This is a genomic window from Sphingomonas sp. PP-CE-1G-424 (assembly GCF_004341085.1).
Classification (GTDB): domain Bacteria; phylum Pseudomonadota; class Alphaproteobacteria; order Sphingomonadales; family Sphingomonadaceae; genus Sphingomonas.
The window spans coordinates 860806-914052 of the sequence record NZ_SLXW01000001.1 but is presented as its reverse complement, the minus strand read 5'-3'; the positions used below and the strand labels follow the sequence as shown (position 1 = coordinate 914052).

The window sequence follows — 53247 nt, the reverse complement described above, 5'->3', positions numbered from 1 at the left end:
CTGGAGCGACGCCGCGCGCGACATGGCCGCGCAGGCCGAGGGGATCGACACCGACATCGCTGCGCTCGCGTTCAAGGACGGTGCGGTCGACATGATCGACGCGTGGTTCGCACATATCGACGGCGTGATGCTCGCCGCGGTGCCGCCGGAACGCCTTGCGATGATGAAGATCCGCGACAAGATTACCGCGCTGGTCGAGGCGCGGTTGGACGCGACGTCGATCGACCGCGAATCGTTGCGGCGTGCGCTGGCGATCCTCGCGCTCCCGCAGAACCTGGCGAAGGCGACGCGGCTCGGCTGGCGGACGGTCGACACGATCTGGCGTGCCGCTGGCGACATCGCGACCGACTATAATTACTACACCAAGCGCACGATCCTGCTCGGCGTGTATGCGTCGACGATCACGGTGTTTCTCGACGACGAGAGCGAGGGCCTTGCGGAGACCCGTGCCTTCCTCGGCCGTCGCATCAACGGGATCATGCAGTTCGAAAAGGCCAAGGCCGGGTTCCTCAAGCGCACCGAACACGGCTTCAGCCTGTCGCGATTCGTCGGCCGGTTGCGCTATCCGACGACTTGAGGCGGGTCGTTAATCCCGTCATCCTGGGCTCGACCCAGGATCCAGAGCCAGAAACGACGCGCTATGTGACTCTGGATCCTGACTTTCGTCAGGATGACGGGGCGTCGAGACGGTCGTCACCCGCGGCGGTTAGGGCTTCCCTTCCCCGGACGTTACTGATAATCAGTCGCATCATGGACACTCGCCCCGATCGTTCCGTCAGCCTCGAAACCCTGCCGCGCAAGCAGCACGCGATTGTCGCCGCGATCGAATGGGCGCGGCTCGCTGGTCCCGAGGCGCGTCGCCTCCGCGAACTGGGCTTCGACGAAGGCGTCGACGTCGAGGTCCTGCACCGCGCGACGTTGGGCCAGGGCCCGATCGCCTGCCGGATCGGCCGCATGACCGTCGCGCTCCGCCGCGCGGTCGCGGGCGCGATCCACGTCTCGCCAATGCCTGCCGCGGCAGAATAATCCCATAAAATGAACGCAGCACCGCTGGTTGCGCTGGTCGGCAATCCCAATGCCGGCAAGAGCGCGCTGTTCAACGCGCTCACGGGTGCGCGCCAGAAGGTCGGCAATTATCCCGGCGTCACGGTCGAGCGGAAGGTCGGGCGGCTGATGCTCGACGACGGACGGCCCGTAGAGCTGGTCGACCTGCCCGGCGCGTATAGCCTCGAACCCTCCTCCCCCGACGAGCGCGTGACGCGCGACGTCGTCACCGGCACGCAGGACGGCGAGCGCCTTCCCGACGCGCTGGTGGTGGTCGTCGATGCCGCAAACCTCGACAACCACCTCCGCTTCACGCTCCAACTGATCGCACTCGGCCTGCCGGTCGTGGTCGCGCTCAACATGGTCGATCTCGCCGAGCGCGACGGCCTGAAGCTCGATCCCAAGGTGCTCGAACGCGAACTCGGCGTGCCGGTGATCCCGACCGTCGCGGTGCGCAAGCGCGGCCTCGACGAGTTGAAGGCCGCGCTCTCCGGCATCGTCGTCAACGGCCCGATGCGCCTGCGTAAATCTGACGGAAGCGTACAGGACGACATCGTCACGCTCCAGCGCCGCGCCCGCCAGATCGCAACGTCCGCGACCGTCTCCGAGACGCAGGTCCGCCGCTGGACGCACATGCTCGACGCGGTCGCGCTGCACCCCGTCGCCGGGCCGATCCTGCTGCTGGCGATCATGTTCCTGATGTTCCAGGCGGTGTTCAGCTGGGCACAGCCGTTCATGGACGCGATCGATGCGGGCTTCACCGCGTTGCAGGGGTTCCTGACCGCCGAACTGCCCGATTCGCTGCTCCGCTCGCTGCTGGTCGACGGCGTGATCGCGGGCGTCGGTGCGGTGATCGTGTTCCTGCCGCAGATCCTGATCCTGTTCCTCTTCATCCTCGTCCTCGAGGCGAGCGGCTACATGGTCCGCGCGGCGTTCCTGATGGACCGGGTGATGGCGAGCGTCGGGCTGTCGGGTCGCGCATTCATCCCGCTGCTGTCGAGCTTCGCCTGCGCGATTCCGGGCATCATGGCGACGCGGACGATCGACGACGAGAAGGACCGCCTGACCACGATCCTGATCGCGCCGCTGATGACGTGTTCCGCGCGCCTGCCGGTCTACACGCTGATCATCGGCGCGTTCATCCCGAACACGCAGGTGCTGCCGTTCGTCGGGTTGCAGGGGCTGGTGATGCTCGGGCTGTACGTGATGGGCATTGTCGGTGCCTTCGTCGCCGCGCTGGTGCTGCGCCGGACAGTGACCAAGGGCGTGTCGTCGGGCTTCATGATGGAGATGCCCAAATACCAGTGGCCGCAGTGGCGCGACGTCGGCATCGGGCTTTGGAGCCGCGCGCAGATCTTCCTGAAGCGCGCCGGCGGGATCATCCTGACCTCGACGATCATCCTGTGGGTGCTGCTGAGCTTCCCCAAGCCGCCCGAGCAGCCCGCCGGCGCGCCGAAGATCTCTGCGGTCGATTACTCGGTCGCCGGCCGCATCGCCAACGGCATCGCGCCCATCTTCGCGCCGATCGGCTTCAACCGCGACATCGTCCTCGCGCTGATCCCGGCGATGGCCGCACGCGAAGTCGCGGTCGCGGCGATCGGCACGGTCTATGCGATCGACGATCCGGACAGCAACCAGGGCGGCAAGGCGATGGTCGAGAACCTGCGCGGCCGCTGGAGCCTGCCGACCGCGCTCGCCTTCCTGATGTGGTTCGTGTTCGCGCCGCAGTGCATTTCGACGATCGCCGTCACCCGTCGCGAGACCAATGGGTGGAAATGGCCCGCCTTCATGGTTGGCTATTTGTTCGCCGCCGCGTACATCATGGCGGGTATCACATACTGGCTGGCGGTAGCCGCGGGTTTGTAGGTGATGCACTGAGCGGACTCCAAATCCGTTCAAGGCGTAGGTCCTGGTCCTTCTCCCCAGAAGCGATCATCCCTTCCACCGGGTAATCTGCACCCAGGTCCTACGCCGTTACCGTATATTCGTTCATGCTCGTCTGAGCAATCAAACCTTACTAGTGGAGTCCTGGGTTCGTGGCAGGCAGCGTCAACAAGGTCATCATCGTCGGCAATCTGGGTCGCGACCCGGAGAGCAAGGCGTTCCAGAACGGCGGCAAGGTCGTCAATCTGCGCATCGCGACATCCGAGTCCTGGAAGGACAAGATGTCGGGCGAGCGCAAGGAAAAGACCGAATGGCATTCGGTCGCGATCTTCAACGAAGGTCTCGCGAACGTCGCCGAAAAGTATCTCCGCAAGGGCTCGAAGGTCTATATCGAGGGCGCGCTCCAGACCCGGAAGTGGCAGGACGCGCAGGGCCAGGACAAATATTCGACCGAGATCGTGCTGCAGGGCTTCAACAGCGTGCTGACGATGCTGGACGGTCCGAACGGCGGCGCAGGCGGTGGTGCAGGCGGCGGCGGCGGTAGCCGCGGCGGTGGCGACGACTGGGCCGGCGGCGGTGGCGGCAACGACTTCGGCGGTGGTTCGTCGGGCGGCGGCGGTTACGGCGGCGGTGGTGGTCGCGGCGGCAGCGCACCCTCGGGTGGCGGTAGCGGTGGCGGCGCGCGCGGCGGCAGCTTCGGCCAGACCGGCGGCTTCTCGGACGATCTCGACGACGACGTGCCGTTCTGACCTCCGTGACGACGCTGGATTCCGTCCCCGCGACCGCCGTGTTCGACGAGGCTGAGCGCTCGCGCGTCATCGCGGCGTACGACGTCGCGGGCGCGCGTGCGAAGGGCCAGCTCGACGACATCGTGGCGTTCGCGGCCGAGCTGTGCGCCGCGCCGGTCGCGTTGCTGAGCCTGGTCGAGGACGAGTATCAGCGCTTCCTGTCGCGCACCGGCACCGACCTCGAGCAGACGCCGCGCAGCATGTCGTTCTGCGCGCACGCGATGCATCATCACGAGGTGATGGAGGTCGCGGATACGCTGGAGGATCCGCGCTTCGTCGACAACGCGCTGGTGACCGGGCCGCCCTATGTGCGGTTCTACGCGGGTGCGCCGCTGGTCTCCAGCGAAGGCGTGCCGCTGGGCGCGCTCTGCGTGCTAGCCCCCCGTCCGCGCGAGGGGCTCACCCGGTTCCAGCGCGACGGCATGACGCTGTTGGCGAAGGCGGCGATGGGCCGGCTCGACGATCGCCGTTCGGCGCGCGAGCAGGCGATGGCCGACGCCGAGGCGCGGCGTACGTTGGAGGCGAGCGACCTGAAGTTCCGCACGCTCGCGGACACGATGCCGCAGATGGTGTGGTCCACGCTGCCCGACGGCTTCCACGACTATTTCAACGCGCGCTGGTACGAGTTCACCGGCACGCCCGTGGGGACGACCGACGGTGAGGGCTGGAACGACATGTTCCACCCCGAGGACCAGGATCGCGCCTGGGCGGTCTGGCGCCAGTCGCTCGACTCGGGCGAGCCGTACAATATCGAATACCGGCTGCGACATTTCGACGGCACGTATCGCTGGGTACTCGGCCGCGCGCTGCCGGTGCGCGACGAAAACGGCACGATTACGCGCTGGTTCGGGACGTGCACCGACATCCACGAGCAGAAGCTCGCCTATGAAGAGCGCGAGGTCATCAGCCAGGAGCTAAGCCATCGCATCAAGAACATCTTCGCGGTGATCGCCGGGCTGATCGCGTTTTCCGCGCGGGGGAAGCCCGAGTTCATGGGCATCGCGACCGACCTGCGTCACCGCATCAACGCGCTCGGCCGCGCGCATGATTTCGTCCGCCCGCATAGCGCCAACTCGCGTCCGGCCGCCGCGCAGAACAGCCTGCACGGCCTATTGCAGGAATTGTTCGAGCCGTATCAGCGGATCGATGGCGCACGCCTCCATGTCACCGGTGACGACGTGACGATCGACGATCGCTCCGCCACGCCGCTCGCCCTGCTGTTCCACGAGCTCGCCACCAACGCGACCAAGTACGGTGCGCTCGCGACCGAGCTGGGCACGGTCCGGATTACGATCGCGGCGAACGATGAGTCGGTGACGCTGCATTGGCGGGAAGTGGGCGGCCCGGCGGTCACCAAGCCGACCATGGCCGCCGGCTTCGGCACGCAGCTAATCGAAATGAGCGCCGTGCGTCAGTTGGGCGGCACGGTGAACCGGATTTGGAACGATGACGGCCTGATCGTCGAGATGACTATTCCTAAGCCAGCGTTCAGCCGCTGACGACCCTGATCACGTCGTCGTTAGCGATCGCCTCTTCCTCGCACGCTAACGCCGCTGCAGCTAGGATCGCGGCGTCGCTGAACGGCTTGCGGATATAGCCGAGGCATTCCGCATCGCCGATCTGCGACGGGTTGGCGGTTACGAACACGACCTTGACGCCGTACTCCCGCGCCATCCGCCTGGCGATCTCCGGCCCAGTCGGTCCGTCGCGCAGATTGATGTCGACGAACGCGAAGCTGCATCCCGGTGCAGCCGCGATCGCGCTGTCGCGATCCGCCGCGATTCCCGCCACATCGTATCCGGCATCGACGAGGATTCTCTCGAGGTCGAGCGCGACGAATATCTCGTCTTCGACAATGAGGGCGGTCTTGGTCATCGGCGGAGTAACCAGCCGCCCGACGATCGGTTCCGTTGCGATACTGATCTGAATCAGCATCCAGACATAAATTGTATATTTTTCTTACTATCTTCCGCGTCGCAGCATGAAGACGGCGTGTTCCGCGAACAGGTTGGCCGCCGCCGCGCCGGTGCGCTTGTCGCCCGACAGGAACCACGCATCCTCGACAACGATCCCGCGCGCTTTCACGAAGGCGCGGAAATCGTCGATCGTGACGTGGTGGATGTTCGGCGTGTCGTACCAGCGTTCGGGTAATTGCCGCGTGACCGGCATACGGCCGCCCCACAGAAGCGACCCCCTCACCCGCCAGTGCGCGAAATTGGGGAAGCTGACGAACGCCTGACGACCGATCCGCAGCAGATGATCCAGCACCAGATCAGGCGCACGCGCGGTCTGCAACGTCTGGCTGAGGATTGCGTAATCGAAGCTCGCGTCGGGATAGCCGGCGAGGTCGACATCCGCATCGCCCTGGATCACCGACAGACCGCGCGCGACCGCGGAGGCGACGTTGCGCGCGTCGATTTCGAGGCCACGCACATCGACGTCGCGGGTGTCGCGCAAGGCCGCCATCAACGCGCCGTCGCCGCAGCCGATATCGAGCACGCGGCTGCCTTGCGCGACGTTTTCGGCGATGACCGCGAGGTCGGTACGTAAGGTCATGCCGCGGTCCGTAATTGCTCGGCGAGGCCTGGCGCGAGGCGTTCCATGTAGCGATCCGCGCGGACCAGTGGGTGGAAGCCGAGCCCCGCATAGACGCCGTGTGCGTCGGCGGTAACGAGGCCGATCCGCCGCAGCCCGGCGAACGAGGGGTGATCGAGGAACCAACTCACCATCCGACGCCCGAGCCCCTGCCCTCGCACGGCCTCGTCGACCCAGACGTCCGCCAGCCATGCGAACGTCGCGTGATCCGTAATCATTCGCGCAAAACCGACCTGCTGCTCATTCTCGTACGCGCCGAGACAATGCGACCCGGCGATCGCACGCTCGACCAGACCGCGCTCGATCCCCGGCGACCAATAGCTGCTCGCGAGCCAGCCGTGGATGCGGTCGACCTGCAACTTGGCCACGTCGTCGGACAGGATGATCGTCATCGGCCGGCCCTCAGGAAGCCGTCGACCACCCGGTTCAGGTCCGGCGCCTCCAGCAGGAACGCGTCATGGCCATACGGGCTCGACAGCTCGACGAAGCTGACCGGTGCGCCGGCTGCGTTGAGTGCCTGGACGATCGCACGTGATTCGGCAGTCGGGTAGAGCCAGTCGGTGTCGAAGCTGACGAGGCAGAACCGCGATCTGGTCGCGCGGAAGGCGTTGGCGAGCAGCCCGCCATGCTCCTCGGCGAGGTCGAAATAATCCATCGCGCGCGTGATGTAGAGGTACGAGTTCGCATCGAACCGGTCGGTAAACGCGAGCCCCTGGTGGCGCAGATAGCTTTCGACCTGGAAATCGGCGTCGAACCCGAACGATTTCGCGTCGCGCGCCTGGAGGCGGCGGCCGAATTTTTCGGTCAGCCCCGCCTCGGACAAGTACGTGATGTGCGCCGCCATCCGCGCGACCGCGAGCCCGGCGGTCGGCGCCGCGTCGTCGTGATACTCGCCGCCACGCCAGTTCGGATCGGCCATCACCGCCTGCCGCCCGACCTCGTGGAACGCGATGTTCTGTGCGGTATGCCGCGCGGTCGAGGCGATCACCACGCAGGCCTTCACGCGGTCGGGAAAGGTCGCGGGCCAGCTCAGCGCCTGCATCCCGCCCATCGATCCGCCGACCACCGCGTGGAGCACGCCGACGCCGAGATGATCGAGCAGCATCGCCTGCGCGCGCACCATGTCGCGGATCGTGATGACCGGGAAGCTCATCGCCCAGGGGCGGCCGGTCGCCGGGTTGATCGTCGCGGGGCCGGAGGTGCCCATGCAACTGCCTAGTACGTTGGCGCAGACGACGAAGTGACGCGCGGGGTCGATCGGCTTGCCCTCGCCGACCATCCGCGTCCACCAACCGGGCTTACCGGTGCGGGGGTGATGCGAGGCGACGTGCTGGTCGCCGGTCAGCGCGTGGCAGATCAGGATGGCGTTCGACGCGTCCGCGTTGAGCGTGCCGTAGGTCTCGTACGCGATGTCCACGGGCGATAACAGCACGCCGCCATCGAGCCTGAGCGGCCCCGGCAACGTTACGCGCCGCGCGAGGCCGAAGCGTTCGTCGGTGTCGTGGCCGGTCCCGGGGTCGATGGCAGGCGTGTCGAGCATGCCGCGCGCTACCATAGGGGGACGCCGTCATGCCAGCACGGTAGTGGTCCGGACTTGGGTACCATCCTACTCCTACCTACCCCTGTCGGGCGCTGACCGTCCGAACCACGCCGTCATCCTGACGAAAGTCAGGACCCAGGGTAACGAGCGGTGACATCCGTGGCTCTGGATCCTGACTTTCGTCAGGTTGACGCTGGACGGGCGGGGTACCGATCCTTGCAAGCGGCCCCCCACCCCCACGCACAAAGATTGCCACCGCGCCACCGCGCCCGCTATGCCCCGCGCCATGACAAACATCATGCCCGCACCCGCGCCGAAGCCCTGGATCCTGGGGATCGCGCCGTACACGCCCGGCCGCTCGACGACCGACGATGGCCGCACGGTGATCAAGCTGTCGTCGAACGAAAATCCGCTCGGCACCAGCCCCGCCGCGAAGGCCGCATTCGACGCCGCCGACCGCACGCTGGAGCGCTATCCGGATGCGGGCGCGGTCGAACTGCGCGAGGCGCTGGCGGCGCATTACGACCTCGACCCGGCGCGCGTGATCTACGGCACCGGCTCCGACGAGATCCTGCATCTGGTCGCGGGCGCCTATGCGGGTCCCGGCGACGAGATCATCCACGTCCGCTACGGCTTCGCCGTCTACGAGATCGCCACGCGCCGCGTCGGTGCTGAGCCCGTCATCGTCGACGACCGCGACTATGCGACCGACGTCGATGCGATCCTCGCTGCGGTGACAGAGCGCACCCGCGTCGTGTTCGTCGCCAACCCGAACAACCCGACCGGCACGTTCACGCCGCGCGCGGAAATCGCGCGGCTGCATGCGGGACTGCCAAAGTCGGTGCTGCTCGTGCTCGACCAGGCCTATGCCGAATATCTGTCGCCCGAAGAGGACGATGCCGGCCTCGCACTGGCGATGACCGAGGCGAACGTGCTCGTCACGCGGACCTTCTCGAAGATCCACGGGCTGGCCGCCGAGCGGATCGGCTGGGGCTATGCCTGCGCGCCGATCATCGACGCGATGCACCGCATCCGCGCACCGTTTAACGTGACGACGGCAGGCCAGGCCGCCGCTGTCGCCGCGATCGGCGACACCGCTTTCGTCGACGCGACGCGCGCGCATAACGACACGTGGCGCGGCTGGTTCGTCGAGCAGATCGGGCAGATGGGCAACGCCGGGCTTCGTGCGGTGCCGTCGAAGGCGAACTTCGTGCTCGTATTGTTCGAGGGCAAGCTGACCGCCGACGCCGCGTATCATGGGCTGATGGACGCGGGCTACATCGTCCGCTGGCTGCCGGGCCAGGGCCTGCCCAACGCACTGCGCATCACGATCGGCACCGAGGAGGAAACGCGCGGCGTCACCGCGGCGCTGCGCAACCTGGTCGAAGCCGCCTGATGCTCCCGTTCGCGCGCGTCACGATCATCGGGCTGGGACTGATCGGCTCGTCGGTGGCGCGCGCGGTGCAGGCGACGATGCCGACGGTCCGCGTTACCGGCTACGACGCCGATGCGACCGTGCGCGAAGCGGCGGACCGGCTGCAATTCTGCGACGACGTCGCGGACTCGGCGGGGGCAGCGGTGATCGACGCCGACCTGGTGATCCTGTGCGTGCCCGTCGGCATCATGGGCGAGGTCGCCGCCGAGTTCGCGGCCGAACTGCCGGCGGATGCGATCGTCAGCGACGTCGGCAGCTGCAAGGCCGAGATCGTCCGCGCGCTGACTGAAGCGCTACCGAACGCAACCGTGATCCCCGCGCACCCGGTCGCAGGCACCGAGCGGAGCGGGCCGGAGGCTGGCTTCGCGACGTTGTTCCGGCACCGCTGGTGCATCGTCACGCCCCCCGAGGGCGCCGACCCGGTCGCAGTCGAGCGCGTGTCCGAATTCTGGCGCAGGCTTGGCGCGCAGGTCGAGACGATGGCGCCCGAGCATCACGACCGCGTCCTCGCCGTCACCAGCCATCTGCCGCATCTGATCGCCTACACGATCGTCGGCACCGCGGGCGACCTGGAGGAAGTGACGCAGTCGGAGGTCATCAAATACTCGGCCGGTGGTTTTCGCGATTTCACGCGGATCGCGGCGTCGGACCCGACGATGTGGCGCGACATCTTCCTCAACAACCGCGAGGCGGTGCTGGAGATGTTGCAGCGATTCTCAGAAGATCTGAGTCATCTCCAGCGCGCGATCCGCTGGGGTGATGGCGATGCGCTGTTCGACCTGTTCACGCGGACTCGCGCGATCCGCCGGAGCATCGTCGAGCAGGGGCAGGACGATGATGTGCAGGATTTCGGGCGTACGCACGGGTAAGGAAGTGCGCCGCGCCGTACCCAAAAACCTCCACCCCGGCGAAGGCCGGGGTCCAATTGGGTAGGCTCGAGTAACCACGAGCAACGCACACCAGCGAAGTCCCCCCAATTGGGCCCCGGCCTTCGCCGGGGTGGTGGATTGGTTGGGGTATCCTTCCGATCCTAGTCCAGCGCGTTCATCGCCGCATGGACTCGCTGCTCCGCCTCTTCGCGCGGCAGGCCCGGCGGCACCACCTCGCCGAACCGGAAAGTGATCACTCCCGGCAGCTTCGGCCCCTTTTTCGGCCACACCAGCCCGCTGTCGCACGCGATCGGCACCGTCGGCATCTTCAGCGCACGATACAGGCCCGCAAACCCCGGCTTGAGCGGCGGATGCTCGCCCGGCGACACTCGCGTCCCTTCCGGAAAGATCAGGATCGATCGCCCCGTCGCCTTCGCCGCGGTCGCCTCGCGCATCATGCTGCGCATCGCCGTCGCCGATGCCTCGCGATCGACGACGATCGCGCCATAGCGCCGCGCTGCCCAGCCCCAGGCCGGGATATCCGCCAGTTCGCGCTTCAGCACGATCGCCGGGCCGTCGAGCAACGCCTGCAACTCCAGCGTCTCGAACATCGCCTGGTGCTTGCACGCGTAGAACGCCGGCTCGGTCGGTCGCGTCCCCTCCACGCGGATATGCACGCCGAGGATCGCGCGCGCGCACCAGCGGTGAAAGCGCGTCCAGATCGTCGAATGCACGATCACCGCGCGCGAGCCGAACAGCGCCGAGATCGGCACGGTCACCACGATCGGCACCGAGATCGTGTAGAAAACGAGCATGAACGCCCAGTTACGCAGCCAGATCATCCGCCATATCCAATCCACAATGCGATCCGGCGAAGGATCAACTTGTTATATTCGTTGACCAAGGTCCCGAGCCGCGGCGTCCCCGGCACGCCGTCGCCAAGGATCACGACATTCTTGTCGAGCGCCGCCGCCAGTTCCATCCGCGCGCGCGCGACATGCCAGTCCGACGTCACCAGCCGCACCGACCGGTATTTGTGCACGCGCACCCATTGCGCCGTTTCCTCGGCATTCGACCGCGTATCGACAGCGTCCGCACCCAGATCGATGCAGCACGCGAACAACGCGGGCGACGTCCGATATTCCAGCGCGAGATCGATCGGCCGCACCCCCGGGGCAACGCCCGTCACGAGCATCCGCTTCGCCTGATGATCGCGGAGTAGCGCGATGCCGCGGTCGATTCGCCCTGCCCCACCGGTCGGCACGACGATCGCGTCCGAGGTGAAGCCGTCGAGCGGCTTGGGCAGCAGCAGCATGAACACCGCGAACCCGAACGCCCAGGCGAGGCCCAGGATGCCGAGGAACCGCACGATCACAGGATATGCCTCAGCGCGCGGACGATCGTCACGCGCGCGGCGAGCGTGGCAAGGACGACGAACGCGACCGGGAGCAGCGCAAGCACCACCCAGTCGACTCCGCCAAGCGTCACCCCGCCGAGCAGTTCGGAGCCCAATCCGTGCAACCGGATGCCGATGAACGCGATCACCAGCAACGCCGTGACGCCGCCGCCGACACCACCGATCGTCGCATCGAGCGCGATCCGTCGCTGGAACAACCGCGCGATCTGGAGATCGGTCGAGCCGAGCATGTGCATCACCGCGATCGTCGCGTGATGCGTCTGGAGCCCCGCGCGCGCGGCAAGCACGACGACCGCGGCGGTCGCACTCGCCATCAGCAGGACCAGCGCCAGCGCGAGGAACGTCAGCGAGCGCATCACGTCGTTGACCGGCGACATCCAGCTTTCGTGGCGGTCGACGCGGACGATCGGGCTCAGGCGCCGCACTGTGGCCGCGACGCGCGCGGCCGCCGCCCCGTCATGATCGGCGAGGTCGACGTCGATCATCGCCGGCACGGGCAATTGCGGATCGGCCCCGTCGGACCCGAGCCAGGGTTGCAGCAGTCGCGTGAGTTCGGCGCGGTCGACCGGCGTCGCCGTCGCCACCGCCGGCATCGTCCGCAGCGCCGCCAGCACGCGCGCGGCAACCGCATCACGCCGCACCGGATCACCATCGACGACCTGCACCGTCAACCGCCCCGCCAGTTGTCGATCGAGCAACCGCGCCGCACCCGCCGTCGCCAGTCCCAGGGCGGCGGCGAGCATCGTCAGGAACAGCATGATCGCCATCACCCACGTCATCGCGCGCAGGCCACCGGCTTCGTCGAGCACGCGGCGTTCGGCCGATGATCGCGCTTTCGACACCCTCATCATTCGGGCCGCGTCGGTGGATAGCGGAGCGAACCGGTCGGATCGAGCAGCCGCCCGCGATCGAGCCGCATCATCTGCGCGCCGGGTATCCGCCCGAGCAGGTGGAAGTCGTGTGTCGCGACCACGACGGTCGTGCCCAATTTGTTAAGCGATTCGAACAGGTGGAGCAGGCGTTCGGCCATGTCGGGATCGACGTTGCCGGTCGGCTCGTCCGCGACCAGGATCTCGGGGCGTGCGATGACCGCGCGGGCGATCGCCACGCGCTGTTGCTCGCCGCCCGACAATGTCGCCGGGCGCGCATCGGCGCGGTCGCCGAGCCCGACCCAGGCGAGCATCTCGCGCACCGGTTGCTCGATATCCACCTCGGGCATCCCCGCCACGCGCAACGGCAGCGCGATATTGTCCCAGGTCGACAGATGCGGGACGAGCCGGAAATCCTGGAACACCACGCCGATCCGCCGCCGGAACCCGGGCAGCCGGTCGCGCGACAGCACCACCGCGTCCTCGCCGAACAGCCGGATCACGCCGCGCGTCGGCCGCTGTGCGAGATACAGGAGCTTCAGCAACGACGTCTTCCCCGCACCGCTCGCGCCGGTCAGGAAATAGAACGCACCGCTGCGCAGCGTGAAGCTGAGGTCCGACAGCGTCTCCGGCCCGGCGTCCGGTCCCGAATCTGACTCCGTGCCGTAACGAAGCCCGACATTCTCGAATTGGACGATATTCGCCATGACGTGGTTGCGCCCGCTTTCGCCCGCTTGATGCCCGTATCGGCGCTTTCGCATGAAAGCGCGCGCCGCTTCAAGCTTGCCACCTATGCGGGCCGCGTGCTTATTCGGCACAAGACCGGTCGCGCTCCAGCGGCCGCTGGTGAAGCGCATCCATGATCCTCCAATGTCCCGAGTGCAGCACGCGCTATCTGGTTCCCGACAGCGCGATCGGGACCGAGGGGCGCACCGTGCGCTGCGCCAATTGCAAGCACAGCTGGTTCCAGGGACCCGCCGCGGCCCCCGACACCGTCGTCGACATGCCGGAATCGACCCCGCTCCCACCGGCGCCCGCCCCGCTTGCCCCGCTGCCCCGCGCGCCGATCGGCGACGTATCCGAGCGGTTCGCGGCGGTCGCTCCAGCGCCGACGCCGACCCCGCCGCCGGCGCAGGCCGAGCCCGAACCCGCGTTCGTCGCGCCGACCTACCAAGCCATCGCCGAGCCGCCGCCGTTCCGTCCGCGCCGCAACACGACGCGGCGCTGGACGATCGTCGCGGTCATCGCCGGGCTGCTGATGCTGCTTGCGGCAGGCGCGATCGTCTATCTCGGCGCGCCGGGTGTCGCCGCCAAGCTCGGCATCGGCGTCGCGACCGACGACAGCCCGCTACGGCTGCGCGACAATCCGATCGAGCGGCGCGAACTCGACAACGGCTCCGAGCTGTTCGCGGTCAGTGGCCAGGTGAGCAACCCGTCGGACCAGCGCCAACGCGTGCCCGACATCCGCGCCGAACTCCGCGATGCGCAGGGGCGGCTGGTGTACAGTTGGACGATCACCCCGCAGCAGCGCACGCTCGCACCCGGCGGGACGATCGATTTCAATTCGGCGACGCTCAACGTGCCGGCGAACTCCAAGCGGCTCGAGTTGAGCTTCGCAGGGGAGTCGACCCGCTAGCGGCGACACGCGACGATCCGGCAGCGGCCGTAGCAAAATCGGCGTTTGCGGTCTTCGCCTACGACTTTCTCGCAAAGGCCGTTGCGTCGCGTTCAAACCCTTGCTAGTGGCGCTCGCCTACCAGATGCCGGGTCCGCCCGGTGATGTTTCATGGGCGGCCATGGCGGAACTGGTAGACGCGCAACGTTGAGGTCGTTGTGGGCGAAAGCCCGTGGAAGTTCGAGTCTTCTTGGCCGCACCATTTTTCCCGATGAAATGAACATCCCCTTCGAGGGCCACCCCTTCGATTGCCACTCCCGCCGCGTTCATGCGTTGGGCCGCGTGGAGGAATTTGCATGAGTTCGATCGACGACACGATCATCGACACGCCCGAGGGGCCGATGACGTTTGCGCAGTGGAAGAAGAAGAACCCCGTCCAGCTGCCCTCGCGGCGGACCAAGGGGAAGAAGCTGCCCAACAAGGTGAAGCTGACCACCGACGAGAAATAGCGGTGGCTAAATCTCGAACGCGGCGCCGATAGGCAGATACGCTCCCCTCCCTGGAAGGGAGGGGTTGGGGGTGGGTTGGCCTGCTCGTGGCACCCCACTCCGGATTACTGGGAGCCGACCCACCCCTGCCCCCCCTTGCAGGGAGGGGAAAGCAGCGGGCACCACATCGGTTGCCGCTCAGTGTCTCCCCGCCCCCTGCCTCGCCCGGATCATCCGCGCCTGGAACTTCACCCGCTGCCAGAAGGTCGCGTCGTCGAGCCGCCATTGCCGGATCGCCTGCGTCGCCAGCGTCTCGATCAGCGCCTCGCTGGTCGCCGCGTCCTGCTTTGCGAACTCGCGCGCCAGCTCTTCCACGCAGGGACCGTGATCGGTGAAGTCCCGCGGCGGCATTATCGTCGGACTCGGCATCGGCATCGGCATCGACATCGGCATAGATTTCTCTCCCTGTGATTATCGGCGACCACCGAACAGCGCGCGCGTCGCGCCGCCGATCGTCGCCTGGTCGAACTTCAGCCGCATCGTCACGTACGGCCCCTGCCGCGTGTAGCGGTCGTCCTCGAAATCGCGGTCGCGGTAGCCCGACACGTTGTAACCGGCGCTGATCCACGTGTTGCGTGCGGGCGATACGCCGACCGATGGCCCGCCGCTCCACGACCAGGCGCCGCGCGACCACGCGTGCTGCACCGATCCGCTGACGCCGATATCGAACCGGGTGCCGATATCCTGGCGCAACTCGAACCCGGTGACGTCGATATACCCGTCATAGGTATCGTCGGCGAAGCGCCCGGCGACGTATTTCGCGCCGTAATAGACCGTCGCCTCGGTGCCGTGGCCGAGCCCTTCCGGACCGGTCCGATAGTTGACCGCGAGGTTGTTGATGATCCGCGAGGTGACCTGATCGCCTGCGCCATAGGCGGGGACGCCGAGCGCATTCGAGTCGCTGAACCCCGCATCCGCGCTCTCGTGCCGCAGTTCGAGCCGTTCGAGCACCGACCAGCGGCTGTCGAGCGGCCGCAGCGCGAGCGCCAGATCGGCGGTGGCATAGGTCGCGGCCGCGCCGGTCCGGTCCTTGATCGTGTAGGCCTTGATGCTCGACGCGAGCGTCTTGCCCTGCCCCAGCGTGCGGAGGAAGTTGGTGGTGATGCCCCAGCGATCGCCGCTGTCGGCGTTGCGATATTCGAGCCGTCCGTTCACCGACCAGCGGGCCTGACGGTAGGTCGCCCCGAACGTTGCCGCCGCGTAATCGCCGTTGGTCTGGTCCTGGCCGACATAGCCGCCCGAGGTGACCGGCTGGAACGCGTTGACGACTGCGCCTTCGGGGATCTTGCCCTTGAGCGTGTTGCTGGCGTCGAGCGTCCCGTCGATGGTCCAGTGCTTGCCGAGCGGCACCGACTGGCTGAGGCCGTATTGCGCATAGGTCCGCGCGCCGTTCTCACCGATCGCCTGCTGGTTGAGCGTGCTCATCAGCTTGGCGCCGGTCCAGGGCGCGACGTCGACGCCGAACTGCTTGGTGTGCGCGACATAGCCGTCGCCGTTGGCGATCTCGTAGCCACCGATCAGACGGATGCCGGGCTTGATCCGGTAGGCCAGCTGGATCTGGTGGCGGACCGGGAAGTCGACGCTGTCGCTGTCGCCGCCAGGCGCGAACTGCGTCTGGCCGGTGACCGTGAGCTTGTCGCCGAACAGCGCCTGCGTGCCGCCGACCGTCAGCAGACGGCTGTCGCGGTCCTTGCCGTCCCTGCCGCGGTCCGACGCGAACTGGCCGCCGACGAAGATCGTGCCGGTGTCGCGGCGATATTCGATACGGGCCTCGCCGGCGGCACGCGTGCCGGGGGTGCTCAGCTGCTGCTGATACCAGGCGACCCCGGTCACGCTCAGTCGATCGGTCAGCCGCAGCCGGCCGTCGAGCCCGAACTTGCGCGTACCCGCCTCGACGAGGTTCTGCTGGCCGACGCCGAACGCGGTATCCTGCTGACGGGCATAGGCGAGCAGATCAAGCTTGGTGCCGTGGTGATCGACCTCGGCCAGATAGGCGAGGCCCTGGCCCAGCCCGCCGCGACCGCCCTTGGCGATCTCGCCGCGCAGTTCGGTATTGGCGGTGACGTGTGCCTTGATATCGGCGCCGAGCACGGTGGCCTTGCCGACGGTCTCGTCGCGGATGACCGCGGCACCGATCTCGACCCGGCCGTTCGCCAGCTTGGTCGCGACGCGCGCGGCGGCGGCGAGCTTCGACGATTTGCCGCCCTCGACCTCGTAATCCGCGACGATGAAGACCGGGTTGAGGTTGCTGTCACGGCTGAGGATCGGCTGGCGGAAGCGCACCGTGCCCATCGATGTGTCGATGTCGTAATCGATGTGCCGCGTCAGCTGGGTGGTCGCGATGATCAGCTCGGAGCGGAACCGGTCGCGGGTCTCGATCCGCAGCTTGTCGCTGTTCGGCACGATATCGCGCCCCGAGAGCCGATATGGACCACTCAGGCCGTTGCCCTGGATCTCGTCGCGGGAATACAGCGTGTCGGTGTTGGCGGCGAACCCGGTCGCGCGGATCCGCTTGCCCTCATAGGCGGCCTTCACGCCGTTGAGCGTGCGGTTGTAGCGGGTCAGCTGCGTGTCGGTGAAGCCGGTTTCGAAATCGCCGAACAGCGCGTAGAATTCGCGACGCTCGAGCCGCAGGTACAGCTTGCGCTTGGTGGCCGCGTCATAGCCCTGGCGCGAGCCGTCGCCATAGACAGTGTAATAGCGATCGGGATCGATCGTGCCGAGCAGGCCGCGATCGGGATCGTATTTGCGGTCGCTGTCATAGGCGATCGTCGCCAGCCACGAGCCCTTGACGCGACCCTTGGCGTAGAACGCGAGCTGGCCGTCGGTGACCACGCTGCCGCGCTGCGACCGCGGGAGGCCGGACTGGCGCTTGCTGAGCATGTCGTAGCCGAGCGAGCCCGCGCCGAAACCGACCACGACCCATTGCTTGGCGGAGGCGGCGAGCCAGGCGCGAACCTCATTGGCATGGACGACCTTGTCCTGGGTCAGCGAGACGACGACGTGGACGGCACCCGCCTGCGTGGTTGGCTGGAGCGTGATGAAGGCGAGCCCGTCGTCGCCGACCACCAGCGCGGTGGTGGCGGACCGCTCGCGGCCAGCAAGCTGACGACCCTGTTCGAGTTCGGCCTCGACTGCGGCGGTGTAGGGCTGGTCGACGGTGAACGGCACCAGCGTTCCGGCGCGAACCGGACGGCCGGTCTTGTCGGTGACGCGGACCGCGATCAGCGGACGGGTCAGGCCATCGGCGACGAGACGGCTGCTGGCGGCGTCGAACACCGCGCGCACGCCTGCGCCGGAATAGTGCACCAGGCGGTCGAGCGTCTTCACGACGCTGCCGTCGGCGGCCAGCACGCGTGCCTGAAGACGATTGTCGCCGTCGATCAACGGGATACCCGTCCAGCGCGAGACCGCGATGTCGGTGCCGTCACGCTGATCGGTGCCGTCGAACGCGAGCGCTTCGACCTGCTTGCCGTTGATCGTCAGCGCCACCCGCTGACCGGGCATGTGCTTGACGACCGCACGGACGATCGGCGCGCGCGGATTGTGGTCGGCGAGCGGGAACAGCCAGTCGATGCCCGCCGTCTGTCCACCGGCCAGCCAGTCGCGGCTGCCGGCGGCGGTGGCGTCGTCGAGGATGGTTACGGGAAGCGCGGCGTCGACAGCGGCGGCCTTGCCGGTCGGCTTCAGCTGGAAATCGACGCGCTTGAGCAGACCGCCGTCGCCCTCGACGAAGCGCGAGATCGGGCTGTTCGCCTGGCGCGTGTCGATGTCGCAGGCGACCGGCGCATGCGTGACGGGGATGCTCGACGTATCGATCTGGACGACGTGACGACCGGCGCGGACGCCCTCGAAATGGTAGAGCCCGTCGCGATCGGTGGAGACGAACGTGCCGTCCTCCATCAGCAGGCGGATTCCGGGCACGCCCTTGCGCTTGTCGACCGGATCGCCGCAATTCCCCTCGGTCACGCGGCCGATGATCGTCATCGCGTCGGTGAACAGCAGCGGACGCAGCCGCACCGATGCGGCAGCCTCGTTGCTGGAGACGTCGCCCTGCCCGGCGACACGCGCGCGGTTGAGCGCCTCGCCGGCGGGTGCGCCAGGCGCGATGCTGACGACGTATTTCAGTTCGGTCGAGGCGCCGGCAGCCAGCAGCGGGATCGCGAAATCGAGGTTGCGGCCATCGCTCGACACGGTCGGCTCGTCACCGCCGCGCGCGGAATTGCGCTCGTAGCGCAGCCCCCTCGGCAACGTATCGGCGACGTGGAGTCCGCGCGCAGGGACCGAATCGCGATTGGTGATGCGCAGCAGATACTGGACGAAATCGCCCGGCGACGCCTCGCGCACCGACGCGATCTTGGTCAGCAGCAGCTTGCCGGGGCCGGGGCCATCGAGCGGAATATCCGCCGAAAAGGGCTCAGGCCTGGCCAGCGTGAACACGCCCCCGAAGCTTGCATCCTTGAGGATGAACGGTGCGCCGTCCGGATCCTTGAGCGCGGCCAGCGCAGCACGGTCGGCGGTCGACGGGGCGACATAATCACCCGGCGGGACCACCTTCAAAGCATAGCGGCCCGGCGTCGTCAGGGGGAACCGATAGCGGCCGGTTTCGCCGGGATAGACGCGCCCGCTGGCGTCGGTGACGGTCGCACCAGTCATCATCGTCGAAGGGTAGCGGCTGACACCGTCGTCGCCGAAGACGGTGGCTGGCTGGCCGGCCTCGTCGACCAGCGACACGGTGGTGCCGTCGACCAATGCGCCGGTGCGCGAATCGAAGGTGTAGCCCGCCGGATCGATCAGGATCGACGCGGTCGAGGCGTAGCTGAACTCGTCTTCGGCGAAGCTGAGCGTGATCGGTGTGCCGCGCGTACGCACTTCGCACGGTTCGAGATTGGGATATCGGCCCGTCTCGGTCGAGGGAACGCCGCCGGCGAAGATGCCGCTGTTGGCGGCGGTTTCGACCAGCGTCAGCGGAACGTTGGTTTCGCCAATATTTGCGGTGATCACCGCCGTCTCACGGACCGCCGGATCGTGATTGCCCGCCTGGTTGTCGAGCACCAGGATCATGTCTTCCTTGACGTCGAGCGCCGCGACGTTGGGCGCCGCCGCAAAGGTCGGCGCATCGATCGGTGCAGGCGTAAACAGATAGGTCGGGACGGTCTGACACGTCGCGCCGGTGAAGGCGTAATTGATCGGAGCCAGACGGAATGAGAGCGTCGTCGGACGCTTGGCACGGTTCACGTCGAGCGCGACCGTGTTGGACGGAACGGCCCGTGTGCCGGAGTCGCTACCCGCGTCGTCGAACGACAGCGTTGCGGTATTCTGGACACGAATCGTCTGCGCCATCGCCGGTGCCGCGCCGATGGCGGGCCCGAGCAACAGCATCGGAATGAGGGCGCCAAGGCGCGAGAGGCGACGGGAGCTGGACATAAGGGATCCTTTCCCGGCACGCGTCGCCACGCGCCGGGATCGGTCGGTCCTTTCGGATGCGAGGTGGGTTTAGTTGATCGTCACGCGGAAGGTCGCCGCGACCGAGGTCCCGCCCAGCAAGACCGGGATTCGCGCGTTCACCGTCTTCGTGGTCGCGTTGAACGAGCCGGTGTAGTTGACCAGCGGCACGGTCACCGTTCCGTCGTCGGCCAGCGAAACACCGTCGAGGATACCCGTCAGCAGGCACGTGCCGCCGAGCGCGATCGCGCCGATCGACATCGAGTTGGCGACATAGGTGGTGTTGGGCGGGATGACGTCGGTCAGCGTGACGTTCGACGCCGGCGTCCCCACCGTGCTGTTGTTGACGACCAGGCAATATTGCACGACCGCGCCCGGGATCGCCTTTGGTGCGATGGCGAGGTTGACTGGATCGGTCAGCACCAGCTGCGACTTGGCGACGCTCAAGGCGACGTTGCGCGTGGTGATCTCGTAGCCGAGCGCCGCACGGCCCTGTCCGTTATAGATGATATCGGGACCGAGGCCGTCCGAGTCGTTGTCGGCGAAGACCACGTCGACGACGTTATCGTCGTTCGGGGCGACGCTCGGCGCCAGCGGCAAGCCTTGCGCAGCCGTATCACCACCAGCCGCGACCTGGGCGATCAGCGTGATGCCGGCGAGGACGTTGGCCTGGTTGTTGGGGATGTCGGCGACGATGAAGACGACCGCCGACTGATCGGCGCCGAGTTCGTTGATGTAGGTCGCGGTATCGGTCCCGGCGTCATAGGTGCCGTTGCCGTTCGAATCGACGTAGATGTGGATGTTGGTCACGTCGAAATTGTCGCCGTTGAATAGCCCCTGGATCGGCGTCTGGCTCGACGACAGCAGGAAGTCCTGCGTGCCGTTGGTGTTGTTGGTGACCTTGAACGTCGTCACCGCAGCGGTCTGGCCGATTGCGACCTGCGTGTTGTTCGGCTGGTTGGCGATCACGGTCAGGTTGACCTTGCGATCGACCACGAAGCTTACCGCGTTCGACGTCGCGTTCTGCTGGACGCCGTTGACGGTGTAGCTCGCCTGCGCGGTGTTGGTGACGGTCGTACCGGCGGCGGTGCCGGCGGGCCCCGGTGCCTGTGCGTTGGCGGTGCCGGCCATCGTGCCGGCGGACACGATGGCGGCCGTACCGGCCAACAGCGTGCGTAGTACCCCTTTTGCGAACATGTCTTGATTTTCCTTATGTGTGTTTAGTCAGGCTTGGTGGTGGGGGGAGATCATTTGAGGACGGCCTGGAACGCGAATTGGCCTTGCGAACCGGCCGGTATCGGGTTCGCAATGCGCCACCGGACGCTGGTGACATCGTTGGGGCTCGCCGCGCGCGTGCTGCCGTCGAGGCTGCGGACGCGGAGCGCGTCGAGCGCGCCGTACGTCGTGCCGTCGACCGACACGTCGGGTGCAGGCGAACCGGGATTTGCGGATCGATAGGAGATCGCCGCCGGCAACGGGTTGGCCAGCACGACGTTGGCCAGCGGCTGTTTGCCGGTGTTGCGATAGGCGAGGACGAAGATGACCTTGTCGCCCGGCGTCACCTTGCCCGGCTTGACCAAGGTGATCCGCGTGGTGCCATCGGCGGCCGCGCTGCGGCTCTCGACGAGGATGCTGCTCGTCACCTGCAGCGGGCCCGCAGCAGCGGAAACGGAAGCGGTGGTCGCCATCAGGACGGCGGCAATCATGGGACGCGTGATCATGCTTGGACTCCTCATTGGATCTTGGTTTTGAATTGAACGGTGTGGACGGCGGCGGCGGCGACTTGACCGAGTGCGACGGCGATGCCGCCGCCAGCCGCGCCGGGAGCCGATGCGTTGCGATCGAAGGCACCCGCATCGCCGTCGCCGGCATCGGTCAGCGGCGTGCCGTCGAGCGTGAGGCTGCCGGGAACGAACACGGTGCCCTGGGGGATCGGATCGACGATCCGCGCGCCGGTGACCGCATCGGTGAACCGCGCCTCGAGCGTGTAGGTGATGACCGCATCGCGCACCGCGTTCTGCGATCCGTCGGCGGCGAGCACCGACTGGCTCTTGAACAACGACGGGCCGGCGATGCCGGTCGTGATCGGCACGACGACGCTGGCGATCGCTCCGGTCGGGCCGACGACCGCATCGCCGCCACCGTCGCCCAGCCCGGCATAGGTGCTGCCCGGCTGGCCCGATCCGGTGGTCGATTGCGCGGTGACGGTCAGCGTCGCGGTCGCGGCGCCACCCGAAGAATCGGTCCGAACCAGGATCGCCAGCAATTGGATCGACTGGCCGGGCGACAGGACCGGAGTCCTGCCATCGGCGGGCGGCAGATCCTTGGCCGGATCGTAGAGCCCGTCGCCATTCGCATCGATCACCAGCGCCTGGACGCCGAAGACGCCGGCCGACACGGTGGCGGCGATCGCGAAGGATTCATTGCCATTGTCGCGATTGGTCAGCGTGAACGGCACCGCCTTGGGCTGCGGCGTGACGACGACGGCACCCTGCCCGGTGCGGACCAGGCTCACGTCGAGCCGTTCGGCGACGATGATCGTCACGGTGTTGGAGACGGTCGACTGGGTCGCGCCGTTCAGGTCGAACCCCAGCGCCGCGGTGTTGACGATCGGCGTACCGGCAGGCGTCGGAGCAGTGGCCTGGCTCCAGGCGGGCGCTGGCGCGAGCAGGCCCGCTGCTCCGGCGATCAACGCACGCAACGCAGTGACGGAGACCGATCGGTACCCTGCCCTCATTGCAAATGCTTGATTTTGCCGAACCAATTTGTCCCCCTGACCTTTGTTAGGGAACAAAATTGCGTCGTATCGCTTAACTAAAACCTACTAAATCAAAACGACAAACAGCGGCGATATTTTTCGTGTGTTTCCAACGAAAATGGTGACTTGTTCGTCGCAAATTTACACTAAAATGGACCGTTAACTGTCTTCTGGTTGTATCGTTGCTCAGCGATAGCGATCGTAGCAAGTATACGATCATGATTCGGGCGTCAGACGCAGCTTTAGATCGCGCCTGACGGGCGTGCCTGCTCTGGTCATCGATACACGTGCGCGCGAAAGTCCGGTGCCTTCACGAAGCTCGGCTAATGGCGGTTCACTGGTGCTTGAGCGCGCGCAGATAGGCTTTCATCGCTTGGTCGCCGGTATGGCTGAGCGAAATCTCGACGCGTCGGCGATCGGTCGGATCGATGACGCGATCGATCAGCTTGAGCTTGTGGAGATGTTCGATCCAGCGCTGCGACGTCGTCACCGGCGCGTCCGACATGCTGACCAGCGCCTTGATGTTCATCGGCAGGCGGGCGTCGCGCGAGACGAACAGCGCGAGCAGCATATCCCAGGCCGGTTCGTGAAACAGTTCGCCCGGGAGGAACTGACGCCGCATGCGCCGTTGCTCGAGCACCGTCTCGGCATAATCGACCAGCGCGGCTTCGTCGTTTTCCTCGCCAACGGGCGCCTCTTCGGCGGCATGCGCGACGCGCCCGTTGAATTCCTCCGCCACGGCGGACAGCTTGGCCGTGAGATCCTTGATTAGCTCGACCACCGACTCGTTCTTCACTCAAAGACTCCCGTCGTTCACCAAGGATGAGACATCATCGGCCGATCCGCCCTGTTCGCAATGCGGAACCACCGCGGCATGACAGATCGAACTGACGACATTGTCTCCTTCCCTCGCGGTTTTTCAACCTAATCCTTTGAAAATAGGTAACCATGTGAGAAATACGTACAAAAATAGCTCTGTTTCTACTTCATTTCGGATCAATCTGTAGTTCCAAGACACTATAACCATATTGGTTTTGTTTTGGTTTTAATCGTACCATTTCGAAACTACGCTGCGAATCGCGTATATTATACGGTTCTGGCAGACTTGCCGGTTTTCGGCTATCGGGGCGTGCCTTGGCGTTCGTCATGGCATGGCGCCTGATAGTGGAAGTTCGATCATGAACGCGTTCAGAGTATATGCGCAGTTACAGGATGCCTGCCGGGCGCTCGACGCCGCGGAGGATCATGCGATCGCCGCCTATGTCGAATGGGCGATGACGCTGATGGCCGAGAAATATGGCCTGACGCCCGACGCGATCGATGCCCCCGCCGAGACCGATCGCCCGCGCTGAGGCGCAACACCGCCGGCTCGTGCGACGTCGAAGGACGCGGTTGGCGATATCATTTCATGATATCATTCAGCGATATCCGTGTGGGACCATGCGGATTATCCGCGACGGCGACGTCTATAATCGCTCGCTGTGCGTATAGTGATCGAATCGCGTGCCATCCCGCACGGACCAAAGGACGTCGTGCCCGCTGACATGCCTGCTTCTTCCCCCGCCTGCACCGCTGCCTTCCTGAACGCCGTCGGCACCGCGGTGCCCGATCACGATATCCATGACGCCTTCATCGCCTGGGCGCGTGCGCGGACCGAGGCGCGCGCGACGCGGGTGTTCGATCGGATGGCGTCGCGGTCGGGGATCGCGCATCGCTGGTCGGTGTTGCCACCGACCGCCGACGGCGGATCGCCGGTCGATGCTGCGGGCTTCTATGCGACCGAACCGCATCCCGGGACTGCGGCGCGGATGACGCTGTACGCCAAACATGCGCCTGATCTGGCGATCCGCGCGATCGACGCGTTGCGCGCCAAAATCGCGGTCGAGGGAATCACGCATCTGGTGGTGGCGAGCTGCACCGGCTTCGTCGCGCCCGGGATCGACCAGATCATCGCGCGCCGACTGGGGCTATCGCCGAGCGTCGAGCGACTGCTGATCGGTTTCATGGGCTGCTACGCGGCGGTCGTCGCATTGCGCAACGCGCGCCACATCGTCCGCTCCGAACGTCACGCACGCGTGCTGGTCGTGACGGTCGAGCTCTCGACGCTGCATCTCCAGCCCGCCACCGATATCGAACCGTTGCTGGCGATGCTGCAGTTCGGCGACGGCGCTGCGGCTGCGCTGGTGACCGCGGACGCGACCGGGATCGAGCTCGGCACGCCGTTCGCCGCCGCGCTGCCCGATACCGAGACGCTGATCCGCTGGGACGTCACTGACGCAGGATTCGCGATGCATTTGTCGGGCGAGGTGCCCGCGCGAATCGCCACGGCGCTGGCGGATACCGCGTTCCGGACGATCGTCAGCGACGGCCACCCGCCCGAGTCGATCGACGGCTGGGCGGTACACGCCGGCGGACGCTCGATCCTCGACGCGGTCGAGCATGCGATGCAGCTCAAGCCCGACGCGCTCGACGCATCGCGCCAGGTGCTGGCGCAGAATGGCAACATGTCATCGGCGACGTTGATGTTCGTGTTCGAGCGCCTGCTGGCCGGGCCGCCGATCAGGCACGGCGTCGCGCTGGCGTTCGGTCCGGGCCTTGCTGCGGAGGGCTTCGGATTCCGGAGCGCGGCATGAGCCTCGCCACGCGCAGCCAGGCCGAGGAGCTGATGGACGCGGACGATCTCGACGCGGCAACCTATGCGGACGTGGTCGGCGATCTCGCCACCGTGAACAGCGTGACGATGGCGCGGCGACCGACGCTCGATTTCCTCGACCGCGCGACCAGGGGGCGCAAGCGCGTCCGCGTGCTCGATGTTGGGTTTGGCGATGGCGACATGCTGCGGCGGATCGCGCGCTGGGCCAAGGCGAAAGGGATCGAGGCGGACCTTGTCGGCGTCGATCTCAACCCGCGCAGCGAACAGGCGGCGCGCGCGCATGCCACCGCTATCGGCGGCGATATCCGCTATGTCACGGGCGACTATGCGGATCTCGCCGACGAACCCTGGGACGTGATCGTCAGCAGCCTCGTCGCGCATCACATGACGCACGACCAGCTGGTCGCGTTCCTGCGCTTCATGGAGGCGCATGCGAGCGCGGGGTGGTTCGTCAACGATCTCCACCGCCACGGGTTCGCGCACTGGGGGTTCCCGATCCTCGCCACGCTCGCGCGCTGGCACCGGATCGTCCGGCATGACGGCACGCTGTCGATCGCGCGCAGCTATCGCCCCGACGAATGGCCACCGATCCTCGCCGAGGCCGGGATATCCCAAGCGAGGGTCCGTCGCGTCTTTCCGTTCCGGTTATGCGTCGAACGCCTGCGCTGATCGTCGGCGGCGGGCTCGCCGGCGCCGCGACCGCGATCCGGCTCGCGCGCGCGGGCTTGCCGCACCTGCTCGTCGAGCGGTCGCGCGAGACGGGTGACGCGATTTGCGGCGGGTTCCTCAGCTGGCGGACGCTTGAGACGCTGGCCGGGCTCGGGATCGATCCCGATGCGCTCAACCCGGCGCGGGTGACGCGGGCGCGGATCTACGCCGGCGCGCGGCGTGCGGAGGCCGCGCTGCCGCATCCCGCGGTATCGGTGACACGCCGGCGGCTCGATACGGTGCTGCTGGCCGAAGCCGTGCGGCTCGGCACGCCGGTCGAACGCGGCGTCACGGTGCGCGAGATCGACGGCACGACGGTCCGCACCGCGGATGGCGCGACCTTCGCCCCCGACGCGCTGTTCCTCGCCAGCGGCAAGCACGACGTTCGCGGGATGGCACGCCCCGAAGAGGCGCGCGGCGAAGATCCGACGCTTGGGCTGCGCGTGCGAATCGCCCCGTCTCCCGCGTTGCGCCGGTCGCTCGACGGGGGCATCGAGCTGCATCTGTTCGATCGCGGCTATGCGGGGCTGGCGATGCAGGAGGACGGCACCGCGAACCTGTGCCTCGCGGTCCATCGCTCGCGACTCCAGGCGGCGGGATCGCCCGCGCAACTGCTCGACGCGCTCGGCCGCGAGATGCCGGCGCTCGGCGAATGGGTCGCGCTGGTCGACGGCACCGCGACGATCGATGCGATCGCCAACGTCCCCTATGGCTGGCGGCAACGTCAGGGGGTGGACGCGATTTTCCGACTCGGCGATCAGGCCGGCGTCATCCCGTCGCTGGCGGGCGAGGGCATGGGCATTGCGCTCGCCAGTGGCGTCGCCGCGGCCATCGCCTATGTCCGAGGTGGCCCCGACACTGCCGCGCATTGGCAGGAAGATTTCGCGCGCCGCCTCGCCCGCCCGATCGGCATCGCCGGCATCGTCCGCCAGGTCGCCGAAAGTACGCGTTCGGCGTGGCTGCTGCCGTTGCTGCGCCCCGCCTTGATCCAGGTGATCGCGAATGCAACCAGAATAGGGCACACTTAGCGTTCGGTGTCGGGCCACCTTGAAATCCGTCCCGCCAGCACGAGATTCAAACCCATGGACCAGCTGAACCTTTCCGAATCCGAGTGGCGCCAGCGCCTCACCCCCGAGCAATATCACGTGCTGCGCGAAGCAGGCACCGAGCGTGCCTTCGCCGGTGCGCTCAACGACAACAAGGCCGATGGCATCTATCGGTGCGCGGCGTGCAGCAACGAGCTGTTCGACAGCGCGGACAAATATGATTCCGGATCGGGCTGGCCGAGCTTCACGCAGCCGATCGGCCCCGATGCGGTCACCGACCACACCGATCGCAGCCACGGCATGACCCGCGTCGAGACACGGTGCGCCCGCTGCGACAGCCATATGGGCCATGTTTTTCCCGACGGCCCGCCGCCGACCGGCCAGCGCTATTGCATGAACTCGCTGTCGCTGGAATTCCGGCCGCGCAAAGCGAACGTCGCGGCCTGATCGCGCTTGTAGGGCGCGGGCGGAACGCGTAATTCTCGCGGTCACATGGCCAGTACGCGTTCTGCTTCACCGTCCCGTCGGCCCCCGTCTACCCCGGCGTCTCGCTGGCGTCGGCGGCTGGTCGTCTTCCTGAAGGTCTGCATCGGAATCGGGCTGCTCGCGCTCGGTGCGCTGGCGATCGCGGTCTACGTCGCGATGTCGCAACTGCCGAGCTTCGACAGCCTGAAGTCGTCGCCCAACGGCCAGATGATCCGCGTCCATGCCGCCGACGGCACGGTAATCGTGTCGATGGGGCCGAGCTTCGGCGAATGGCTGCCCTATTCGCAGATCCCGCAGGTCATGCGCGACGCGACCGTCTCGGTCGAGGATCGTCGTTTCCGGTCGCATATCGGGATCGATCCGGTAGGCGTCGCGCGGTCGGTGAAGGTGCGGTTCGACCGCGGCCACTGGACGCAAGGCGGCTCGACGATCACGCAGCAGCTCGCGCGCACGGTTTTCCTCAACAATCAGAAGAAGTTCGGCCGCAAATTCCGCGAGGGCATCCTCGCGTTCGCGCTCGAATGGAAGTTCAGCAAGGACCAGATCCTCGAACTCTATCTGAACAAGGTCTATTACGGCGGCGGCGCGTACGGGATCGACGCGGCGTCGCGGAAATTCTTCGGTCATGGCGCAGATCATCTGAGCCTCGCCGAAGCGGCGGTGATCGCCGGCCTCGTCAAGGCGCCGTCGAATTACTCGCCGACCGCCGACGCGGAGGCAGCGGTCGGCCGTGCGGGCGTCGTGCTGGAGACGATGCGCGAGACCGGCGCGATCACCGCCGAGCAGGCTGCCGATGCCAATGTCAGCGGGCTGAAACTCGCGCCCGAGCCCAAGCAGAACAGCGTTCGCTATTTCACCGACTGGGCGTTGCCTCAGCTCGATACGCTGATCGACGAGACCACCGAGCCGCTCGAAGTGTGGACGACGCTCGACCTGACGATGCAGCGCCAGGCGGACGACGCGATCCGCGCCAATGCACCCCCCGGTGCGCAGGGCGCGCTGGTCGCGCTCGATCGTGGCGGCGAAGTGCGCGCGATGGTCGGCGGCAAGGATTACGTGTCGTCAATCTACAACCGCGCGACGCAGGCGGTCCGCCAGCCGGGCTCGGCGTTCAAGCTGTTCGTGTATCTCGCCGCGCTGGAAGCCGGTCACAAGCCAGACGATTCGATCGTCGACGAACCCGTGACGATCCAGGGCTGGAGCCCGCGCAACGATTCGCGGCATAATTCCGGTGCCGTGTCGTTGCGCACCGCGTTCGCCTATTCGCTCAACACCGTCGCCGCGAAGCTCGGCCAGGAGGTCGGCTTCAACACGGTCGCCGACATGGCACGGCGGTTCGGCATCACCACGCCGGTCAACGTCCATCCGTCGATGGTGCTGGGCACGTCCGAAGTCCGCGTGATTGACATGACGCGCGCGTTCGCCAGCGTCGCCAACAAGGGTGTCGCGGTGACGCCGTACGGGATCACGCGCGTCACCGCGAACGGTCAGACGATCTACACGCACGAGGTCGATCGCAGCCACGTGCTCGTCGCGCCCTATGTCGCTGCCGAGATGACCGACCTGCTGCAGACCGCGGTCAACACCGGTACCGGTCGTGCCGCGCAGATCGGCCGCCCGGTCGCGGGCAAGACCGGCACGACCACCGCGTCGAAGGACGGCTGGTTCCTGGGCTTCTCCAGCGGGATCACCACCGGCGTATGGATGGGTCGCGACGACGCCAAGCCGATCGCCGGCCTGCACGGCGGCACCGCGCCCGCCAAGGCGTGGGCGGCGTTCATGAAGCCCGCGACCGCGAACCGGCCGATCGAGCAGTTCGACACGCAGGTAACGTTGCCCGAATGGCAGCTGGAGCCCGACGAGCAGAGCTATTTCGGCCAGCCCGACAACGGCCAGATGGCGGTCGACGCGGACGGCAATCCGATCGAGCAGGGCCAACCGCCGGTGCCGACCGATGCGCAGACCGGCGACACGATCCCGCGGCCCGATGCGGATCAGCCCGAGCCGGCGCCTGCTGCTCCGGCTGCACCGCCGCAACAGCTCAATCAGGACTGGATCAATCGGGTCACGGGCCGAGACCAGCCGCGTCAGGAGCAGCCGGCAGGACGCCAGCCGCTAACGCGTGACGGGACGCGTCAGGATCGCTCTCAGGATGACCGCCCGAACCAGTGAAGTTCGGCGCCGTGCGTGCGTAGCCAAACGCGCGCGGGCGTCGGGTCTTCGCCGTAGAGCTGCTTGACGAGCGCGTGGAAGACGGGCGCGTGGTTCATATGGACGCGGTGCGCGACCTCATGCGCGACGGTGGCGCGGCGGACCCAGCTTGGTGCGAGGATCAGCCGCCAGCTGTAGCGGATGACACCGCTCGACGCGCAACTGCCCCAGCGGCCCTTCGCATCGCCGACCGCGACCTGGGCGACGGTTACCTTGGCCTTGGCGGCGTATTCGGCGGTTTCGGTCTCCAGCACGGCGAGCGCGGTACGCTTGAGCCATACTTCGACGCGGCGTGCGATGGTTTCGGGGGGGCCTGATAGCGACAGGACCGAACCCTCGCGAACCACGGTTCTACGGCTACCGGGTGTCCAGTCGATCGTCAGCGGCTCGTCGGCGACGGTGAGAACCGCACCGGGCACGAACGGGCGGGGCTGGGGGAGCAACGCGCGCTGTTCGGCGATCCAGCCGGCCTTGTCCTCGGCCCAGGCCAGCGCCTGCTTCAACGCCGCACGTTTTGGCAGGACGAGACGCGCCCGGCCACTTGCGGGATCGATCGACAGGCGCGCGCGACGGGCGCGGGGGTGACGGACGATCTCCAGGCCTTCTATCATCGGGCGATCACCGCGTCAGAGTTCCCGCTCGATCACATGGTATTCGAGCTCGCCGGCCTCGTCCTCGCTGATCGTCCAGCCGCGCACCGACTGCTTGGCGCGGTGGACCGCCTCGCGGTCGCCGCAGACGAGGTAGTGCCATTCGGGCAGTTGCTCGCCGGCCGCGCGCAGGCGGTAGGCGCAGGTCGACGGCAGCCAGTCGATCCCGCGGACGTTGCCGGTCGTCAGCCGCACGCATTCGGGGACATAGGCGTGGCGGTGGCGGTAATCCGAACATTGCCCGCTGCGCCGGTCGAGCAACCGGCACGACACGTTGGTCGGCACGAGCTCGCCGGTATCCTCGTCCTCGAGCTTGTGGATGCAGCATTTGCCGCACCCGTCGCACAAGGCTTCCCACTGGCCGCGGTCGAGCTGGTCGATCGGCGTATCTTCCCAGAAGCGCGCGCTCACCGGGCCCAGCGCTTGATTTCCGTCACCACTGCGTCGGGCCCTTGTTCCTGCGGCAGCAAAGCGAGGGGCTTGCCGTCCGGGCTCATCAGATAGGCCTGGCGCGAGTGGTTTACGAGGTAGCCGCCGCCTGGGGAGGCGTCGCCCTTGCTGGAATACACCGCGTATTCGGTCTTGATCTTGGCGATCTGGTCGTCGGTGCCGGTGAGGCCGACCATGCGCGGGTGGAACGCCGAGACGAACTGCTTGAGTACCGCGGGCGTATCGCGCGCCGGGTCGACGGTCACGAATACGGGGACGACCTTTGCGGCAAGCGCCGGGTCGCTCGATTCGAGCTTTTTCACCGCGGCGCCGATGGCCTGGACATCCGTCGGACACACATCGGGACAGAAGGTGTAGCCGAAATACATGATCCGGTATTTGCCGGCAAAGGCACGCTCGGTGATGGTCTGCGCGTTCTGGTCCGTCAGCGTGAAGGCGCCGCCGATCCGAGCGCCTTCGAGCGGAGGCTTGGCCGGAGGGGCGGAGGCGGTGCACGCCGACAGGGCCAAGCCGGGCAGGGCGAGCGCGCAAAGGATGAAACGTCGGGTCATGGTGCCGCCAGCCTTGATCTGTTCGCTACTGCGGCGCAAGCGTTGCCCATATCCAGGACGAACCAAGGAAGTCTCTCGATGCGTATTCGCCTGATGCTCGCCGCCACACTCGTCATGCCGGCTCTGACCGTCACCACGGCACCCGCGTTCGCGCAAGGCCAGTCGGAGGGGTACAAGTTCCTGTCCGCGGTGCGCGACGCGAAGAACAACGATGTGCTCGAGATGCTTGGCAGGCCCGGCAGCAACATCATCAACACGCGCGACGTGACGAGCGGGGAGGGCGCGCTCCACATCGTCATCAAACGCAGCGACGAGGTGTATCTGCGCTTCCTGCTACAGAAGGGCGCCGACGCCAATCTGCGCGACGGCAAGGGCAATACGCCGCTGCTGCTGGCCGTGACGCTGGGACAGACGGGGATGATCCCGATCCTGACCGCGGCGGGGGCGAATCCGAACCTGGCCAATTCGGCGGGCGAGACTCCGCTGATCCGGGCGGTGCAGCGGCGCGACGTGGCGATGATCCGGGTTTTGCTGACCGAGGGCGCAGATCCCGACCAGGCGGATATCATCGCCGGCATGTCCGCGCGCGCCTATGCCAAGCAGGACGGACGCAACCCGATCGTAAGCAAGCTGTTGGAAGACGCGCCGAAAAAGGTGCGCAAGGCCGTGTCGGGCCCGAAGTTCTGAACCTGAATGGTGGCGGCCAACGCCGCCAAAACCACGACGCGCCCCCCTCCCTGGAAGGGAGGGGTCGGGGGTGGGTCGGCTAGCTTGTGACGCAACCGCTACACGATGCGGAAACCGACCCACCCCCAGCCCCTCCCTTCCAGGGAGGGGAGACGCCAAGCTCCTAAAACGCCAACCCGTCCGCATCCGGGTCCATCTGCGCGATCAGCCGCCGCGCAGCGCGCCGTGCAAATGCGAGCGTACCCCGCTTGCGGATATGCGCGGGCAGGGGGGTGGTATGCGCCTCGCGGACGATCGCCGCGTCGTAGCGGTCCGCGACGATGATCCCGGTGCGCTCGGGCAGGAACGCAGGGCCGTGCAGCGGCCCGACGTCGAAGCCTGCCGGCACTGCCCAGAAATACCGGTCGCAATGCCCGAGATAATCCGGCCATTTGCCGTCGCCGAGCAGGTCGGCGCGCGACACCTTGATCTCGACGATCACGATCTGGCCACGCGCGTCGACTGCCATCAGGTCGGCGCGGCGGCCGCCGTCGAGCGGGACTTCGGTCATGGCGGTGAGGTCGTGGCGCAGCAACATCCGAATCACGCCGCGCGCGACATCGGCGGCGCACAGCGTTGAATCCTGGGGGGATCCAGGTTTGTCGATGCAGGAGTCCGGCGGCATATCGAGCATGCCCCGAAATAGAACAATCCACGAACGAGGCAAGCTCATTCACGGATTGTGATCGTGGTCGGGGGAAGCGACTGGCCAAATCGCCGTCCTCATTTCCGTTCGCGCTGCGCTAAGTCGAAGGACCTTAGCCTGGAACACGCCCTTCGACTTCGCTCAGGGCGAACGGGAAGGGGAGCGCGAAGACGGACGAGGAGGGTAGGGTAGGGTAGGTAGAAGTTGGCCTGAAACGTCTGTTCAATCTCAGCGGTAGAAGACGTGGTTGCCGATCGAGGCGACCTTCACCGCGCGGACCGACGGACGACGATCCGGCGTGTTGAAATACAGTGCCTTGTCGGCGGGGCTGTTCCACGCGCTGGCGAGCGCGACCTTGGCGACCGCGATCGCGGTACGATAGGCGGTGCCGGCGTTGATGGACGGGATCTCACCGCCACGAACGAAGCTGAACTGGCCGCGCTGCTTGACGACGCCGCAGACGTCGGCGGGGAAACGACCCGACTTGGCGCGATTGATGATGACTTCGGCGACCGCGAGCTGGCCGGTCAGCGGCTCGCCCTTCGATTCGAAATAGATCGCACCGGCGAGGCACTGAAGCGCGTCGCTGGCGGCGGCGCTATCCTGCGCGGCAACGGCCTGGGCGAGCGTATCGAATTCTTCGGCTTCGGACTTCGCGGTGTCGACGGCAGGCTCGACGCTATTCTGCTCAACGGGTGCAACTGGGGTTGTGGCTGGAGCGATCGGCGGAACATTCTGCGGGGAGAGGACGTTTAGATTTGCGAGAGCAGTGAGGTTGACCGCTGGACGGTCGATGCCCGTAGCATGACCCGGTGCGCTGTTGCCAAGCAGGCCCGCAAGAGAAAATGTCATGACTGCGATCGTTGCAGCCCGCTGAAGAATCGTCATTCAAACTTGTTCAGATGCGGTTGGACCGCGGAACCAATCGTACGAACCGATCGTCCGGGTATCCCCCCGACTGCGTAACTGATCCGGATCGCACCCGTCCCAGCACAACGCCAATCAATGTTGCAATCCCCCTCTATTGGGGGGGCTTTCGAGTCAATCGTCGAGGATCGTTTCAGCGGCGAAGCGTTCCGCCGCTGCGATGTCCACCTCGATTACCCATAGATCCGGGTCGCTTGCGCGCCTGCGTTGCCAATAGCCGTCAAGGTTTTCGGCCGGAGTCGAGTCGATCAGCGCGGTCTGTCCGTCGGGTCCGATGCCGCGTTCCAGCAGGCGGGGAGGGGCGCCCTTGTCGATCGCTATGACCAGGATCGCGCCGCCTTGCGGGTCGCCTTTCGCCATCACCGCGCCAAAGCCGCCGGCGTCGTTGACGCGCCGCAGCAGCGCGCTGACGAGGATTCCGCTGGGGAGACGGCCGCTCATGCTGCGCTGCGGTATCCGGGAAGACCGGCGAGCGCGATCCGCGAGCGCATGAACGTGCCGGTGCCTCTTGCCGCCTCTTCGCCGTCGGCATCGATCAGGCGCGCATCCGCGACGAAGACACGTCGCTTGCCGCTGATCCATCGGCCTTCGGCGATTACCGGGCCGATCTTCAACGGGCGTGTTAGGAGCAGGTTGAACGCGGTGGTGAGCAGGAAACGGTCGGTGACCAGGCTGTTGCAGGCGTAGAAGGCGGCATCGTCGAGCATCTTGAAGTAGCTCGTGCCGTGCGCTGCGCCGCCTGCGTGGTAGTGGCGCTCGTCAATCGTGAAATGGATGCGTGCGACGCCGGCTTCGGGGATTTCCAGTGAGGAGTCGAAGAAGCGGTTGATCGGCGCCTGCGCGTAGAGCGATTCCAGCGCGCGGAAATGGGCGCCTGCGCCGGCTGTGTTCGGGTTGTCAGACATGCAAAAGCCGCCCGCCCAAGCCGGCTCCGTCATCCTGACGAAAGTCAGGATCCAGAGTAACCGATGGAAGCCCTTTGCGGCTCTGGATCCTGACTTTCGTCAGGATGACGGAGCCGGCTTGGGCGGGGACGGACACGGGGTGGGGGTCACGCGGCATCGCGGACCTCGTCGGCGGTGAACAGCGCGTAGACCGCATCGGGTGATCCGCCGCCGCGCAGTTTCTCCAGGAACGCCTTGTCGCGCAGCCGTCGCGAGACGCGGGCGAGCGCCTTCAAATGGACCGCGCCGGCGTCGGTGGGGGACAGCAGCATGAAGACGAGATCGACGGGGAGATCGTCGACCGCCTGGAAATCCACGGGTTGCGCCAGCCTGGCGAAGACACCGGTGACCTGCGAAAGCCCTTCGAGCTTGGCATGCGGAATCGCGACGCCGCCACCGAACCCGGTCGAGCCGAGCTTTTCGCGCGCTGCCAGCCGGTCGGCGATCATTTTGGGGTCGGCGTCGAGTATCTCCGACGCGGTCGTGGCGAGATGCTGGAACACCGCCTTCTTGTTGGTGGCGATGACGCCCGTCTGCACTGCGTCGGGACGCAGCAAATCGCTGAAATCGGTCATGGTGTTCAATGTCTCAAGCACCCCCGCGCGCGTCCGCCTTAGCGGGTTGCGCGGAGGCGTAAAGGCGCGGCCTTGAGACCCGCGCCTTTATGGACCCTTCTTTACTGGGGAGGGGAGGCCGCCGCGCGCTGTGGCTCGACCCAGCCGATCGTGCCGTCGCCGCGCTTGTACACCATGTTGTGCGCGCCGGTGCCCGCATTCATGAACAGCAACGCCGCAGTGTTGCGCAGATCGAGCATCATCACTGCGTCGGACACGCTGGCCTCGGGGATATCGACGCGCGTTTCGGCGATGATCAGCGGTGCGTCCGCGACATCGTCCTCCTCGACGCTCTCCTGGAACAGCGTATAGCCGGCATTATCGTAGCCGTTGCTCTCGGCGATCGCGACCGCTTCGCCGGCGTGGCGATCCTTCAGGCGGCGCATGTAGCGGCGGAGCTGGGTTTCGATCTTGGCGGCGGCACCATCAAAGGCGGCGCGGGCGTCATAGGCGTCGCCGTGGCCCTTGATCACGAGGCCCTTCATCACATGCGCGACGATGTCACATTTGAAGCCGGCGTCGTGCGGCCCCTTGCCGAACGTGACCTCGGCCGAGATGGCGCGCGAGAAATACTTGTCGGCGATACCCTGGAGTCGGTCTTCCACGTGGCTGTTGAGTGCTTCGCCAGTGTCAACCTGATGACCAGAAATCCGGATATCCATTATCGTCTCCTTGTCGGCGTTACAGTCTCGGGCGGTCCTATTGGCTCCACCCTGCCAGCGTCATCCGGACGCCACGGCCCCCCAAATCGGATCCTTGATCCCCTTCATAAACGCAGCATGGGCCGCAAGGTCTCCCTCGCTCACCGCGAAAACGCGGGCAGGGCGAACGACCCGAGGCGCCTGTGCGACGATCGGAGTCGCGGCGGTGCTGCCGGTATCGCCGAGCAGGCCGAGGCCGATCTGGCGGCCGCCCATCAGCTCGACATAGACCTGCGCGAGCAACTGCGCGTCGAGCAGCGCGCCGTGCAGGACGCGGTGGCTGCGATCGATGCCGAACCGCGAGCAGAGTGCGTCGAGCGAATGCTTGGCGCCGGGGTGACGGCTGCGCGCGATCTGCAGCGTGTCGACCATCCGCTTCATGTGGACGATCTGGCGCCCGCACTTGGTCAGTTCGCCGTTGAGGAACGAGAAGTCGAAGCCGGCATTGTGCGCGATCATCGGCGCGTCGCCGACGAATTCGAGCAGGTCCTCGACCGCGTCCGCGAACTTCGGCTTGTCGGAGAGGAACTGCGCGCTCAGCCCGTGGACGTTGAATGCCTCGACCGGCATGTCCCGCTCGGGGTGGTAATAAGCGTGGAAGGTGCGGCCGGTCTCGACCCGGTTGAGCATCTCGACGCAGCCGATTTCGACCATGCGGTCGCCGCCGGAAAAACTGAGGCCGGTGGTTTCGGTATCGAAGACGACTTCACGCATCCCGATGGTATCGGCTCAGATTTCCAAGGATGCAAGCACCGCCCGGACTTGCGCGCGTGTTGCGTCGAAGCTGGTGTCGGTGTGGATGACGTGATCAGCGCGGGCGCGTTTCTCGGCGTCGGGGGTCTGGCGGGCAAGGATCGCGGCGAACTTCTCCGCGGTCATGCCGGGGCGGGCGAGGACGCGAGCGCGCTGGACGTCGGGGGCAGCGGAGACGACGACGATCAGGTCGACGTTGCGATCGCCGCCGGTTTCGAAGAGGAGCGGCACGTCGAACACTACTCGCTTGCCGGCATGCCATGCCAGGAAGGCGGCGCGCTCTTCCCCGACCGCAGGGTGGACGATCGCTTCGAGTCGCTTGATCGCAGCGTCGTCGCCGAACACCGCTGCGCCGAGCTTGGCGCGATCGACCGCGCCATTTGCGGTCGAGCCGGGGAAGGCGGCTTCGATCGCGACGACCAGCCGGCCGCCGATCCCTTGCAATCGGTGCACGGTCGCGTCGGCGTCGAACACGGGCACGCCTTCGTCCGCGAACATCGCCGCGACGGCGGATTTGCCCATGCCGATCGAGCCGGTGAGGCCGATAATCATTTTATCAGCAACGCGCGAAGATCTTCATCGCGATCGCGCGGTGGTTCCACGTGGAACAATATCTCGAACGCGACGGCAGCTTGGCCGATCAGCATTTCCAGGCCGTCGACGGTTTCGAGATCGCGCGCGCGTGCCGTTTTGAGCAGACCGGTTTCGAGCGGGGAGTAGACGATGTCGTAGACCAGCGAGTCCGGTTCGAGCGCACCGAGATCGATATCGAGGGGAGGCTGGCCGGCCATGCCGAGTACGCTGGCGTTGACGAGCAATCGCGAGGGCGGGGCGGCGGGGCCGATCGGGAGCGCCTGGCCCTTGAGACCGAACGTCGACAGCAGCGCCACGCCCTTCAGCGGATTGCGGTTGAGGATGGTGACCGGGCCGACACCCATCCGCGACAGTGCGAACAAGATTGCTCGGGCTGCACCACCTGCGCCGATCACCGTGACGGGCTGGCCGGCGATGTCGAGGTCGTCGATCGGGGCCCAGAATCCGGCGGCGTCGGTGTTGGTGCCGATGCAGTCGCTCGCCTGATTGCGGAACACGGTGTTGATCGCGCCGATCGTCCCGCGGACGTTGCCGGGGTCGGAGACGTGGTCGAGTGCTGCGAGCTTGTGCGGCATCGTGATATTGCACCCGCGCCAGGCGGGGTCGGCTTTGCGTTCGGCGAAATAGGCGGGGAGGGTGTCGGCGGTGACGAGCTTGTGGCGGTATTCCGCGTCGATCCCGAGCGCGTCTAGCCAGAAGCCGTGGATCAGTGGCGATTTCGACTGCGCGATCGGATCGCCGATCACTTCTGCATAGGGACGGGTCATTCGAGGCTCCGTGTTTCCCCGCGGAGGCGGGGATCCAGTCTGGGCACCCGCCTTCGCGGGTGAACTTGGTTTAGTCTAGCGCGGGTGAATTGCCATGTGCGACGGTCCATTCAATCCTCCCCCGCAAGGGGGAGGTGGCGCCGAAGGTGACGGAGGGGGAGGACACGGAACAGCAGTTACTCCTTACCTCCCCCTCCGTCTGGCAAGCGCCAGACACCTCCCCCTGGCGGGGGAGGATCAGAAGTTTCGGGTCAGGCCGGCAACTCCCCGCGGACGCGGAGAAAGTCGAGGACGTTGAGCAGCGGCATGCCGAGTACCGTGAACTGGCTTCCTTCGATCCTGGCGAACAGCTGCGCGCCGGGGCCTTCGATGCGGTAACAGCCGACGCAGCCCGAGATCGCGGGCCATTCCGCATCGAGGTACGTCTCGATGAACGCGTCGGACAGCGGACGGACGTGCATCTTCGCGCGCTCAACGTGGCGCCAGATCGCTTGGCCGTTCTCGGCGATGGCCGCGGCGCTCCAGAGGTCGTGGCGTTTGCCGGACATCAGCCGCAGGTGCGCCGCCGCGTCGGCTCGGTCCACGGGCTTGTCGAGGATAGTGCCGTCTTCCAGTGCTACCAGCGAGTCACTGCCGAGGACGAGATAGCCCGGCGTTCTCGCCGAAACCTTGAGCGCCTTCAATTCGGCCAGCGCATCGGCGAGATCGCGCGGGGACAGGTCGCGCAACGCTGCCTTCGCCGCATCCTCGTCGACGCCAGCAAAGGTCGCCTCGAACGGCACACCCGCGGCGGTCAGCATCGCGCGACGCGAGACGCTTTGCGAGGCGAGGATCAGGCTCATACTTCCTCCGGCGTCACTGCATCGCTCCGCCGCTGGTTGCACAGCGCGATGATCGCCGCCGCGGTTTCCTCGATCGAACGCCTGGTGACATCGATCACCGGCCAGCCATTGTCGGCGAACATGCGACGCGCGAAGGCGAGCTCGCGCATCACCGCTTCTTCCTCGACATAGGACGTGTCGGGCTGCTGGTTGAGCGACAGCAGGCGGTTGCGACGGACCTGGATCAGCCGGTCCGCACTGGTCGTCAGACCGACAATCAGCGGGTTGGCGAGCTTGTAGAGGTTCAGGGGTGGTGGGCTTTCCACGACGATCGGGATGTTGGCGGTCTTGTAGCCGCGGTTGGCGAGGTAGATCGAGGTCGGCGTCTTCGACGAACGCGACACGCCCGCCAGGACGATATCGGCCTCCTCCCATTCTTCCGATGCGATCCCGTCGTCGTGTGCGATCGTCCACTGAATGGCGTCGACGCGCGCGAAATACGCCGCATCGAGGACATGCTGACGCCCCGGCCGCGCCTTCGCCTGCTGTCCGAGCAAGCCGGAAAGCGCATCGTTGACCGGGTCGAGCGGCGCCACCGCAGGCAGCCCTAGCGCGAGGCACCGCTGCTCCAGAATCCGCCGCGTCGCGGGGTTCACCAGCGTGAACACCACCAGCCCCGGGTTTTGCGCGATCTCCTGGAGGATGCGTTCGAGATGCGCCTCGGTTCGCACCATTGGCCAGAAATGGCGGACCGTCTCGACGTCGTCATATTGCGCCAGCGCCGCCTTCGCGATGTTCTCCAGCGTCTCGCCGGTCGAATCCGACAACAAATGTAGGTGGAGCCGCATCATCGGCGTTTTATCCCCAGCGAGAGGCTGGTTGGGCGTGAATCTGTGGATAACATGGGGAGAACGGCTAGCGTAACTCGTCCGCCTCGCCAAGCGACGGGCGCGCCGTGGATAACACCCATTCTATCCACATGCCCGCGCACAGGGCCGGATTTTATCCACAGCCTGTGGGTAACGGGGAGCCTTGAATCGAATCAGCGCGTTTGTGGGCGTGCCGAGGGGTCAAGCTGTTGGCATTTCCGGGATCACCGCATAAGTCCCGGGTTCAACCGCCCAACCACTGCAACAACCTATTTCTTGAATCTTCTTATAGTAGAAGAAGGGTGCTCCGCTGACCGATCCGACCCCCAACTCGCTGACCTTCAAGCCGCTCCTGGCGACTCTTCGTGGAGAGCGTCAGGCCGTGCCGCCGCTGTGGCTCATGCGGCAGGCGGGGCGGTATCTCCCCGAATACCGTGAACTCCGCGCCGAGAAGGGCGGGTTCCTCGCGCTCGCCACCGATCCCGACGCAGCAGCCGAAGTCACGCTCCAGCCGATCCGCCGGTTCGGGTTCGACGGATCCATCCTGTTCTCGGACATCCTGATGATCCCGTGGGCGCTCGGCCAGGATCTGAGCTTCGGGGTCGGCGAGGGGCCACGGCTCGAACCGGCGCTGGTCGACCATGCGCTCGATCGGTTGCAGCCGGTGATGGGGCGGCTGGAGCCGGTCTACGGCACCGTCGCGAAGGTCGCCGCTGCCTTGCCGCCCGAGACGACGTTCCTGGGCTTTGCGGGGTCTCCCTGGACGGTCGCGACGTATATGGTGGCGGGGAAGGGCTCGAAGGATCAGTCCGAGACGCGGCGCTTTGCGTATCGCGATCCCGAAGCGTTCGGCGCGATCATCGATGCGATCGCGGACAACACCGTCGAGTATCTCGCGCGACAGGTCGAGGCGGGTGTCGACGTGGTGCAGCTGTTCGACAGCTGGTCGGGGTCGCTATCGCCCGCGCAGTTCGAACGCTGGGTGATCGCGCCGACCGCATCAATCGTCGAGCGGCTCCACGCGCGCTGCCCCGGCGTGCCGATCATCGGCTTTCCGAAGGGGGCAGGGGGCAAGCTCCCGGCCTATGCGCGCGAGACGGGTGTCGATGCGATCGGGCTGGACGAGACGGTCGATCCGGTCTGGGCGCACGCGTCGTTGCCTGCGGACATGCCGGTGCAGGGCAATCTCGATCCGCTGGCGTTGATCGCAGGCGGGGCGGACCTCGATGCGGCGATCGACCGGATCCTCGCGGCGTTCGTCGAGCGTCCGCACGTCTTCAACCTCGGCCACGGCATCCTGCCCGACACGCCCATCGCGCATGTCGAGCAGCTGATCGCCCGCGTAAGGAGCACGACATGAGCGGATTTCTCGGCGCTGCGTATGACTGGGTGAAGGCGGCGCATCTGATCTTCGTGATATTCTGGATGGCGGGGCTGTTCATGCTGCCGCGCTACCTCGTGTATCATCAGGAGGCGCTGGCGGCCGGCAACATGGGCGAGGCGGCGAACTGGGTCGAGCGCGAGGGGAAGATCCGCCACATCATCCTGACGCCGGCGATGATCGTCGTCTGGGTGCTCGGGATCGCGCTGGCGCTGAACCTGGGGTTGACGGACGGCGCACCGGGGCTCGGGTGGCTGCACCTGAAGCTGGTGCTGGTGTTGGTGCTGTCGGGGTATCACGGCTGGGCGGTCGGCTATGCGAAGAAGCTCGCCGCGGGGAAGCCGACGTTGGCGGGGAAGCAGTTGCGGATGCTGAACGAGGTGCCTGCGCTGGCGGTGACGCTGATCGTCGTGCTGGTGATCGTTAAGCCGTTCTGAGCCTCACGTCATCCTGGACTTGATCCAGGATCCAGGGCGGCGGACGATATCGCTTGTGGCTCTGGATCCTGGGTCGAGCCCAGGATGACGGCCGGGGCGGGGTACGCACTCCCGCTTGACTAACCCTCCCCCCAATTCTAACCCCTTCTCCCAACACGGCCTCCTGGCGTCCTGCCCGGTCGTGTCTTGCCAGACTCGTCTCGCCCAGTTCCGCTTCCCAAGCGCACCGCCGACCGAGCGTTCTCCCGTTGATTGCTATCCGGAAATCCCCATGCATCTCAAAGACCTGAAGAAGAAGAAACCCGCCGAGCTGGTCCAGCTGGCCGAGGAACTGGGGGTCGAGAGCGCCTCGACGCTGCGCAAGCAGGACCTGCTGTTCGCGATCCTGAAGGTCCAGGCGGACAATGGCGACCAGATCATGGGGCTCGGCACGATCGAAGTGCTGCCCGACGGTTTCGGCTTCCTGCGCTCGCCGGAATCGAACTATCTGGCGGGTCCGGACGACATCTACATCTCGCCGAACCAGGTCCGGAAGTTCGGCCTGCGCACCGGTGACACGGTCGAGGGCGAGATTCGCGGACCGAAGGATGGCGAGCGCTATTTCTCGCTGGTGAAGCTGACTGCGGTCAATTTCGACGACCCGGACGTCGTCCGTCACCGCGTCAATTTCGACAACCTCACGCCGCTCTACCCTGAGAGCAAGCTGACGCTCGATCCCGCCGACCCGACCGTCAAGGACAAGTCGGCACGCGTGATCGACATCGTCTCGCCACAGGGTAAGGGCCAGCGCACGCTGATCGTCGCCCCGCCGCGCGTCGGCAAGACGGTCATGTTGCAGAACATGGCTAAGGCGATCACCGACAACCACCCCGAGGTGTTCCTGATCGTCCTGCTGATCGACGAGCGTCCCGAGGAAGTCACCGACATGCAGCGCAGCGTGAAGGGCGAGGTGGTCAGCTCGACCTTCGACGAACCCGCGCAGCGCCACGTGCAAGTCGCCGAAATGGTGATCGAAAAGGCCAAGCGCCTGGTCGAGCACAAGAAGGACGTGGTGATCCTGCTCGACTCGATCACGCGTCTGGGTCGTGCCTACAACACCGTCGTGCCGTCGTCGGGCAAGGTCCTGACCGGCGGTGTCGACGCGAATGCGCTGCAGCGTCCGAAGCGCTTCTTCGGCGCCGCGCGCAACATCGAGGAGGGCGGTTCGCTCTCGATCATCGCGACCGCACTGATCGATACGGGCAGCCGCATGGACGAGGTGATCTTCGAGGAGTTCAAGGGCACCGGCAACTCGGAAATCGTGCTCGATCGCAAGGTCGCGGACAAGCGCATCTTCCCGGCGCTGGACGTCGGCAAGTCGGGTACCCGCAAGGAAGAGCTGCTGGTCGACAAGGCCAAGCTCAGCAAGATGTGGGTCCTGCGCCGCATCCTGATGCAGATGGGCACGATCGACGCGATGGAGTTCCTGCTCGACAAGATGAAGGATTCGAAGACCAACGAGAATTTCTTCGATTCCATGAATCAATAACCGAGTGCGGCCTGCGCCAAGCTGGCGCAGGACTCGCACCGGTTCGGCCGGCGGGGCAGGGCCCCGACCGACGACATGGGCTTTGCCCATGGCCGCCAAGCAGACCAAAGCGGCACGCGAGAGCAATGGCTTTCGCGTGCCGTTTCGCTATTAAACGCCCTATAATCCGTCACCATCGCTCGCCGCTGGTGACCCACGTCACCGGGAGCTGACATCTTGAGTATCATCGCCATGCTGGCCGCCGCCGCATCGAGCACCGCGGGCCCCGGCTCGCCGCTGGAAATCTGGCAGCATATCGTCGCCGACTTCTCCAACCTCGGCGACCCGAAGGCGCTTGCCGCGTTCGGATCGGTCCTCATGATCGACCTCGTCCTCGCGGGCGACAACGCGATCGTCGTCGGCGCACTCGCTGCCGGACTGCCCACCGACCAACGCAAGAAGGTCATCCTGATCGGTATCGGCGCGGCGCTGGTGCTGCGCATCTTCTTCGCGTTGATCGTGACGTGGCTCATGGGGATCGTCGGGCTAATCTTTGCGGGCGGCCTGCTGCTGCTCTGGGTAAGCTGGAAGTTCTGGCGCGAAATCCGCGAGGGCGCGGAGAATGCCGGCTCCGAGGAAATCGAGGGCGACGAGCGTTCGGGTATCCGCTCCTCGAAGGGCTTTGCGAGCGCGGCCTGGGCCGTTGCCGTTGCCGACGTCTCGATGAGCCTCGACAACGTCCTGGCGGTCGCCGGTGCGGCACGCGAGCATCCCGGCATCCTGGTCATAGGCCTGCTGCTGTCGGTCGCGATGATGGGTCTGGCGGCGAACTACATCGCGCGCGTCATCAACAAGTATCGCTGGATCGCGTATATCGGCCTCGCGGTGATCCTCGTGGTCGCGCTGAAGATGATCTACGAGGGCTGGGTCGGCACCGGCGACACGCTCGGGATCATCACGCTGCTGCGCTGATCGCAGTGCGGTCGGGATAAGAAAAAAGGCCTCGCCGGGATCGTCCGGCGAGGCCTTTTTTCATGTCTGCCGTCAGCACCCCGTCACCCGGACAGGGGTGACGGGGTGGGCGTGGTTAGCCCAGATTCTCGGCGAAGAACTTTGCCGTCCGCTCGTCCGCCAGCTTGGCCGATGCATCCGAGCGGCGCTCGCCGAACTCGGTCGCGAAGCCGTGGTCCTCGCCCGCGTAATCGTAGATCGTCACCTTCGGGTGATCGTCGAGGCCGGCATGCATCGCAGCCTGCGCCGCCTTGTCGACGAAGTGATCCTCCTCCGGCACGTGCAGCAGCACCGGGTGAGCGATCGCGTGCTTTTCGCCGAGCAGGCCATCGATTCCGACGCCGTAATAGCCGACGCTCGCATCGACGTCGGTCCGTGCTGCGGTCATGAACGCGAGGCGCCCGCCGAGGCAGTAGCCGACTACGCCGACCTTGGCGTTCCCAGAATCATTGGCACCGAGTTCGTTGCGGGCGGCGCGGATGCTCGCCTCGATATCGGCGATGCCCTTATCCTGATCGAACTGACCCATCAGACCGAGCGCGCGGTCGAACTCGGGCTTGATGTCTGGGTCGAGCTCGATGCCGGGCTCCAGCCGCCAGAACAGGTCGGGGGCGATCGCGAGATAGCCGGCCTCGGCGAGCGTATCGCACTTGCGGCGGATCCCGGCGTTCACGCCGAAGATCTCTTGGATCACGACGATCGCCGCTTTCGGCGTGCCTGCCGGGGTCGCGCGATACGCGGTGAATTCGCCATCGCCCGCGAGCGTGGCGATCTTGGTAGTGTTCGTCATAACAGTCCTCCTGGCGGCCGCTCATGGTCGAGCAGCCGGGATTTGGTGATCGGGCCTTCCCCCGCGGAGTACGCACCAAGCGCTCCGCCGGCTCCAAGGATTCGGTGGCAGGGGACGATGATCGGAAAAGGATTGCGCGCGCATGCCTGGCCGATCGCGCGCGGGCTCGAGCCGATCGCCCGCGCGAGCGCGCCGTAGCTGGCCGTGGTGCCGTAGGCGATCTCGGCGATCGCCTGGCGGAGGTCGGCACCGCGCGGGGTAGGGGAGAGCGCGAGGGGCAGGTCGAACTCGGTCGAAATACGCTTCCAGTTGGCGGAGTGCTTCCAGGATCGCGGGGGCATCGCTGGTCGAACCATCCTCCACGCCGATATCGATCGCGTCGATCCGGTCCCCGGTGCCGGTCACGCGGACCAGACCGATAGGCGTTGCGATCGAGGCGGCATCGCGCGCATACATTCCCCCGCTATGCAGCGCCGCGATGGACCGCTCAAGCGTCATCGAGGGTGCGTCACATGAAGATGAATATCGAGATCGAATGCACGCCGGAGGAGGCGCGCCGCGCGGTCGGGCTGCCCGACCTGACGCCGATCCACGACCGCTATATCGCGATGATGATGGAGGCGATCCCGGACGGCCAGATGAAGCCGGAGATGCTCGAATCGATGATGCGCGGCTGGCAGCCGATGGGCGAGGCGGGCATGGCGATGTGGAAGCGGCTGTTCGACAGCGCGACGAAAAGCGGCTGAGTTTCCCGTGAAGACGATCTTCGCGGTATCGAGCGGACGGCCGCCAGCGGCGATCGCCGTCGTCCGGGTGAGCGGGCCTCAAGCGTTTGCCTCGGCTGAGGCGTTGGCGGGACCGTTGCCGGTGCCGCGCCATGCGAGCCTGCGGGGACTGCGGGACACTGATGGCGCGCTTCTAGATCGCGCGTTGGTCATCGTGTTTCCGGGACCGGCGACGGCGACCGGCGAAGACCTGGTCGAGTTTCATTGCCACGGTGGCCGCGCGGTGATCGCTGCGGTCGAGCGTACGTTGTCGGGGATGCCCGGTTTGCGGCACGCCGAGCCGGGCGAGTTCACGCGTCGTGCGCTGACCAATGGCCGCATCGACTTGACCGAGGCGGAGGGGCTCGCCGATCTTCTCGAAGCCGAAACCGAGAGCCAGCGTGTCGCGGCGATGACCGCGGCGGAGGGTCGCGTCAGCCAGGCCGTCCGCGGCTGGATGGACTCGGTCGCGATGCTGTCCGCGCGGATCGAGGCGATGCTCGACTTCGCCGACGAGGACGACGTTGCGAGCGATACTGCCGCGTTCGAAGCGATCGTCGCGGAGATGGACGCGCTCGCTGCTGACATCGAGGCGGTGGTCGACGCCCCGCCGGTCGAGCGGCTGAAGGATGGCGTGGGCGTCGTCATCGGCGGTCCGCCGAACAGCGGCAAGTCGACGCTGCTCAACCTGCTCGGCGAGCGCGATGCGGCGATCGTCTCACCGATCTCGGGAACCACGCGCGACCGGATCGATGTGCCGGTGATGCGGAACGGTGTTGCCTATGTGCTGACCGACACCGCCGGTTTGATCGATACGCTCGACCCGATCGAGGCGATCGGCGTCACCCGTGCGGAAGGTGCGCTCGCCGCAGCGGACATCGTGATGTGGCTGGCCGATACCGCGCCGCCCCGCGCCGATGCGATCTGGATCCATGCGCGCGCCGATCTGCCGGGGCGGGGAGAGTTGCCCGCCGACCGGACATTGGCGGTCTCGCAGAACGACCGCGGATCGCTTGATTCATTGTGGGATGAACTGCATCGGCGAGCGATTACGATGCTGCCGCGTGGCGATGAGATCGCATTGAAGCAGCACCAGCGCCGGCAGTGCGCTGCGGCGGTAGAGGCTCTTCGGTATCGAAGCTTGGACGCGCTTATCCTTGCGGAGCACCTTCGACAGGCGCGTGCCATCCTTGCTGGCGTGCTGGGGCTGGATGCGACCGGGGAGATGCTCGATGCGCTGTTCGGGCGTTTTTGTATCGGGAAGTGATGTTCCACGTGGAACATCTTTGACGCGTCGGTCGTGGCGTTCTACGGCCGTGACATGTTCGATGTAGTGGTGGTTGGCGGTGGCCATGCCGGAACCGAAGCCGCGGCCGCGGCGGCGCGAAGGGGCGCGCGTACCGCGCTCGTGTCGTTCGACGCTGCCCATATTGGCGCGATGTCGTGCAATCCGGCGATCGGTGGGCTCGGTAAAGGGCACATGGTTCGCGAGGTCGACGCGTTCGACGGGCTGATCGGTCGCGCTGCCGATGCGGCTGCAATCCACTATCGCATGCTCAATCGCAGCAAGGGTTCGGCGGTGCAGGGGCCTCGGGTTCAGGCCGATCGCCGTCTCTATTCCGGTGCGATCCAGGCGATGCTTGCGGCCACTGAAGGGCTATTGATCGTCGAGGGCGAGGCTACGGCGTTGCACTTCGACGGCGATCGCGTGGCGGGTGTCGTGCTAGCTGATGGCGCGATCGTGGCAGCACGAGCGGTCGTGCTGGCGACCGGCACGTTCCTGGGCGGACGTATTTTCCGGGGTGACGATCGCGAAGAAGGGGGCCGGATCGGGGAACGTGCCGCTAAGCCACTCGCGGACCAGCTGCGTGCGCGGAACCTGCCGATGGCGCGGCTGAAGACGGGGACGCCACCGCGGCTCGATGGGCGGACGATCGATTGGGGCGCGCTTGCCGAGCAGCCGTCGGACGTCGATCCCTGGACGATGTCGCCGATGACTCGCGCGCGGCCGCTTCCGCAGATCGCGTGCGCCATCACGCGTACGACCGATCACACTCACGCGATCATTCGCGACGCGTTTCATCAGTCGCCACTGTTTACCGGGGCGATCGAGGCGGCGGGGCCGCGTTACTGTCCGTCGATCGAGGACAAGGTGCATCGGTTTGGCGACCGCGACGGGCACCAGGTTTTCCTCGAACCCGAGGGTCTCGACGATGCGACGGTCTATCCGAATGGGCTGTCGACGTCGCTGCCGGTCGAGGTTCAGGCGGCGATGCTGGCTAGCATTCCGGGGCTCGAGCGCGTGACGATGACGATGCCGGGTTATGCGGTCGAGTATGATTATATCGATCCGCGGGCGCTCGATACGCGGCTTGCGCTAGGCGCGATCGAGGGGGTGTTTTGCGCGGGGCAGATCAACGGCACGACCGGGTATGAGGAAGCGGCGGGGCAGGGTCTGGTCGCAGGGCTGAACGCCGCGGCGTATGCGTGCGATCTGGCGCCGGTGATCCTCGATCGCGCGTCGAGCTATCTCGGGGTGATGATCGACGACCTCACGCTACAAGGGGTGACCGAGCCATATCGGATGCTGACCGCACGCGCTGAGTTCCGGCTGTCTTTGCGCGCGGACAATGCCGAGACTCGGCTGGGCGGGATCGCGGAAGCGGCTGGCTGTCTTGGACTGGAGCGGCTGGCGCATCAGCATGCACTGGCCGAGGACCGTGCTCGTTTCCGCTCGGCACTCGACTGCGAGCGGACTGCGACCCATGTAGCCGATCAGGGCGTTGCGATTGGTCGGGACGGGGCACGGCGGACTGCGTTCGACTGGCTCCGGTTCGAGGGCGTAACGCTCGCGCATGTCGCGCCGGATTCGGCGACGGGCATCCCGACCGCAGTCGTTGACGAAGTGTTAGAGGACGCGCGCTACGCTCCGTATATCGAGCGGCAGGCGCAGGAGGTCGCGCGGTTGCGGGCCGACGAGGCGATCCGTTTGCCGGAGGACCTTGCCTATGATCGCGTGCCGGGCCTTTCGAACGAGATGATCGATCGCCTAAGTGCTGCGCGGCCGACCTCGCTGGCGGCAGCGGCGCGGGTGCGGGGGATCACCCCGGCGGCGTTGTCCGCGGTATTATTGCATACGAAACGAGTGCCAGCATGACCGAAGACGACGCACAGAGCTGGACGACCGAGCGGTTCGGGGCGGCAGCGACCGAGCGCTTGAACGCGTTCGTGGCGATGGTCGTCGAGGAAGCGCCGCACCAGAATTTGATCGCGCCGTCGACGATCCCGACGATCTGGGATCGGCATGTGGTCGACTCGCTCCAGCTCGTCGCGCTTGCAGGGGTGGATACGTCGGCGAAGCGCTGGCTTGATATCGGCACCGGCGGGGGGTTTCCCGGTATGGTCGTTGCGCTGGTTCGCGAGGGTCCGGTCGATCTGGTCGAGCCCCGGCGCCGTCGTGCGGACTTCCTTCAGCTGTGTGTCGCTCGGCTTGGCCTTGGCGAACAGGTCCGCGTTCATGCTTCGAAGGTGGAGAATGCGACCGCGGACGCGTCGATCATTTCCGCTCGTGCGGTTGCGTCGTTGCAAAACCTTTTGCGTGGCGCGGCGCACTGCGCCACAATGGAGACGCGGTGGTTGCTTCCTCGGGGGCGTTTCGACGAGGAGGAGCTGGCCGCGCTCAAGCAGCATTGGCGGTTTATGTTCCACGTGGAACAAAGCGTCACGAACCCGGAGTCGTCGATCGTGGTTCTGGATCGGGTAAGCGCGCGATGATCACCATCGCGGTCGCCAATCAAAAGGGCGGGGTGGGCAAGACCACCAGCGCCATCAACCTCGCGACCGCGCTTGCCGCTACGGGGATGCGCGTGTTGCTGGTCGATCTCGATCCGCAGGGCAACGCGTCGACCGGGCTTGGCATCGGCCATTCGCAGCGCGAGCGGTCAAGCTACGACGTGCTGGTCGGCGAGACGTCGATCGAGGACGCGGTGGTGCATACGCGCGTGCCACGCCTCGATATCGTGCCGGCGACGGTCGACCTGTCGGGCGCGGAGATAGAGCTGGTCGATTTCGACGCGCGTACGCACCGGCTCGATCGCGCGGTGAAGGCGGCGCAGGGGCCTTGGGATATCGCGCTGATCGATTGCCCGCCGTCGCTGGGGCTGCTGACGATCAATGCGATGGTCGCGGCGGACTCGCTGCTGGTGCCACTGCAATGCGAGTTTTTCGCGCTCGAGGGGTTGTCGCAGTTGTTGAGTACGGTCGAGCGGATCCGGCAGCGGTTCAATCCTGGGCTGTCGATCCTTGGGGTTGCGCTGACGATGTTCGATCGGCGGAACCGGTTGACCGACCAGGTCTCGGCGGACGTTCGCGCCGTGTTGGGCAAGGTCGTGTTCGAGACGGTGATCCCGCGCAACGTGCGACTGTCGGAGGCGCCAAGCCATGGGTTGCCAGCCTTGATCTACGATCATCGGTGTTCGGGGTCTCAGGCTTACATTGCTCTGGCCCGTGAGCTCATCGGGCGGCTTCCGGCAACTGCGCAGGTTGCGGCATGAGCGACGGTAACAAACGTGGTCGCCCAGGGTTGGGCAGGGGTCTCAACGCACTGCTCGGCGAGATGGCGCGCGAGACGCCGGTGTCCGCCGATGGTGCATCGGCACCGCAATCATCGGGCGTGCGGATGCTGCCGGTCAGTTCGCTGTCGCCGCATCCCGATCAGCCGCGACGGCATTTCGACGAGGCGATGCTCGACGAGTTGGCCGCGTCGATCGCGTCGCGCGGGCTGATCCAGCCGATCGTCGTGCGCCCGCATGGACATGATTTCCAGATCGTCGCGGGCGAGCGGCGTTGGCGGGCGGCACAGCGCGCGCGACTGCACGAGGTACCGGTCGTCGTTCGCGACTTCGACGATGCCGAGACGCTCGAGATCGCGCTGATCGAGAACATCCAGCGCGAGGACCTGAACGCGATCGAAGAGGCGCAGGCGTATCAGCGGCTGGCGGGCGAGTATGGGCATACGCAGGAGGTGCTTGCCAAGATCGTCCACAAGTCGCGCAGTCATGTGGCCAACCTGCTGCGGTTGCTGGAGCTGCCGGCACAGGTCCAGTCGCAGGTGGTCGATGGATCGCTGTCGATGGGGCATGCCCGGGCGCTGCTGGGGTCGCCCGACGTGGAGTCGCTCGCGGACGAGGTCGTGTCGCGTGGGCTGTCGGTGCGCGAGACCGAGAAGCTGGCGCGCGATGCGAAGCCTGGGCGGAGCCGGAGTGGCGGTGGGTCGTCCGAGCCTCGGGTGCCGGATGCAGATATCGCGGCTTTGGAGCGGCAGTTGGCGGACTTGTTGGGGTTGCAGGTGAAGGTGGCGCATACCGAGACTGGGGGGACGTTGACGTTGAGTTACTCGACGTTGGACCAGCTTGATATGGTTTGCCAACGGTTGACGGGCGGGGCAATCTAGGGCGCGAGCTCACTCTGAGCCATTTGCACCCCGCCCGTTCGTGCCGAGCGAAGTCGAAGCACCTGCGTACCGGACCATCCTTCGACTTCGCTCAGGACGAACGGGGGAGGGGGTGGGAGGACCACTAATCTCCGTCATCCCGGCGGAAGCCGGGACCCACGGTTGCGGTCCGCTTCGTTAGTGATCGCGCTCTATCCATGGGTCCCGGCGTGCGCCAAGATGGCGGAAGGTGTGTGGACGGTTATTAGATGGACATGCCCCGGCGAAGCGCACTCAAGATTAGTTTCGTCGGGCGATCGCTTGGGATAGCGCCACCACCGCTGCCTCCGCCACCACACCGCCAGCATTCCCCGACGCCATGATCGCCCGCTCGGCGGTTCGGACGCGCTGGATCGCGGTGGCGAGCATTACCGGCGACCAGCGGCGTAACGACCTAGCCGTGCTGGCCTCTTCCTTGAAGAACACGCGGTGGCGTTTCATCACAGCGTCGACCGCTTCGCCGCGGTCGATTTCGCCGCGCATGTCGGCGAGCGCGATCAGGCGGCGGACGAGTTGGCGGAGCCATGGGATCGGCGACGTGCCGGCTTCTTCGAGCACGGCGAGTTCGGCGCCGAGATCGTCGACCCGGCCTTCGATCACTGCGTCGATTGCGCGGCTCATTTCCGCATCGCCGAGGTCTGCGCCGACCGCGTCGAGCGCGTGGTGATCGAGGTCCGCAGGCCGATCGGGCGCCGCGTCCAGGTACAGCGCGAGCTTCTCGATCTCTCGCGACATGACGGCGCGGTCGCCGCCGGTCGTATCGACCAGGCGCCGCGCAACGCCGGGGGCGGGGCGGAGACCGTTCTCGTTGGCGATCGTCGTCGCGAGCCGTTCGGCGTCCTGCGCGGTCGGGGCGTAGCAGGCGAACGCCATCGCGCGCGGGGAGTCGATCGCTAGCTTGACGATCTTGGCGGTCGATTTGACGGTCGGGGCGATCGCGACGACCGGATTGCCGACGCGCTCGGCTGCGAGCAGGTTGGTGAAGGCTTCGAGGCTCTCCTCGCCCGCCGAGGCGACGCGGACGAACCGGGCACCCGCGAACAGCGATAGCGACGCGGCTTCGTCGGTCAGCCGGCCGGGGTCGCTCTTGAGCGTCGAGCCGTCGAGATCGACGCGTTCGGCATCCACGCCCATCGCCTTGGCGAGGAGGCGGGCAAGGTCGCTTGCGCCAGCCTCGTCGGGGCCGTGGAGCAGGTACAGGCGGATGTCGCCGCCCGGCTTGGCCAGCGCACCGCGGATCTGGCCGGCGCTGGCCTTCACTTGGCGGGCGTAGTCGCCTGCGCCGCAGCGACCGCGGGCGTGTTGCGTGCGTACAGCGCAACACGCGCGACGATCTGGTCGGCGACGATCTGCGACAGGCGTTCTAGTGCGGTATTCTCGGCGGCGATCGTCGCATATTCGGAGCGGACGACGTCGATGCCGGCGTCGGAGCCCGCGGTCGCGTCGAGCAGCACCGAGCCATCGCCGATCCGCACGAGCTGATAGCGCGCGCGCAGAGTCCGGCGTTCGCGCGAGACGCTGTCGTCGGTACGGACGCCGAGGCCGCTGATCTGGTCGTCGAGGCGGATGTCGATCCGGTAGAGTGCGGGCGCACCGTTCGAGGGCAGGCGGTCGCGCAACGCGGTGGCCATCAGCCAGCCGTTCTTGCCCGCGATCGGCGCGATCTCGACCTGGCCGAGCGCGCGCGCGACCGGGCTGCTGCTGCCGCCCGCGTAGAGTGGGTGCAGGCCGCAGCCGGACAGCGTGGGAGCCAGCGCGAGCGCGCCGAGGATCGCTAGGCGCTTCATGCGACGATGTTCACGAGACGGTCGGGCACGACGATCACTTTCCGGGGCGGCTTGCCCTCGAGCAGGCGGGCGATCTTCTCGGAAGCGAGCGCGGCGGCTTCGACCTCGTCCTTCGGTGCGCCCTTGGGGAAGACGAGCGTGTCGCGCAGCTTGCC

The 53247-nt window shown here is 66.4% G+C and carries 59 protein-coding genes, 1 tRNA gene and 1 pseudogene (2 of these 61 cut by a window edge); 28 read left to right on the top strand and 33 right to left on the bottom strand.

The window, feature by feature from the left end; genetic code table 11:
- The 5 genes from C8J43_RS04160 to C8J43_RS04140 form a co-directional block, all read left to right on the top strand.
- Positions 1–577, top strand: the 3' portion of a protein-coding gene (locus C8J43_RS04160) for a COQ9 family protein (RefSeq protein WP_133029808.1). Its footprint begins 77 nt before the window's first position; 577 of the gene's 654 nt are visible here — the last part of the coding sequence; its start codon lies beyond the left edge, outside the window; its stop codon occupies positions 575–577.
- Positions 578–750: 173 nt separating this feature from the next.
- Entirely contained in the window at positions 751–1026 is a 276-nt protein-coding gene (locus C8J43_RS04155; protein WP_060526089.1) for a FeoA family protein, read from the top strand.
- A 9-nt stretch (positions 1027–1035) separates the two neighbouring features.
- Positions 1036–2910, top strand: a complete 1875-nt coding sequence (feoB, locus tag C8J43_RS04150) for a ferrous iron transport protein B (RefSeq protein ID WP_133029807.1) — start codon at positions 1036–1038, stop codon at positions 2908–2910.
- Between the two features lie 170 nt (positions 2911–3080).
- Positions 3081–3677: a single-stranded DNA-binding protein gene (gene ssb, locus C8J43_RS04145; protein WP_133029806.1), complete on the top strand. Its 597-nt coding sequence runs from the start codon at positions 3081–3083 to the stop codon at positions 3675–3677.
- Between the two features lie 5 nt (positions 3678–3682).
- Positions 3683–5215, top strand: coding sequence for a PAS domain-containing protein (locus tag C8J43_RS04140; protein WP_243645396.1), 1533 nt, complete (start codon positions 3683–3685; stop codon positions 5213–5215).
- On the opposite strand, the gene C8J43_RS04135 is transcribed toward C8J43_RS04140, so the two are convergent.
- The 4 genes from C8J43_RS04135 to C8J43_RS04120 all read right to left on the bottom strand — a co-directional run bounded on the left by C8J43_RS04135 (position 5205) and on the right by C8J43_RS04120 (position 7851).
- Positions 5205–5591 (bottom strand): response regulator, encoded by a 387-nt coding sequence (locus tag C8J43_RS04135; protein WP_121905447.1) that lies wholly within the window; start codon positions 5589–5591, stop codon positions 5205–5207. The two genes, C8J43_RS04140 and C8J43_RS04135, sit on opposite strands and share 11 nt — an antisense overlap.
- An 87-nt stretch (positions 5592–5678) precedes the next feature.
- Positions 5679–6272 carry a methionine biosynthesis protein MetW gene (metW, locus tag C8J43_RS04130; RefSeq protein ID WP_121904884.1) on the bottom strand — a complete coding sequence of 198 codons (594 nt, stop codon included), beginning with the start codon at positions 6270–6272 and terminating at the stop codon, positions 5679–5681.
- Complete coding sequence (locus C8J43_RS04125; RefSeq protein WP_133029805.1) at positions 6269–6703, bottom strand: GNAT family N-acetyltransferase; 435 nt, start codon at positions 6701–6703, stop codon at positions 6269–6271. Before C8J43_RS04125 ends, metW begins: the two co-directional genes overlap by 4 nt.
- Entirely contained in the window at positions 6700–7851 is a 1152-nt protein-coding gene (locus C8J43_RS04120; protein WP_133029804.1) for a homoserine O-acetyltransferase, read from the bottom strand. The genes C8J43_RS04125 and C8J43_RS04120 overlap by 4 nt, the downstream gene beginning before the upstream one ends.
- 286 nt (positions 7852–8137) lie before the next feature.
- Between C8J43_RS04120 and hisC the strand changes: the two genes are divergently transcribed.
- Both hisC and C8J43_RS04110 read left to right on the top strand, forming a co-directional pair.
- A complete protein-coding gene (gene hisC / locus C8J43_RS04115; protein WP_243645395.1) occupies positions 8138–9247 on the top strand; it encodes a histidinol-phosphate transaminase in 1110 nt (369 codons plus the stop codon).
- A complete protein-coding gene (locus tag C8J43_RS04110; protein WP_056064181.1) occupies positions 9247–10155 on the top strand; it encodes a prephenate/arogenate dehydrogenase family protein in 909 nt (302 codons plus the stop codon). The genes hisC and C8J43_RS04110 overlap by 1 nt, the downstream gene beginning before the upstream one ends.
- Positions 10156–10316: 161 nt before the next feature.
- Here C8J43_RS04110 and C8J43_RS04105 read toward each other — a convergent pair whose 3' ends face one another.
- From C8J43_RS04105 to ftsE, 4 genes are read right to left on the bottom strand one after another with little or no spacing between them, the layout of a single operon-like run.
- Positions 10317–10997: a lysophospholipid acyltransferase family protein gene (locus C8J43_RS04105; RefSeq protein ID WP_133029803.1), complete on the bottom strand. Its 681-nt coding sequence runs from the start codon at positions 10995–10997 to the stop codon at positions 10317–10319.
- Positions 10994–11530: a YdcF family protein gene (locus C8J43_RS04100; protein ID WP_107963345.1), complete on the bottom strand. Its 537-nt coding sequence runs from the start codon at positions 11528–11530 to the stop codon at positions 10994–10996. The genes C8J43_RS04105 and C8J43_RS04100 overlap by 4 nt, the downstream gene beginning before the upstream one ends.
- Complete coding sequence (locus tag C8J43_RS04095) at positions 11527–12420, bottom strand: permease (RefSeq protein ID WP_133029802.1); 894 nt, start codon at positions 12418–12420, stop codon at positions 11527–11529. Before C8J43_RS04095 ends, C8J43_RS04100 begins: the two co-directional genes overlap by 4 nt.
- Entirely contained in the window at positions 12420–13148 is a 729-nt protein-coding gene (gene ftsE / locus C8J43_RS04090; RefSeq protein WP_133029801.1) for a cell division ATP-binding protein FtsE, read from the bottom strand. Before ftsE ends, C8J43_RS04095 begins: the two co-directional genes overlap by 1 nt.
- Here ftsE and C8J43_RS21785 point away from each other — a divergent pair.
- The 4 genes from C8J43_RS21785 to C8J43_RS21780 all read left to right on the top strand — a co-directional run bounded on the left by C8J43_RS21785 (position 13131) and on the right by C8J43_RS21780 (position 14565).
- Complete coding sequence (locus tag C8J43_RS21785) at positions 13131–13304, top strand: hypothetical protein (RefSeq protein ID WP_156359308.1); 174 nt, start codon at positions 13131–13133, stop codon at positions 13302–13304. The two genes, ftsE and C8J43_RS21785, sit on opposite strands and share 18 nt — an antisense overlap.
- Positions 13301–14077: an MJ0042-type zinc finger domain-containing protein gene (locus C8J43_RS04085; RefSeq protein ID WP_133029800.1), complete on the top strand. Its 777-nt coding sequence runs from the start codon at positions 13301–13303 to the stop codon at positions 14075–14077. The genes C8J43_RS21785 and C8J43_RS04085 overlap by 4 nt, the downstream gene beginning before the upstream one ends.
- Positions 14078–14231: 154 nt before the next feature.
- Positions 14232–14318 (top strand) — tRNA-Leu (locus tag C8J43_RS04080).
- A 94-nt stretch (positions 14319–14412) separates the two neighbouring features.
- Complete coding sequence (locus C8J43_RS21780; protein WP_165886441.1) at positions 14413–14565, top strand: hypothetical protein; 153 nt, start codon at positions 14413–14415, stop codon at positions 14563–14565.
- 177 nt (positions 14566–14742) lie between these two features.
- Here C8J43_RS21780 and C8J43_RS04075 read toward each other — a convergent pair whose 3' ends face one another.
- From C8J43_RS04075 to C8J43_RS04050, 6 genes are all read right to left on the bottom strand, one after another.
- Positions 14743–14997: a hypothetical protein gene (locus C8J43_RS04075; protein ID WP_133029799.1), complete on the bottom strand. Its 255-nt coding sequence runs from the start codon at positions 14995–14997 to the stop codon at positions 14743–14745.
- Between the two features lie 18 nt (positions 14998–15015).
- Positions 15016–20031, bottom strand: coding sequence for a DUF11 domain-containing protein (locus C8J43_RS04070; protein ID WP_243645394.1), 5016 nt, complete (start codon positions 20029–20031; stop codon positions 15016–15018).
- Between the two features lie 69 nt (positions 20032–20100).
- On the bottom strand, positions 20101–21246 hold the full coding sequence (locus C8J43_RS04065; protein ID WP_133029798.1) for a DUF11 domain-containing protein: 1146 nt from the start codon (positions 21244–21246) through the stop codon (positions 20101–20103).
- 50 nt (positions 21247–21296) lie between these two features.
- Positions 21297–21770 carry a DUF11 domain-containing protein gene (locus C8J43_RS04060; protein WP_121886456.1) on the bottom strand — a complete coding sequence of 158 codons (474 nt, stop codon included), beginning with the start codon at positions 21768–21770 and terminating at the stop codon, positions 21297–21299.
- An 11-nt stretch (positions 21771–21781) separates the two neighbouring features.
- A complete protein-coding gene (locus C8J43_RS04055; protein WP_133029797.1) occupies positions 21782–22786 on the bottom strand; it encodes a hypothetical protein in 1005 nt (334 codons plus the stop codon).
- Positions 22787–23141: 355 nt separating this feature from the next.
- Positions 23142–23603 (bottom strand): hypothetical protein, encoded by a 462-nt coding sequence (locus C8J43_RS04050; protein WP_056053772.1) that lies wholly within the window; start codon positions 23601–23603, stop codon positions 23142–23144.
- A 382-nt stretch (positions 23604–23985) separates the two neighbouring features.
- On the opposite strand from C8J43_RS04050, the gene C8J43_RS21775 reads away from it, so the two are divergent.
- The 6 genes from C8J43_RS21775 to C8J43_RS04025 all read left to right on the top strand — a co-directional run bounded on the left by C8J43_RS21775 (position 23986) and on the right by C8J43_RS04025 (position 29872).
- On the top strand, positions 23986–24159 hold the full coding sequence (locus C8J43_RS21775) for a hypothetical protein (protein ID WP_165899540.1): 174 nt from the start codon (positions 23986–23988) through the stop codon (positions 24157–24159).
- A 192-nt stretch (positions 24160–24351) separates the two neighbouring features.
- The gene (locus C8J43_RS04045) at positions 24352–25440 is read left to right on the top strand and encodes a type III polyketide synthase (RefSeq protein WP_133030036.1); all 1089 of its coding nucleotides are present in this window, start codon (positions 24352–24354) and stop codon (positions 25438–25440) included.
- Positions 25437–26129 (top strand): methyltransferase domain-containing protein, encoded by a 693-nt coding sequence (locus C8J43_RS04040; RefSeq protein WP_133029796.1) that lies wholly within the window; start codon positions 25437–25439, stop codon positions 26127–26129. The genes C8J43_RS04045 and C8J43_RS04040 overlap by 4 nt, the downstream gene beginning before the upstream one ends.
- Complete coding sequence (locus C8J43_RS04035; protein WP_133029795.1) at positions 26108–27196, top strand: FAD-dependent monooxygenase; 1089 nt, start codon at positions 26108–26110, stop codon at positions 27194–27196. Before C8J43_RS04040 ends, C8J43_RS04035 begins: the two co-directional genes overlap by 22 nt.
- A 54-nt stretch (positions 27197–27250) precedes the next feature.
- A complete protein-coding gene (gene msrB / locus C8J43_RS04030; RefSeq protein ID WP_056053779.1) occupies positions 27251–27661 on the top strand; it encodes a peptide-methionine (R)-S-oxide reductase MsrB in 411 nt (136 codons plus the stop codon).
- 45 nt (positions 27662–27706) lie between these two features.
- Positions 27707–29872 carry a PBP1A family penicillin-binding protein gene (locus C8J43_RS04025; protein ID WP_133029794.1) on the top strand — a complete coding sequence of 722 codons (2166 nt, stop codon included), beginning with the start codon at positions 27707–27709 and terminating at the stop codon, positions 29870–29872.
- Here C8J43_RS04025 and C8J43_RS04020 read toward each other — a convergent pair.
- Genes C8J43_RS04020 through C8J43_RS04010 form a run of 3 tightly spaced genes read right to left on the bottom strand, consistent with a single transcriptional unit; the run spans position 29848 to position 31562 of the window.
- Positions 29848–30522, bottom strand: a complete 675-nt coding sequence (locus tag C8J43_RS04020; protein ID WP_133029793.1) for a YgjP-like metallopeptidase domain-containing protein — start codon at positions 30520–30522, stop codon at positions 29848–29850. The genes C8J43_RS04025 and C8J43_RS04020 overlap by 25 nt on opposite strands.
- Before the next feature lie 15 nt (positions 30523–30537).
- Positions 30538–30981 carry a YcgN family cysteine cluster protein gene (locus C8J43_RS04015; protein ID WP_165899549.1) on the bottom strand — a complete coding sequence of 148 codons (444 nt, stop codon included), beginning with the start codon at positions 30979–30981 and terminating at the stop codon, positions 30538–30540.
- Positions 30969–31562, bottom strand: a complete 594-nt coding sequence (locus C8J43_RS04010; RefSeq protein ID WP_133030035.1) for an SCO family protein — start codon at positions 31560–31562, stop codon at positions 30969–30971. Before C8J43_RS04010 ends, C8J43_RS04015 begins: the two co-directional genes overlap by 13 nt.
- A gap of 78 nt (positions 31563–31640) precedes the next feature.
- Here C8J43_RS04010 and C8J43_RS04005 point away from each other — a divergent pair, with 78 nt between their 5' ends.
- Positions 31641–32249, top strand: a complete 609-nt coding sequence (locus tag C8J43_RS04005; protein WP_207893316.1) for an ankyrin repeat domain-containing protein — start codon at positions 31641–31643, stop codon at positions 32247–32249.
- 163 nt (positions 32250–32412) lie between these two features.
- On the opposite strand, the gene C8J43_RS04000 is transcribed toward C8J43_RS04005, so the two are convergent.
- The 11 genes from C8J43_RS04000 to C8J43_RS03950 all read right to left on the bottom strand — a co-directional run bounded on the left by C8J43_RS04000 (position 32413) and on the right by C8J43_RS03950 (position 39906).
- Complete coding sequence (locus C8J43_RS04000) at positions 32413–32922, bottom strand: MmcB family DNA repair protein (protein ID WP_121886531.1); 510 nt, start codon at positions 32920–32922, stop codon at positions 32413–32415.
- Between the two features lie 240 nt (positions 32923–33162).
- The gene (locus tag C8J43_RS03995; RefSeq protein WP_243645393.1) at positions 33163–33786 is read right to left on the bottom strand and encodes a cell wall hydrolase; all 624 of its coding nucleotides are present in this window, start codon (positions 33784–33786) and stop codon (positions 33163–33165) included.
- 189 nt (positions 33787–33975) lie between these two features.
- Positions 33976–34302, bottom strand: coding sequence for a DUF1491 family protein (locus tag C8J43_RS03990; protein ID WP_133029791.1), 327 nt, complete (start codon positions 34300–34302; stop codon positions 33976–33978).
- Entirely contained in the window at positions 34299–34766 is a 468-nt protein-coding gene (locus C8J43_RS03985) for a PaaI family thioesterase (protein WP_133029790.1), read from the bottom strand. Before C8J43_RS03985 ends, C8J43_RS03990 begins: the two co-directional genes overlap by 4 nt.
- Before the next feature lie 146 nt (positions 34767–34912).
- Positions 34913–35380: a PTS sugar transporter subunit IIA gene (locus tag C8J43_RS03980; protein ID WP_133029789.1), complete on the bottom strand. Its 468-nt coding sequence runs from the start codon at positions 35378–35380 to the stop codon at positions 34913–34915.
- Between the two features lie 101 nt (positions 35381–35481).
- A complete protein-coding gene (gene raiA / locus C8J43_RS03975; protein WP_133029788.1) occupies positions 35482–36081 on the bottom strand; it encodes a ribosome-associated translation inhibitor RaiA in 600 nt (199 codons plus the stop codon).
- A gap of 60 nt (positions 36082–36141) precedes the next feature.
- Positions 36142–36834, bottom strand: a complete 693-nt coding sequence (gene dnaQ / locus C8J43_RS03970; protein WP_133029787.1) for a DNA polymerase III subunit epsilon — start codon at positions 36832–36834, stop codon at positions 36142–36144.
- Positions 36835–36849: 15 nt separating this feature from the next.
- Positions 36850–37425, bottom strand: coding sequence for a dephospho-CoA kinase (gene coaE / locus C8J43_RS03965; RefSeq protein WP_133029786.1), 576 nt, complete (start codon positions 37423–37425; stop codon positions 36850–36852).
- Positions 37422–38234 (bottom strand): shikimate dehydrogenase, encoded by an 813-nt coding sequence (locus C8J43_RS03960; protein ID WP_133029785.1) that lies wholly within the window; start codon positions 38232–38234, stop codon positions 37422–37424. Before C8J43_RS03960 ends, coaE begins: the two co-directional genes overlap by 4 nt.
- 251 nt (positions 38235–38485) lie before the next feature.
- Positions 38486–39076, bottom strand: coding sequence for a nucleoside triphosphate pyrophosphatase (locus C8J43_RS03955; RefSeq protein WP_133029784.1), 591 nt, complete (start codon positions 39074–39076; stop codon positions 38486–38488).
- Positions 39073–39906 carry a pyruvate, water dikinase regulatory protein gene (locus C8J43_RS03950; RefSeq protein WP_132897343.1) on the bottom strand — a complete coding sequence of 278 codons (834 nt, stop codon included), beginning with the start codon at positions 39904–39906 and terminating at the stop codon, positions 39073–39075. Before C8J43_RS03950 ends, C8J43_RS03955 begins: the two co-directional genes overlap by 4 nt.
- Before the next feature lie 352 nt (positions 39907–40258).
- Here C8J43_RS03950 and hemE point away from each other — a divergent pair, with 352 nt between their 5' ends.
- From hemE to C8J43_RS03930, 4 genes are all read left to right on the top strand, one after another.
- The gene (hemE, locus tag C8J43_RS03945; RefSeq protein ID WP_133029783.1) at positions 40259–41284 is read left to right on the top strand and encodes a uroporphyrinogen decarboxylase; all 1026 of its coding nucleotides are present in this window, start codon (positions 40259–40261) and stop codon (positions 41282–41284) included.
- On the top strand, positions 41281–41742 hold the full coding sequence (locus C8J43_RS03940; protein WP_133029782.1) for a CopD family protein: 462 nt from the start codon (positions 41281–41283) through the stop codon (positions 41740–41742). The genes hemE and C8J43_RS03940 overlap by 4 nt, the downstream gene beginning before the upstream one ends.
- Positions 41743–42013: 271 nt before the next feature.
- Positions 42014–43270: a transcription termination factor Rho gene (gene rho / locus C8J43_RS03935; RefSeq protein WP_031395107.1), complete on the top strand. Its 1257-nt coding sequence runs from the start codon at positions 42014–42016 to the stop codon at positions 43268–43270.
- Positions 43271–43501: 231 nt separating this feature from the next.
- Positions 43502–44221, top strand: coding sequence for a TerC family protein (locus C8J43_RS03930; protein ID WP_207893329.1), 720 nt, complete (start codon positions 43502–43504; stop codon positions 44219–44221).
- 115 nt (positions 44222–44336) lie between these two features.
- Here C8J43_RS03930 and C8J43_RS03925 read toward each other — a convergent pair whose 3' ends face one another.
- Positions 44337–45050: a dienelactone hydrolase family protein gene (locus tag C8J43_RS03925; RefSeq protein WP_133029781.1), complete on the bottom strand. Its 714-nt coding sequence runs from the start codon at positions 45048–45050 to the stop codon at positions 44337–44339.
- A pseudogene (locus C8J43_RS03920) lies at positions 45047–45506 on the bottom strand (methylated-DNA--[protein]-cysteine S-methyltransferase). Before C8J43_RS03920 ends, C8J43_RS03925 begins: the two are co-directional and overlap by 4 nt.
- 56 nt (positions 45507–45562) lie before the next feature.
- Here C8J43_RS03920 and C8J43_RS03915 point away from each other — a divergent pair.
- The 6 genes from C8J43_RS03915 to C8J43_RS03890 are packed head-to-tail and all read left to right on the top strand — an operon-like array spanning position 45563 to position 51266.
- A complete protein-coding gene (locus C8J43_RS03915) occupies positions 45563–45796 on the top strand; it encodes a DUF6489 family protein (RefSeq protein WP_056053820.1) in 234 nt (77 codons plus the stop codon).
- A gap of 7 nt (positions 45797–45803) precedes the next feature.
- A complete protein-coding gene (mnmE, locus tag C8J43_RS03910) occupies positions 45804–47081 on the top strand; it encodes a tRNA uridine-5-carboxymethylaminomethyl(34) synthesis GTPase MnmE (RefSeq protein ID WP_133029780.1) in 1278 nt (425 codons plus the stop codon).
- A gap of 54 nt (positions 47082–47135) precedes the next feature.
- Entirely contained in the window at positions 47136–48971 is a 1836-nt protein-coding gene (gene mnmG / locus C8J43_RS03905; RefSeq protein ID WP_133029779.1) for a tRNA uridine-5-carboxymethylaminomethyl(34) synthesis enzyme MnmG, read from the top strand.
- Entirely contained in the window at positions 48968–49588 is a 621-nt protein-coding gene (gene rsmG / locus C8J43_RS03900) for a 16S rRNA (guanine(527)-N(7))-methyltransferase RsmG (protein WP_133029778.1), read from the top strand. Before mnmG ends, rsmG begins: the two co-directional genes overlap by 4 nt.
- Positions 49585–50367, top strand: coding sequence for an AAA family ATPase (locus C8J43_RS03895; RefSeq protein ID WP_056064325.1), 783 nt, complete (start codon positions 49585–49587; stop codon positions 50365–50367). Before rsmG ends, C8J43_RS03895 begins: the two co-directional genes overlap by 4 nt.
- The gene (locus tag C8J43_RS03890; protein ID WP_133029777.1) at positions 50364–51266 is read left to right on the top strand and encodes a ParB/RepB/Spo0J family partition protein; all 903 of its coding nucleotides are present in this window, start codon (positions 50364–50366) and stop codon (positions 51264–51266) included. The genes C8J43_RS03895 and C8J43_RS03890 overlap by 4 nt, the downstream gene beginning before the upstream one ends.
- Positions 51267–51545: 279 nt before the next feature.
- Here the strand turns inward: C8J43_RS03890 and holA are convergent, their stop codons facing one another.
- The 3 genes in view from holA to leuS are tightly spaced (each overlapping or abutting the next) and all read right to left on the bottom strand, a layout consistent with a single transcriptional unit that may run on beyond the window.
- Positions 51546–52565 (bottom strand): DNA polymerase III subunit delta, encoded by a 1020-nt coding sequence (gene holA, locus C8J43_RS03885; RefSeq protein ID WP_133029776.1) that lies wholly within the window; start codon positions 52563–52565, stop codon positions 51546–51548.
- Positions 52562–53092 carry an LPS assembly lipoprotein LptE gene (gene lptE, locus C8J43_RS03880; protein WP_133029775.1) on the bottom strand — a complete coding sequence of 177 codons (531 nt, stop codon included), beginning with the start codon at positions 53090–53092 and terminating at the stop codon, positions 52562–52564. Before lptE ends, holA begins: the two co-directional genes overlap by 4 nt.
- Positions 53089–53247, bottom strand: partial view of a leucine--tRNA ligase gene (leuS, locus tag C8J43_RS03875; RefSeq protein ID WP_133029774.1) — the end only. The gene runs 2511 nt beyond the window's last position; 159 of the gene's 2670 nt are visible here — the last part of the coding sequence; the start codon falls outside the window, past its right edge; its stop codon occupies positions 53089–53091. The genes lptE and leuS overlap by 4 nt, the downstream gene beginning before the upstream one ends.

What these genes read in the sequence shown, in the direction of transcription:
- C8J43_RS04155 (WP_060526089.1), top strand. Translation starts at nt 751, where the DNA reads ATGGACACTCGCCCCGATCGTTCCGTCAGCCTCGAAACCCTGCCGCGC.
- feoB (WP_133029807.1), top strand. Translation starts at nt 1,036, where the DNA reads ATGAACGCAGCACCGCTGGTTGCGCTGGTCGGCAATCCCAATGCCGGC.
- C8J43_RS04135 (WP_121905447.1), bottom strand. Translation starts at nt 5,591, where the DNA reads ATGACCAAGACCGCCCTCATTGTCGAAGACGAGATATTCGTCGCGCTC.
- metW (WP_121904884.1), bottom strand. Translation starts at nt 6,272, where the DNA reads ATGACCTTACGTACCGACCTCGCGGTCATCGCCGAAAACGTCGCGCAA.
- C8J43_RS04125 (WP_133029805.1), bottom strand. Translation starts at nt 6,703, where the DNA reads ATGACGATCATCCTGTCCGACGACGTGGCCAAGTTGCAGGTCGACCGC.
- C8J43_RS04120 (WP_133029804.1), bottom strand. Translation starts at nt 7,851, where the DNA reads ATGCTCGACACGCCTGCCATCGACCCCGGGACCGGCCACGACACCGAC.
- hisC (WP_243645395.1), top strand. Translation starts at nt 8,138, where the DNA reads ATGACAAACATCATGCCCGCACCCGCGCCGAAGCCCTGGATCCTGGGG.
- C8J43_RS04110 (WP_056064181.1), top strand. Translation starts at nt 9,247, where the DNA reads ATGCTCCCGTTCGCGCGCGTCACGATCATCGGGCTGGGACTGATCGGC.
- C8J43_RS04105 (WP_133029803.1), bottom strand. Translation starts at nt 10,997, where the DNA reads ATGATCTGGCTGCGTAACTGGGCGTTCATGCTCGTTTTCTACACGATC.
- C8J43_RS04095 (WP_133029802.1), bottom strand. Translation starts at nt 12,420, where the DNA reads ATGAGGGTGTCGAAAGCGCGATCATCGGCCGAACGCCGCGTGCTCGAC.
- ftsE (WP_133029801.1), bottom strand. Translation starts at nt 13,148, where the DNA reads ATGGCGAATATCGTCCAATTCGAGAATGTCGGGCTTCGTTACGGCACG.
- C8J43_RS04085 (WP_133029800.1), top strand. Translation starts at nt 13,301, where the DNA reads ATGATCCTCCAATGTCCCGAGTGCAGCACGCGCTATCTGGTTCCCGAC.
- C8J43_RS21780 (WP_165886441.1), top strand. Translation starts at nt 14,413, where the DNA reads ATGAGTTCGATCGACGACACGATCATCGACACGCCCGAGGGGCCGATG.
- C8J43_RS04075 (WP_133029799.1), bottom strand. Translation starts at nt 14,997, where the DNA reads ATGCCGATGTCGATGCCGATGCCGATGCCGAGTCCGACGATAATGCCG.
- C8J43_RS04070 (WP_243645394.1), bottom strand. Translation starts at nt 20,031, where the DNA reads ATGTCCAGCTCCCGTCGCCTCTCGCGCCTTGGCGCCCTCATTCCGATG.
- C8J43_RS04065 (WP_133029798.1), bottom strand. Translation starts at nt 21,246, where the DNA reads ATGTTCGCAAAAGGGGTACTACGCACGCTGTTGGCCGGTACGGCCGCC.
- C8J43_RS04060 (WP_121886456.1), bottom strand. Translation starts at nt 21,770, where the DNA reads ATGATCACGCGTCCCATGATTGCCGCCGTCCTGATGGCGACCACCGCT.
- C8J43_RS04055 (WP_133029797.1), bottom strand. Translation starts at nt 22,786, where the DNA reads ATGAGGGCAGGGTACCGATCGGTCTCCGTCACTGCGTTGCGTGCGTTG.
- C8J43_RS21775 (WP_165899540.1), top strand. Translation starts at nt 23,986, where the DNA reads ATGAACGCGTTCAGAGTATATGCGCAGTTACAGGATGCCTGCCGGGCG.
- C8J43_RS04045 (WP_133030036.1), top strand. Translation starts at nt 24,352, where the DNA reads ATGCCTGCTTCTTCCCCCGCCTGCACCGCTGCCTTCCTGAACGCCGTC.
- C8J43_RS04040 (WP_133029796.1), top strand. Translation starts at nt 25,437, where the DNA reads ATGAGCCTCGCCACGCGCAGCCAGGCCGAGGAGCTGATGGACGCGGAC.
- C8J43_RS04035 (WP_133029795.1), top strand. Translation starts at nt 26,108, where the DNA reads ATGCGTCGAACGCCTGCGCTGATCGTCGGCGGCGGGCTCGCCGGCGCC.
- msrB (WP_056053779.1), top strand. Translation starts at nt 27,251, where the DNA reads ATGGACCAGCTGAACCTTTCCGAATCCGAGTGGCGCCAGCGCCTCACC.
- C8J43_RS04025 (WP_133029794.1), top strand. Translation starts at nt 27,707, where the DNA reads ATGGCCAGTACGCGTTCTGCTTCACCGTCCCGTCGGCCCCCGTCTACC.
- C8J43_RS04020 (WP_133029793.1), bottom strand. Translation starts at nt 30,522, where the DNA reads ATGATAGAAGGCCTGGAGATCGTCCGTCACCCCCGCGCCCGTCGCGCG.
- C8J43_RS04010 (WP_133030035.1), bottom strand. Translation starts at nt 31,562, where the DNA reads ATGACCCGACGTTTCATCCTTTGCGCGCTCGCCCTGCCCGGCTTGGCC.
- C8J43_RS04005 (WP_207893316.1), top strand. Translation starts at nt 31,641, where the DNA reads ATGCGTATTCGCCTGATGCTCGCCGCCACACTCGTCATGCCGGCTCTG.
- C8J43_RS04000 (WP_121886531.1), bottom strand. Translation starts at nt 32,922, where the DNA reads ATGCTCGATATGCCGCCGGACTCCTGCATCGACAAACCTGGATCCCCC.
- C8J43_RS03995 (WP_243645393.1), bottom strand. Translation starts at nt 33,786, where the DNA reads ATGACATTTTCTCTTGCGGGCCTGCTTGGCAACAGCGCACCGGGTCAT.
- C8J43_RS03990 (WP_133029791.1), bottom strand. Translation starts at nt 34,302, where the DNA reads ATGAGCGGCCGTCTCCCCAGCGGAATCCTCGTCAGCGCGCTGCTGCGG.
- C8J43_RS03985 (WP_133029790.1), bottom strand. Translation starts at nt 34,766, where the DNA reads ATGTCTGACAACCCGAACACAGCCGGCGCAGGCGCCCATTTCCGCGCG.
- C8J43_RS03980 (WP_133029789.1), bottom strand. Translation starts at nt 35,380, where the DNA reads ATGACCGATTTCAGCGATTTGCTGCGTCCCGACGCAGTGCAGACGGGC.
- raiA (WP_133029788.1), bottom strand. Translation starts at nt 36,081, where the DNA reads ATGGATATCCGGATTTCTGGTCATCAGGTTGACACTGGCGAAGCACTC.
- dnaQ (WP_133029787.1), bottom strand. Translation starts at nt 36,834, where the DNA reads ATGCGTGAAGTCGTCTTCGATACCGAAACCACCGGCCTCAGTTTTTCC.
- coaE (WP_133029786.1), bottom strand. Translation starts at nt 37,425, where the DNA reads ATGATTATCGGCCTCACCGGCTCGATCGGCATGGGCAAATCCGCCGTC.
- C8J43_RS03960 (WP_133029785.1), bottom strand. Translation starts at nt 38,234, where the DNA reads ATGACCCGTCCCTATGCAGAAGTGATCGGCGATCCGATCGCGCAGTCG.
- C8J43_RS03955 (WP_133029784.1), bottom strand. Translation starts at nt 39,076, where the DNA reads ATGAGCCTGATCCTCGCCTCGCAAAGCGTCTCGCGTCGCGCGATGCTG.
- C8J43_RS03950 (WP_132897343.1), bottom strand. Translation starts at nt 39,906, where the DNA reads ATGATGCGGCTCCACCTACATTTGTTGTCGGATTCGACCGGCGAGACG.
- C8J43_RS03940 (WP_133029782.1), top strand. Translation starts at nt 41,281, where the DNA reads ATGAGCGGATTTCTCGGCGCTGCGTATGACTGGGTGAAGGCGGCGCAT.
- rho (WP_031395107.1), top strand. Translation starts at nt 42,014, where the DNA reads ATGCATCTCAAAGACCTGAAGAAGAAGAAACCCGCCGAGCTGGTCCAG.
- C8J43_RS03930 (WP_207893329.1), top strand. Translation starts at nt 43,502, where the DNA reads ATGCTGGCCGCCGCCGCATCGAGCACCGCGGGCCCCGGCTCGCCGCTG.
- C8J43_RS03925 (WP_133029781.1), bottom strand. Translation starts at nt 45,050, where the DNA reads ATGACGAACACTACCAAGATCGCCACGCTCGCGGGCGATGGCGAATTC.
- C8J43_RS03915 (WP_056053820.1), top strand. Translation starts at nt 45,563, where the DNA reads ATGAAGATGAATATCGAGATCGAATGCACGCCGGAGGAGGCGCGCCGC.
- mnmG (WP_133029779.1), top strand. Translation starts at nt 47,136, where the DNA reads ATGTTCGATGTAGTGGTGGTTGGCGGTGGCCATGCCGGAACCGAAGCC.
- rsmG (WP_133029778.1), top strand. Translation starts at nt 48,968, where the DNA reads ATGACCGAAGACGACGCACAGAGCTGGACGACCGAGCGGTTCGGGGCG.
- C8J43_RS03895 (WP_056064325.1), top strand. Translation starts at nt 49,585, where the DNA reads ATGATCACCATCGCGGTCGCCAATCAAAAGGGCGGGGTGGGCAAGACC.
- C8J43_RS03890 (WP_133029777.1), top strand. Translation starts at nt 50,364, where the DNA reads ATGAGCGACGGTAACAAACGTGGTCGCCCAGGGTTGGGCAGGGGTCTC.
- lptE (WP_133029775.1), bottom strand. Translation starts at nt 53,092, where the DNA reads ATGAAGCGCCTAGCGATCCTCGGCGCGCTCGCGCTGGCTCCCACGCTG.